The sequence below is a fragment of the Corynebacterium sp. HMSC29G08 genome (assembly GCF_001806875.1).
Classification (GTDB): Bacteria; Actinomycetota; Actinomycetes; order Mycobacteriales; family Mycobacteriaceae; genus Corynebacterium.
On sequence record NZ_KV786263.1, the window covers coordinates 1 to 57,671 of the forward strand.

Here is a 57,671-nt window from a genome sequence, read left to right on the forward strand (position 1 = left end):
GGGTTTACCCGTCCACAAAATTTGACACAGCCCAAAACACGCCATACCGGGAAAAGCCGTAACGGTCAGCCCCTCCTCATTGCGGAAGTACTGCAGGTTCAGGCCGCTAAGCTGCGCTTCCAAGCGCTGTTGAGTAAGTGGTTCCAGTGGGCCAGCGACGGGGCTGGTGGCGGTATCAGTCATAAAACGACGTTCCTTTCGTTCAGGCTTACTGCACTGGCAGGGCGGTTGGGATGTAGTCGGCGCCGGTGAGTCTGCCCTCGCAAAAGCTCAAGACCCAGGTTGAGCCCTTCTTCGCCAGAATGTCAGTGTCAATGGGCAGTGTGCCTTGGGATGACAGCCACGCAATCATCTGCGGGATTGTTTCACCTTGGCTGCAAATCACGCTCACGCCACCTTGTGCAACTACATCCATGAACGCCTGTTGGGCGTCCACCATGTTCTCCAACCAGGCGTCGTCGCCAAAGCGACGGTCCACGGCCACGTCCAGTTTCAGCTCGTCTGCAAGCGGAGCCACTGTTGCTTGGCAACGATCAGGCGCAGCCGTAAAGATCCGCTGCGGGTGGAAGGGTGCCAACACAGGCACCAGCATTTCCGATTGGCGGCGGCCTTTCTTGTCCAGCGGGCGTAGGTTGTCATCACCCGTCCACTTCTTCCGGTCATGTGCCCGGGCGTGGCGGACGTACAAGATACGCGAAGTCGTCGGCGTGTTAAACCGCTTCTGTGCTTTAGCCAGTACTTGGCGGTCCAGCTCGTAGCTCATGAGCGCCTTGGCTTGATCAACTGGCAGCCAACGGATCTCATCAACCTCATCGTTGGGTACGAACTCACCACCGGTGACCTCACCGGTCCAGTAGTAGACCACCTTGGTGGTGTTTTTCACCGGGTAGACGGTCTTGCCAATGAGCTTGCCAAGCCGCACGTCATAGCCAGTTTCCTCTTTGATTTCGCGTACTGCGGTGGTGATGAGGGACTCGCCGGGGTCAAGCTTGCCCTTGGCCAAAGACCAATCGTCATAATGCGGACGGTGGATGCACGCCACCTCCAACGAGTCGGGGCTATCAGCATCCCCGCGCCACATCACGGCACCAGCAGCCAGGGTGGTGCGGGCAAACTCCTTGTGCGGTTTGAGCGGGATTTCTTGATGACGGCCAGTGATAAACATCTCCCCAGCGTGATCTTTGTCCTGCTCGTGCAAGTTGGTGGGGCGAGAAGTGTTTCCAGACATAGGTTCCATTGTTGCGCACTCGCCGCAAGGCTGCACTGTGCCCCCGCAGGCTCCCACAGTGTCGCACCCCCCACCCGCACAAATGTTAGCGTTAGTAACGCATTTTTATCGAACACAGTTGTAGGAGGTTGGTTGCTGATGGTCAACGTTGCTGTCATGGGTGCCGGTTCCTGGGGCACGACGCTGGCCAAGGTGTTTGCAGACGGCGGAAACTCGGTGTCGCTGTGGGCTCGCCGCACGGAGCTGGCGCAGACCATTAGCCAGACCCACGAAAACCCTGACTACCTGCCCGGAATTCGCCTACCTGAGGCAATCTCGGCGGTTGATGATGCCCCTGCGGCACTGTCGAGCGCAGACATTGTCGTCTTCGCGGTGCCCAGCCAGACCATGCGACAAAACCTCACTGAGTGGGCTCCGCACCTGCGTCCGGATTCCACGCTCGTGTCCATCTCTAAGGGTATTGAGGCAAAGACCCATATGCGCATGAGCGAAATCATTGCGGAGGTTACCGGCGCGCCCAATGAACGCATCGCGGTGCTATCTGGCCCGAACTTGGCGCGTGAGATTGCTCTGGAACAGCCCGCGGCCACGGTGATTGCGTGTGAAAACGAGAACCGCGCGAAGCTGGTGCAGGCGGCGTGTGCCACCAATTACCTGCGCCCGTACACCAATACGGATGTCATCGGCTGTGAGATTGGCGGCGCTACCAAAAACGTCATTGCCTTAGCCTGCGGCATGGCGGCGGGCCAAGGCTTGGGGGAGAACACCATCGCTACGTTGATCACCCGTGGTCTTGCAGAGATCACCCGCTTGGGCCTTTCGCTTGGTGCAGATCAGCGCACCTTCTCTGGCCTGGCGGGCCTTGGAGACCTTGTAGCTACCTGTTCCTCGCCGCTGAGCCGTAACCGTACGTTCGGCCACGCACTTGGCCAGGGTGCCACCATCGAAGAGGCGAAGGCTGCGACGAAGGGGCAGGTGGCGGAGGGCGTGGCGTCGTCACGCAGTATTTTTCAACTGGGTCAAGCGCAAGGGGTGGATCTGCCGATTACGCAGGCCGTACACGCAGTGTGCCACGGTGACCTCAAGGTTGCTGAGGTGATTGCGGCACTGATGGGTCGAAGCAAGAAATCGGAGTAGCGGCGGGTAGGCTCGACGCGTGGTTCGTATAGCTGTCATCTACGGTGGTCAGTCCACCGAGCACTCCATTTCCTGCATTTCTGCCGGCGCGATCATGGCGCACTTGCCCAAAGATCGTTTCGAGATTTTCCCGGTGGGCATTCGCCGCGACGGCACCTGGGTGGAGGGTAAATTCGACCCAGTTGGGGGAGCAACGCTTCCGGAAGTCAACGGATCAAGGCCAGTTTGCTTGTCTACGTCACCGTTAACCCCCGGCAAGTTCTTCAACCCAGAAACCGGCGAGACGGTCGCTGACGTGGATGTGGTTTTCCCGGTGTTGCACGGCAAGTTCGGTGAGGATGGCACCATCCAGGGACTATTTGAGCTCTCCGGCGTGCCCTATGTCGGCCCGGGCGTGATGGCATCTGCCTGCGGCATGGACAAGGAATACACCAAGAAACTTGTTGCCGCCGAAGGAATCGCGGTGGCACCCTCGGTCACGCTGCGCGCTGCGCACCAGCAGCTGGATGAGGCACAGCGTGCGCGCCTAGGGCTGCCAGTGTTTGTAAAACCGGCGAACGGTGGTTCCTCAATCGGCGTGTCCAAGGTGGAGCGCTGGGAAGATTTCGACGCAGCTGTCAACGAAGCCTTCAAGCAGGATAACAAGGTGCTGGTTGAGGGGGCTCTCGTGGGCGATGAGGTTGAGGTTGGCGTGCTGCAGCACCCGGATGGCCGCATCGAAGCTTCTGTTCCGGCCAAGCTCAACGGAACAGAAGACTCTGATGAGGGCTTCTATGGTTTTGAAACCAAATACTTAGATGACCACGTCACCGCCACCATTCCGGCGCCCTATGAAGATGCGGTAACCGCGCAGCTGCGCGATCTTGCCGTGGTGGCGTTCCAGGCGCTGGACTGCAAGTCCTTAGCGCGCGTTGACTTCTTCCTCACCCCTGATGGTCCGGTGCTCAATGAGATCAACACCATGCCCGGCTTTACGCCGATTTCCATGTACCCGCAAGTGTGGCAGGCAAGTGGTGTGGGCTACGCCGAGCTTCTAGAAACGCTGGTGGCTACTGCGCTTGCGGAGCAGCCGGAACCTCGCGGGCAATAAGGTCGGACAGGTTCGTGATGATCTCGTTGCTGCCGGTAATCGGCATGGATGCGGCGAGATCCGTCTCACGGCCCAACGCGTAGAAGACATCCGCACCGTCAACGACATCTTGGAACCACGGCACCTCATTGACTTGGGTTAAGGAGGCACCGGGGGCGTAGTTTTCTGGTGGGGTGACACCGCAGCGCAGTACAACGGGCTCTGCGCCGGGTTTGGTCCAGGTCAGCGTTGAGGGGGTGGCCGGGGCGTCGATAAGCGAAAAGCCCTCGGCGATTTCCTTCGGTGCATGTTCGAGCAAGCCGTTGCACACATCGGTGTCAACCGTCTCAAGTGCGCTCAGCGGTGCCGGAGCTGGTGCGGTATCTGCCTGCGGCAGGGTGGATGCATCAATATCCGCAATCGGGGAACGGCGCACCTGCGCGGTATCAGCAGTCACCGCAACAACGGGGGAGCGATCCACCGTAAACCAGGTTGCCAGCGTGGTTGCCGGGTCATCCACGCGCAGCCACTTCGCGCCGTGAGCCTCCTCCGGCTGCGAGTACACGTTGTACTGCATCGGCATATCCACACCACAACGAAGGGTGACGCGCTGAGCAGACGAACGCTGCCAGGCTGTCGCACCAGCAGGCACCGGTTCAGCTAGATTTGCGCGCTTAAAGCCCGCAACTTTCTCCGGCAGGGTGTCCATAAACTGCGCGCACTCTGCGGATTCGGCCTGAGGGGATGGCAATTGCGGCAGCGTCACCGGCTGCTGCGCGGCTTGCGTAAACACCACGCGTGCGCCGATCAACACCGAAAGGACAAGCCCAATGGCGAGGGCAAGGATTGCGTATATGGCTTTCCGGTTAATCTGGTTGGCATTGTGCAGTGTCGAGCTCATGGCGGCTCAGTCTACTGAAAGGCCTAGTTACAACCGTGATTCACACCGGCTTCCCCACCCACGGACCCACGCTTGGAGACGTTGGAGAGCACGACGTTATCCAAGCAATTGTCAACGCAGCGCCATCAGCGCTCAACGGTGACGACGCGGCGGTACTGACCCCGTCAGTGCCCAATTCACGCGTTGTCGCGGCTACAGACATGCTGGTGGCGGGCAGACACTTCACGGAAACCTTCACCACGCCGTACGCCGTCGGCCAAAAAGCGGTGGTGCAAAACTTCGCCGACATCGAAGCGATGGGCGCAAACCCGATTGCCGCTCTGCTTGCAATCTCCGCGCCGCCGCAGACGCCGCTTGCTGTTGTTGAGGACCTTGCGCGCGGCATTGGGAACATAACCCAGCACTGGACGTCTGAGCTTGTTGGCGGTGATGTGACCTCCGGAAGCGAACTGGTCATCTCTGTTACTGCGATCGGCTCTATCGGCGGCAACTTAGATGCCCTGCGTTTGAACCGTGCGCGCCCGGGCCAGCGCGTCATCGCCCACGGCAAGATCGGCTACTCCGCGGCCGGGCTTGCACTGCTGCAATCCGGCAAAGACATCCCGGACGAATTTGACGTGCTCATCCAGGCTCACCAGGTACCCCAGCTCACCCCGGGCAGCGGTGTTGTGGCACGTGCAGCCGGCGCTACGGCAATGACAGACAATTCAGACGGGCTGATCAAGGATTTGACCACGCTTGCCCGCAACTCAGGGGTCTGTATCGACTTGACGTCTGTGGCGCTTGCCCCAGACGCAGTGCTGACTGCCGCCGGTGAATACCTTGGGGTAGACCCCTGGCTGTGGGTCTTAACCGGGGGAGAAGACCACACGCTGATTGGTACCTGCGATGGCTCTGCACCAGTGGGCTTTCGCAGCATCGGCACTGTAAGCAAGGGTACCGGGGTGCGTATGGACGCCCACGCGCCCACCTATACCGACGGGTGGGAGAGCTTTTAAATGTCACTGCCAATCCATGAGTCCTGGGCACCCACACTTGCAGACGTAGAAGACACAGTGCATGCCATTGGGGACTTCTTGCGTACTGAGCCTGCCTATCTTCCCAGCGGCAACAACATCTTGCGCGCGTTCAACCAACCCATGGACGACGTTCGCGTACTGATCCTTGGCCAGGACCCGTACCCAACACCTGGCCATCCCATGGGGCTTGCGTTTTCTACTCAACCAGGCGTTGCCGCGCCGCGCTCGCTGGTCAACATCTACAAAGAGCTCAACGCTGACCTGGGTATATCCCCGCGTCCAGACGGAGACCTTTCCTCCTGGGCCAACCAGGGCATCTTGTTGCTAAACAGGGTCCTGACAGTGCGCCCTGGCGAGCCGGGATCGCACCGCGGCAAAGGTTGGGAGGAAGTCACAGCGTGCGCAATCCGCGGGCTTGTTGCACGTGGCACACCGCTGGTGGCCATTTTGTGGGGCCGCGACGCGCAGACCGCCCAGAAGTTTTTGGGTGATACGCCGGTGATTGCGTCGCCACATCCGTCGCCACTAAGCGCGTCGCGTGGGTTCTTCGGCTCACGTCCGTTTTCGCGGGCAAATGAGGCACTTCGTGCCCAAGGGGCCCAACCTGTGGACTGGGCGTTGTAAACTACACCCTCATGGCAGTACCACCCCATTTTGACGGTGCGCGGCTTATGTCCTGGGCGCGGCGCGCAAGTGGTGAGCTCAACCGTCGGCGGGTGGAGATTAACCAGCTCAACGTGTTTCCCGTGCCGGATGCGGATACCGGCTCCAACATGGCGCACACGATGGCATCCGCTGTGCGCGAAGCAGAAACGCTTGGTGAGGATGCGAACGCACGGCAGGTAGCCGAGGCCCTGGCAATTGGCGCGGTGCGCGGTGCGCGCGGCAATTCGGGGGTGGTGCTTTCCCAAGTTATCCGCGGGCTTGCGCAGACGATTTCGGAGCAAACCCCCGGCGGCATCGTGATTGCGGATGCGCTGCGTGCCGCGGTGTCGTTTGTGGACCGTGCAATTGCCGACCCGGTTGAAGGCACCGTGATCACGGTGCTGCGAGCGGCGTCTGTCGCAGCAACGGAGGCTGTGGCGCAGGCCGCGAATCCGCAAGATCCCACGATTGCGGAGGTAGCCGCAGCAGCCACTGAGGCAGCTCGCGTAGCCTTAGCTAATACGCCGTCCCAGCTGGAGGTTCTGCGAGAGGCTGGTGTGGTGGACGCCGGCGGTACCGGCCTTGTGGTGCTGCTGGAGGCACTAGATGAAGAGTTGGGGGATGGGCTAGATGTCGGCGCATATAAGCAACAATCCCAACCAGCGGCAGAAGGTGTCCATCACGGGGCGGTGAGCAACCTGGAGGTCATGTTCCAGTTTGCGGGTGACGTGGACGCGCTTGAGGCAGCCATCGGGCCTATGGGGGATAGCTTGGTCACCGCGCGGCTAAGCGAAACTCAAGCCAAGGTGCATATCCACTCGTTGCGTGCAGGTGACGTTATTCAAAAAGCGTTTGCTTGCGGTGAGGTGACCGACCTTCGCCTTGAGGTGCTGCCCGCGGAGCCGACTACGGCGGCACCGGAGCGCATGATCTTGGCTGTGACGCCGCCCGGTTCCCTCACCCAGCTCTACCGTGAAGCCGGTGCGGTCACGGTAGCGCCAGGCAAGGACGTGGTTGCAGATATTTTAGGCGAGATTCGCCGGGGCGATGCCAACGAGGTACTGCTGTTGCCCAACGGTCTGTTGGGCGGGCGCGAGATGGCATCTGTGGAGAAAGCCGCGCGTGCCTTTGAACAGCAGGTGACCTTGCTGCCTACAGTGCGTCTGGTGTCCGGCATCGCTGCGCTCAGCGTGCACGACCCGAACCAACCGCTTGCTACGGCCGCCTTTGCCATGTCAGAGGCAGCTGGTGAGATGCGCACTGCGGTAGCACACCGGGCGCCAAGGGCGGGGTTGTTGCAAGGTGGCGCCGTGGCAAAGGGGGACGTGGTGGTTACCGCGCACGGTGAGACCGTGTTTATTGCAGACAACCCAACGGAAGCCATTGCGGGCGTGTGCTCGCGCTTTTTGGAACACGGCGGTGAGCAGGTCACCGTGTTCTATGAGCCAGGCACGTTGGATGAGGAGGCGCTTGCGTCGATAGAGAAGAAGCTGGCGGTGAGCGTGTTTGCGTACCCGGCTGACGGCTTGGGCGTCGTTGCAGAAATTGGTGTGGAGTAGCCGCAATGCTTGGCTTCGATGACACGCGTCCGCTGAACCTGATCATCCCGTTGAAGCAGGCCCGTGCGATCTCGAAGCATTTGGGAATTGACACCTGCGGGGAGCTTTTACGCCACTATCCGCGCAGGTACGTCCACTATGGCTCTGGGGAGAGTCTGTTTGGGATGAGGTCGGGGGATACGGTGACGCTGATTGGTGAGGTGGTCAACACTCGCGTTTATCCCAACCGCAAGCAGCCGAATCGCAAAATCTTCAAGGTGGAGATTCATGATGGTGACCAGATGTTTGATGCCACCTTCTTCGGCTCAGAATACGCAATGCGGGTGCTTAGACCCGGCACGCGAGCGATGTTTACGGGCAAGTACTCGCTGTTTCATGAGCGTCCTCAGCTGCAGCATCCGGACTTTGTGCTTTTAGACGGCCCGACGCAGGCAACCGGCTCTCTTCGCCAGCTTTCCTACTTCGGTGATTTGGATGAGATTTTAGGCGGCCGCAAGTGGCTGCCGTTGTACCCGGCGACCAAGAACGTGAGCACGTGGACGATCATGGGGGCTGTCCACATGGTGCTGAAAAACCTGCCGAAGATTGAAGAACCGTTAGGCTTTACCCCAATTGGGTACCTGCCGTTAAACGCTGCGATACGCCAGATCCATGATCCGGGGATTAAGGGACCGAAGGCGGCGATTGAGCGGTTGAAGTATGACGAGGCGCTTTCAGTAGCCCTTGCCATGGGGGTGCGCCGCGCGGATACAGAAAACCGCAACGCGAAGCCGCTGCGCCCAATTGCTGAAGGCCACCAGGTGACGCTGTTGGAACGCTTGCCGTACTCGCTGACGGACGGCCAGGACCTGGTGCTGCGTGATATTAGTGCGGATATGGCGCGCTCAATACCCATGAGCCGCTTGCTGCAGGGCGAGGTTGGCTCGGGAAAGACCATCGTTTCCTTGCTGGCCATGCTGCAGGCAGTCGACGGCGGGGCACAGGCGGCGCTCTTGGCGCCAACAGAGGTTTTGGTGATGCAGCATGCCCGTTCGCTGACCAGCACGTTGATGAACGCCGGGGTGCCGGCCACGGTGGTGGCGCTGACTGGGTCGATGTCTGCCGCGGCAAAACAAGATGCGCTGCTGAAGATTGTCACCGGTGAGGCCGACATTGTGGTGGGCACCCATGCGCTGATTCAAGATGGCGTGGAGTTTTTCAACCTTGGCCTTGTTGTAGTGGATGAGCAGCACCGCTTCGGCGTGGAGCAGCGTGACAAGCTGCGTGCCAAGGCAGGAGAGTACACCCCGCACCTGCTGGTGATGACGGCAACGCCGATCCCGCGCACCATCGCCATTACCGTTTTTGGTGATCTGGCAGTGTCCACCCTTAAGGAGTTGCCAGGTGGGCGTAAACCCATCCAGTCCTCTGTCGTGCCGGAGTTCAAGCCCGTCTGGGTGGCGCGCGCTTGGGAGAAGATGCGCGAGGAAATCGCCATCGGCCACCAGGTGTACATCGTCTGCCCGCGTATCGACGGTGAAGGAGGCGTCACCGAAACCGCTGCCTGGCTTTCAGCCACAGAATTCCCGGGACTCAACGTTGGAGTACTCCATGGCAGGATGAACGGCGCGGAAAAAGACGAGGTGATGAGCGCGTTTGCTGCCGGCAAGATTGACGTGCTGGTCTCCACCACCGTCATTGAGGTTGGTGTGGACGTGCCGAATGCCACGGTGATGATGGTGCGCGAGTCCGAGCACTTCGGTATCTCCCAGCTACACCAGCTGCGTGGGCGTATTGGTCGTGGCGGCAATGCCTCCCTGTGTCTGTTCCACACCACAGCGGAAGAGGACAGCCCCGCCTTTAAGCGTGTGCGCCAGGTTGCAGCCAACATTGACGGTTTTGCTTTGGCAGAGCTTGACCTGCTGCTTCGCCGCGAGGGTGACGTCTTAGGCACTGAGCAGTCCGGTATCGCGCGCACATTGAAGCTGGTGAACCTGGTTGATGACTTCGCGGTGGTGCAGCGCGCGTATAACGACGCGGCGGGAATTGTTGCGAACAACATTGAGTTTGCTCGCGCCGCAACGGCACGCTTTGTTCCAGAGGACTTTGAATACTTGGATAAGAGCTAGGTTAGGGTAAATGCCATGTCAATGACCCGAATCATTTCCGGTGAAGCCCGCGGCCGCAAGATTAAAGTGCCGCCGGAAGGCACCCGTCCTACATCGGACCGTGCACGTGAAGGCCTGTTTTCCTCGCTGCAGGTGCGCTTCGGGTTCATCGGGGAGCGCGTGCTTGACTTGTTTGCCGGCTCCGGCGCACTCGGTCTGGAGGCGGCGTCGCGTGGTGCGGAGTCTGTGGTGTTGGTGGAGCAAGACGCCAAGGCCGTAGAGATAATCAAGCACAACGCTTCTGTGGTCGGGCACCCGAATGTGACCATTGAGCAGTCCAAGGTGTCTGACTACGTTGCGCGCGCCCCACGCAACTACTTCTCCATGGTGCTTGCGGATCCGCCGTATGACTTGGCAGATGAAGCAGTTGCGGAGATGGTTGAGGCTTTAAAGCCTTTGCTTATCGACGGTGCCGTGGTAGTCATCGAGCGCCACCGCGAAAGCCCCGAGACCGCGTGGCCCGCGGAATTTACCCCCACTGGCCAGAAGCTGAAGAAGCGTCTCTACGGCATTGCGCGTATGGACATGGCGGTCTACACCGACCCTGACGCACCTGAAGCCTCTGATGCACCTGAAGGAGAATCCTAGGATGACCACCGCGGTTTGCCCCGGCTCGTTCGACCCAATCACCAACGGCCATTTGGATATTGTCACCCGCGCCGCGCGCCACTTTGACAAGGTCATTGTCCTGGTCACCGGAAATCCAACCAAAAAATCGGGCCTTTTTACTATCGACGAGCGCGTCAACCTCATCCGCGAAGCCACCCAACACCTGCCCAATGTGGAGGTGGATAACTGGGGCGGTTTGCTGGTGGATTACACCACGGCTCACGGTGTTACGGCGTTGGTGAAGGGACTGCGCACGGCGCTTGATTATGAGTACGAGCTGCCTATGGCGCAGATGAACCGCAGGCTCACCGGCGTGGATACCTACTTTTTGCTCACGGATGAAAAATACGGCTACATTTCCTCTTCCCTGACTAAGGAAGTGGCCAAGTACGGTGGCGACATCACTGGTCTTGTTCCGGAACACGTACGTGAAGCGATGGTGCAGAAGCTGCGACCGGGTGACGCGCCGGGTGAAGCGCAGTGACGGCAGTTCTTGTCGGTATCTTTTTTGCCATCTTCGGCGGCGCCGCACTGCAACGAATCTCCGGTATGGGCTTGGGACTTATCGCAGCGCCAGCGCTGTCGGTGCTGCTGGGCCCGGTTTCTGGGGTGTTGATGGTCAACGTGTTGGCTACCATGAACGCCGTGGTCAACACGTATTCCATGCGAGAGCGTGTGGATTGGAAACGGTTTGCGCCAATTGCAAGTGCGCTTGTGCTGGGGGCTGTGCCGGGTGCCTTTTTGATCCGGGCGATCTCAACAGACCTGCTGCTGATCATTGTGGGCGTGTTGCTGCTGATTGCGCTGAGCACGGTGACACTGGGCAAACGCTATATCCCAAATATTGAGGGCACAGTGCCCTCAGTTATTGCCGGTGCCGTTGGCGGATTCATGAATACGCTTGCGGGTGTGGCCGGGCCCTCAATTACCGTGTACGCGCATGCGGCACGGTGGCCGAAGGAAATCTACGCGGCAACGCTGCAGCCGATCTTTTTAGTTGGCGGAGCAGTGTCCTTCGGCATCAAGGAAGCTACCGGTGCGGCCAACCTAGCCGAGGTTACCCCGCAAACGTGGGTGGTGGGCATTGTTGCGATGGTGCTGGGCATCATCGTTGGCACCCGCGTCGCGCCGCGCGTGCCGGTGCAAGTGGGCTACCGCATCGCGTTGGCGCTCGCTATCTTCGGTGGGTTCACCGCGCTTGTGCGCGGCCTGCTGGGCATGTTTTAGCGTGTAAGCGCTTAGAACAGGGTGGAGAGGAACGCCTTGGTGCGTTCCTCCGTCGGGTTATCCAGCACTTCTTCGGCAGTGCCCTGCTCAACGATGACGCCGTCGGCCATAAAGACAATGTTGTCTGCCACCTCGCGGGCAAACGCCAGCTCGTGGGTAACCACAAGCATCGTCATCCCATCATCTGCAAGCTGGCGCATGACACGTAGGACTTCGCCAACGAGTTCGGGGTCGAGGGCGGAGGTGGGTTCGTCGAAAAGCATGAGCTTCGGATCCATGGCAACCGCACGCGCGATAGCCACACGCTGCTGCTGGCCACCGGAGAGCTGGATGGGGTAGGCATCCGCCTTGGACTCCAAGCCGACCATTGTGAGCAGTTCCATCGCGCGGGTCTTTGCCTGCGAAGCGGGCACGCCTTTGACGTGAACCGGGGCTTCAATGATGTTGTCCAACACTGTGCGGTGGCCAAACAAGTTGAAATTCTGGAACACCATGCCGATCTCACGGCGCTGCTTAGCGGCGTCTTTCTCGCTCATCTCATGCAGCACGCCGTTGCGCTCACGGTAACCAATCAACTCACCATCTACGTACAGACGGCCAGCTGTGACCTTTTCCAGGTGGTTCACACAACGAAGCAGCGTTGACTTACCGGAGCCAGACGGGCCGATGATGCAGGTGACTGTACCCGGCATAACCTCCAGGTCAATGCCCTTGAGCACATCCAGGTTGCCGAAAGACTTCCAGACATCTACAGCCTGGACCATGGGAGTGTGTTTAACGGTCATGGTGTGTTAGCGACCTTTCTTCTCAGGAGCTTCGATGATCTGGACATTGTTCGGAATGGTGCCCTCAGCGTCAGCAAGGCTGGCCAGCTGACGCGCGGTGAGCTGGCGAGTCGCACCACGGTCAAAGTAGCGCTCCAGGTAGTGCTGGCCAACCATCAAAATCGAGGTGATGACCAGGTACCACGTTGCCGCAACCAAAAGCAGTGGCACCGGCTCAAACAGTGCTGCTGCAATGTCCATCGAGCGGCCGTAGAGCTCATAGGAGTAAGGCACCGCAACCACAAGGGAGGAGGTCTTCAGAAGTGAAATGAACTCGTTGCCAGTTGGCGGGATGATGATGCGCATTGCCTGAGGCAATACGGTGCGTCGCATTGTTTGGGACCAGCCCATGCCCAGCGCCTTAGAAGCCTCAATCTGGCCCTCGGGCACGGACGAGACACCTGAGCGGACAATCTCTGCCATGTACGCCGCCTCATTCAGACCAAGGCCGACTACAGCCAGCATGAACGCCGAAGACGTAAACGGATCAAGGGAAATCTGGGCGAAGCCAACATTGATGGAGTCATAGATCGCACCGATGAGCCCCCAGAACATCAACTGTACGTAGACCGGGGTGCCACGAAAGATCCAGAGAAATATCCACGCGATGGACTTAAACACCGGGTTCGGACTCATACGCATCACAGCCAGCAACACGCCGCCGATCACGCCGATCAGCATGGCCAGCACCGTAATTGCGATGGTGTGCAGCGCCGCCGTGGCAATGCGGGTATCCAACAGGTAGTCAAAGTACGTGGACCAGCCGTAGGCCTCGTTGCGTGCCGCGCCGATGACAAACCAAACCGCTAACGCCAAAAGGACCGCGGCCAACACCCAACGACCCGGGTGGCGAAGCGGCTTTGCTTCAATGCGCTGTGGACGCTGCTTAGTAGCTGGTTCAAGTGATCCGCCGCCGGTGGGCTGTGTTTCCTGTTTACTCATAGTTAAAAATCCCAGTCTTTATCGCTGCTATTACGTCTAATGCTTAATCGGCTCTTCATTAATCAGCGCTTCTTCAAGGTGCCCTTTTTCCACACCCCACTGCGCAAGAATCCGGTCATAATCGCCGGTGTCAATGAGATGCTGCACAGCGGCTGCAAGCGCGGGTGCAAGCTCCGAGCCCTTTGGCACTGCAATGCCGTACGGGGCAGCATCAAACATCTCACCGGTGAGCACAAGTTTGCCCTCAGAACGCTGGACTGCCCACGCAGTGACGGGGGAGTCAGCGCTGACCGCATCCGCACGGCCGACAAGCGCTGCAAGTGAGGCGTTATCGGCGGTATCGAAAGACAGCACCGTGATCGGTTCCTCGCCAGCCTCTTCGCAAGCCTGGCTCTTCGGACGGACGTCATCCGTTTCAGAGACCGTGGTGCGCTGTACCGCGACCGTCAATCCACACGGGTGGCTCGGGTCAATATCCGTACCGGGCTGCGTTGCCCACTGAATACCGGCGTAGAGGAAGTTGACAAAGTCGAACGTCTTGCGGCGTTCCTCATTATCAGTAAACCCAGACATGCCTGCGTCAAGGCTTCCGGCTTGAACTGCTGGCAAGATGAGTGAGAAGTCCATCTCCTGCGGGTCAAACTCAAGCCCCATGATGCTGGCTAGTGCGCGTCCGAGGTCAAGCTCTAGGCCAATGAGTTGGCCTTCGGAATCTTTGAACTCAAAGGGTGCGAATGGGGGATTAGCGCCGATGGAAAACTTGCCGTCGGCGCTGACCTTGGAGGGCACCATCGCGGCGATTTCTGGGACGGTGTCGGGCTCAATGGCCTCCCAGCCCTCCGGGTTGCCGCCCTCATGGTTAGTCACGCAACCTGCAAGGCTCACTGCTGCTGCAAGAGCAACAGCGGCGGCTGAGGCGCGTTTGAAGTGTTGTGAAATCTGCATAAGTCTTTCGGGTTAAAAATTACGCTCTACTGCATAATAAACCCTTTACTCATGCATGCGGGAATCCTTCCGGCGCGCCCGGAAGGCGGATTAGAAGGTAAACGCCGGGATCTCTACGCCTGCGTGGCGAAGTCCACGCATCACCAACTCAGTTACCTGACCAATAACCAGCAAGCCGAGCAGAACCGGGATGATGACAGACGTTGCCTGGCTGGATCCGCGGGAGCTCTGCGCCCAATCGCCGGTGAACATGCCCGAAGACATCATGGACGAGCCCTGCAGCTCCTGCTTGAGTAGCTCCACAGGGTTCGCGGTATCCGGAACAGCGGAACCGACTGCCCAAGCCTGAACGAAGTCCTTACCTTCACCTTCGGGCATGTCCTTGGTCCAGTCCATAAACATATCCGAGCTGGAAACCTTCTTGAACGGGTTCTTATCTGGGTCGATGTACATCGGGTCGGTGTACGGATCCGGATTCAGCTTCTCCAAGCCAGGGGACGGAGCACCCAGGGTTGGGCGCAGCGGCACATTCTTCGAGTCATCACGAGTGGAGCCGGCCTTTTCTGCGGAGCTTTGGGCGTCCTGCTTATTCGTCTTATCCGAGCTTGAGGGGGTGTCGCCCTCAGCCGCCACTGCGCTTACAGCAGTGGAGCCGGTGAAGATGACAGCAGCAGCGAGCGAGGAGGCAAGAATTTTACGCATGACGGAGATAATAACGGGTTACGCAGACTACGACCAACGGTTTGGGGCTTCGCGGTTGCTAATTTTCCTGCGGGGACCTGAATGCTGGAACGGGCACTGAAATACAAGGCATCGACCATGGCTTGCAATGTGAGAAAAGGGTAAGAATATCTGCATGACGTTTGGTGAATTCGAAATGCCCACGCCTGTTGATTACCACCTTGAAAACGGCGAGGAAATACATGCCCAGTACCCAGATACTTTCGGCCTGCCGGCTCGCGCTGTACGCGAGAACCTCAAGGTTGGAGACATTGTCAAAATGATCTTCGTGCTGAATGATCCAGACCCCGGAGTGCCAGGGGCTGAGCGCATGTGGGTCACCGTCTCAGCACGACAAGGCGCTAACTATGTTGGCGAGCTGAACAATGAGCCCGCCCTGGTGCGGGGAGCTAAAGTTGGGGACTTCATTGAGTTTGGCCCGGAACACGTCATCGATATTTACGAAGACTGACGTAGCGTCGCGCTGGAACCGAATCAAAGGCTGAACCAACTGACGAAAAGAAGCCCCGAGACATAACCAAAAGCGTTGTCTCGGGACTTCACGTTGTGCCCCAGGTGAGACTCGAACTCACACTGGACGGGTTTTGAATCCGTTGCCTCTGCCAATTGGGCTACTGGGGCGACGTCAGGAGAGTATATAGCAGGGATACTCCCTGGCGTGAATCGCGTGGTCATTGCACCTGAAACATGCGACAAACCACGCGCTTACAGAACTACGCGATAAACAAGAACGCGAAGACTACAGAAGCGATGGTGCCGGCAATCATCGGCACCAAGGTGCGGCGTACTAGGTCGATCGGGTTCACGTTGAGCGCACCCGACACAATGATCACTGCGGCGTTGACAGGGGAGCCTTGGCGCATCAGGTTAGACGCCGACCAAATGGAGGTAAGCATCTGCGGTGCGTGGATAGAGGTCTCGGCTGCTAGGCCCGGCACCATCTCAGAGAACGCGAAGTACGGCGCCACACCAGAGCCGGTGAGCAACGCCATGAGCGCCGTAGCTACAACGAAAACGATCACCATGAGCGCTGCGGCACCGGAGGACTTCTGCGCGAGGTTGGTCAGGCCCTCAATCACGCCCATCTGCGTGATGCCCTCAACCAGAACGGCTGCGGCAACAATCAAGGCGACAACGCCTGCGGCAGCCTCACCAAGGCCAGAGAAAAATTCCTTGAGAGAATCCACTGCGTAGTTGATGTTCTTCAGGCGGATTGCCTCAATGATCATGGTCAGCATCAACGACACTACGGTCACTGGCAAAATGTCAGCCTCAAAGCCGATCAGGTCCATCCGGTTGAGGATTGCAGAGACGATGATCAACAGCAGCGGCAGAAGGGGCAGCACTGCGTAGAAACCAGGTAGGCCCTCGGCACGCTCCACAGCCTCGCGGACACGACGATCAGATTCAGATTCCGGCAGGTCGGCGGTGGTGGGGGTGGCGTCGGTGGCGTCGTCAAGCGGAGAAGCTCCTGCCTTGGCTGTAAGTTCTGCCTGCAGCTTGGCTGCGTCCTTGATGTCACAACGACGCTGCCACCACATGTGGGTAATCGCCACAACAATCAACGCGGGGATCGCGGACTTGGCCACGTTGTCAAACACAAACTCGGTGACGGTCATGCCGGTCAACTCCGCGCCCTGGATCAGGCCAGCCTCCAGGGGAGACGGCGCGATGGTTGAAGACGTCACGATGATCGCGCCCACCGTCAGCGGGGACAGGCCCGCAGCAATCAGCGCAGGCATCAGCGTTGCCACCAACAACAGCGACAGTGCAGCAGCCGAAGGTACAACCAACGACAGCAGTGTGCCCACAAGGAAGCCGATTGGCACCAGCCAGTAGGAGCCGTGGAACCTACGAAGTGGTTTGGACAGTGCAACCACCGTCTTCGCATCAGCGCCGATGTGGCGCATGTAGCCCACGAAACCGAACAGCACCATAATCGCCATGCCGGTGCCGGCAAAGCGGGACTTGAACAAAGACTCAATGATCAACAACTCGTCATAAAACGCGTTGCTGGACGGGTCGAACTTTGCACTGGAGTACTCAATGCGGCCAGCGGCTGCCGCGATCATGAGAAGCAACACGCCAACCGCGAAAATTGCGGACGCGGCATGCACTTTCTTAAAAATGAAATAGCCGACAGCTGCAATCGCAGCCACGGAAAGCAGGATGTAAAACATCTATAGTTTCCCTATTCTTAGTCTGGTAATGCGCTGTTAAACCTATATCTAAACCTATATCGGCATGCACCTGATCGCGGAACTCAAAGCGATGAAATCTATAGATGTGTGAAGGATCTCACTGCGTCTAATAATGCTTGGGGATAATACCCACGGCAACCATATGTAGCCCAGTTCGCACAAGGTCCACAGCCTGGTGGGAAGTCTGGTGCGTCGGCCGGAGGTATGCAGCGTAAGCGGGAAGTGAACCCGGAGACGCTGCAGAACATCTTCGCTCACGTTGTTGCTGCTGACCATCGCTTCAGGCTTCCTGCGCTATCACACACTGACCGGGTCGCTGTTGGGCGATGAATTCGCCGCAGTTCGAAACATGTAGGGGTACGAAAAATCCTTCAATGCAGATGGCTCGATCGAAACAGGCTTTGAGCTCAAGATGGTAATGCAGGAAGAGACGCTCAATGACTGGACGGCGATCCCCTTAGCGGTAGCGAGTGTGCTGGGGTTATACCTGACTGCGGTGATCCTTTCTCGCAGCGCTCGTTCATGGTGGGCTCGCCGCAACCGCAGTACCAGCAGCAGTACCAGCAGCGCCCACCACACGGGCCGTTGGGCCGCTAAGATCTCGTCTACACTGCAAAAACCTCGAGCCCACACGAGAGGCGGAACGCATGACTATAATCACTGAAGCCACATCAACCACCGATGGTCTGCAAGATGGTCAGGTTCAGCGCACCTGGATCGTCGCGGACCGCGGTGAACGCCCGGTTACGCGCGGCTGGTTCCATGTCGGTGCGGCCTTCGGTTTTGCCATTGCCGCGGCGGTTCTGATCACGTTTGCGTGGATGACCTTGCCGTGGTTGCCCGCACTTGGGGTGACGGTCTACGGCGCAGGCCTTCTCACGCTGTTTGGCGTTTCTGCCATGTATCACCGCTGGCCATGGCGCTCTGCACGCGCGGTGCAGTGGTGGCGCCGTGCTGATCACGCAACGATTGCCGTCTTCATCGCCGCTACGTATACGCCCTTGTGCCTCATCTTGTTTCCGCCGCGTACGGCCGGCATCATGTTGGCGGTGGCATGGGTGGGCGCGATTGCTGGCGCGATTTTGAACCTGGTGTGGATTGACCACCCGCGCTGGCTGGACGTGGTGGTCTACGTTGCGCTTGGCTGGATTATCGTGCCGCTGGCACCCGCGCTGTGGGCGATGGGTGGCATCATTCAGGCGGTGTTCATCCTGCTGCTTATTGGCGGCATTATCTACACCCTTGGCGCAGTGGTGTACGGCTTTAAGTGGCCGGGGCGTGAAGCGCGCATCTACGGCTACCACGAGCACTTTCATACCGCGACGATCGTGGCAGCCATTCTGCATTTGGTGGCTATCTGGATAGTGGTGGTCAACGCCGGGTAGCTTGGAGGCCGTGAGACGCCTTTTGCTTATCGACGGCCACTCGATGGCCTTCCGTGCCTTCTACGCCCTGCCCGTGGAGAATTTCTCCACGACTGGCGGCCAACACACCAACGCGGTCTACGGGTTCTTATCCATGATGGCCAACATCGTGGCGGAGGAGAAGCCAAGCCATATGGCGGTTGCGTTTGACGTGGGCCGCAAGACATTTCGCACGGAACGCTTTCCGGAGTATAAGGCGCAGCGTGAATCCGCGCCCCCAGAGTTCAAGGGCCAGGTGCCGATTATTGAAGAGGTGCTGGAAACCCTTGGCATTGTCACCTTGAGCAAGGAAAACTTCGAGGCCGACGATATTGTTGCCACCCTGGTGTCTGAGGCCCGAGCCGAGGGAGACTTCGAGATCGTTTTGGTCAGTGGTGACCGTGACTACATCCAGCTTGTAGACGACTCGACGACGCTGCTCTATCCCACCCGCGGCGTGTCCACCATGACGCGCTTTACCCCAGGCGAGGTAGAGAACAAATACGGGCTGACCCCTGCGCAGTACCCGGATTACGCGGCCTTGCGAGGGGACCCGAGCGATAATCTGCCGGGCATTCCTAAGGTGGGGGAGAAGACTGCGCTGAAGTGGATCACGCAGTACGAAACGCTTGACGGACTCATCGCGAATGCCGAGCAGATCGGCGGCGTTGTTGGTCGGAACTTCCGGGAGCGCATTGACCAAGTGCGTCTCAACCGCGAGCTGACCCAGATGGTCACGGACGTTGAGCTTCCCGTCGGTCCAGAGAATTTGGAGCTTAAGCCTGTCGACGTAGGCGATGTCGCCCAGAAATTCGATGACCTTGAATTCGGCGCAAACCTGCGCGAACGCGTACTTGCCGTCGTGGAAACCACGGGTGATGCTGCGGCAGATGCTGCTGATCAGGTGGTGGAGTTGGAAGAGGTGGTCGTCGATAAGGATGCTCTTGATGGCTGGCTTAAAGCCCGCGAAGGTGAGGGACTGGCGCTCTACCTGACTGGGACTGCGGTTCCGGCTGGTGGTGACTGCGGTGGGCTGGCCATTGTGGACAAGAATCGCCACGCCGTAACCCGCGAAACCAGTGAGCTGACCCCGGCTGAAGACGCGGCGCTGAAGGCGTGGATTGAGTCCGATTCCCCGAAGTACCTACACGAGGCGAAAGCGGCGTTCCACATGCTCAAGGGCCGCGGCATGACGCTGCGCGGTATCGCGCACGATACGGCGATTGCCGCCTACCTGCTGCGCCCAGGGCAGCGCACCTATGCACTGGAGGATGTCTACCAACGTCATCTGAAGAAGCAGCTCACGCTCGGCGGCGACCAGCTAAGTCTGCTCGGGGATACCTCGCTTACGGATGCTGCGGCGGCCATCATGGAGCTTGCCGCCGCATTGTCTGTACAGCTGACGGAGATCGATTCGTATGAGCTCTACACCGACCTAGAACTGCCACTGGTCACTGTGCTGGCAGAGATGGAGCATGCCGGCATCGCTGTCGACTTGGATGTGCTGGAGGGTCTGCGCAAGGACTACACCCACAAGGTGGCCCAGGTGGAAGAGGAGGCGCGTCAGCTTGTCAACGAGCCGACGCTGAACCTCTCCAGCCCCAAGCAGCTGTCCGTGGTGCTGTTTGAAAAGCTGCAGCTGCCGAAGACGAAGAAGACCAAGACCGGCTACTCCACGGCGGCTGGTGAGATTGAGGCGCTTGCGGAGAAAAACCCGCACCCGTTCTTGGATCATCTCTTGGCGCATCGCGAGTACCAGAAGATGAAGACCACCATTGAGGGTCTGATCAAGACGGTGCAGTCGGACGGCCGCATCCACACCACGTTCAACCAGACGGTGACTTCTACTGGTCGTTTGAGCTCCGCCGAGCCGAACCTGCAGAATATTCCGGTACGCACGGACGCAGGCCGCGTTATCCGCTCTGCGTTTGTGGTGGGGGAGGACTACGAGTGCCTGCTGACTGCGGACTACAGCCAGATTGAGATGCGCGTGATGGCGCACCTGAGCCAGGACGCTGGTTTGATTGAGGCATATAAGGCGGGCGAGGACCTGCACAACTTCGTGGGCTCGCGCGTGTTTGAGGTGCCGATTGATCAGGTCACGCCCGAGCTGCGCCGCCGAGTCAAGGCGATGAGCTACGGCCTGGTCTACGGGCTGTCCGCCTACGGCCTGTCCAACCAGTTGGGCATTCCGGCTGGTGAGGCGAAGCAGATTATGGAGAGCTACTTCGTCCGCTTCGGTGGCGTGAAGCGCTACCTGGATGAGGTGGTGGAGCAGGCGCGCCGCGACGGCTATACGTCCACCATTTTCGGCCGTCGCCGATACCTGCCTGAGCTGAACTCCGACAATCGCGTCGCGCGTGAAAATGCCGAGCGTGCTGCGCTGAACGCGCCTATCCAGGGCACGGCTGCTGACATTATTAAGGTGGCTATGCTGCGTGTGGACGCTGCGCTTGCCACTAAGCAATCCCGCGTTCTGCTTCAGGTCCATGACGAATTGGTTGTGGAGGTAGCGCCTGGAGAACTACAGGACGTACGCGAGATTGTGGAGCGTGAGATGGACGACGCAATCGAGCTACTTGTGCCGCTGGAGGTTTCCGCAGGCACGGGCAAGAATTGGGATGAAGCAGCGCATTAGCGTGCCTTTACGCGCACGTTCATTGCAAAGCTTGCCTTTACTTGTACTTTCATTGCAAAGCTTGTCTTTGCAATGGGAGCGGGTGGCTGGAATTTGGTTCCTTGGTGTCCAGCCACCCGCTCCAGACACGGCTTCCCCAGTTGCCGCGACCCCGCCCGTTATATGTTGAGTTGGTATTAAGTTATTCTTCTCCTCCCCCTAGAAGGTGCTTTCCCTTTGTGGAGGGTCAGCCGTGAATGAACTTAACAGAAGCTTAGGGTCGGGTGTCTATTAAATTCATGCGGGTGTGAATATGGGGGGTAGTTAGCTAGTCGAAAATGCTACGAAGATGGCGGTGCCTGGGAAGATAGCGCCGCGCTTGGGGGACCATTGGCCCCACGTGCGGTCCAGGTCTGCTGGCCACTCGGGCTCAACCACATCGGCAAGCCAGAAACCTGAGCGGCCAAGGGCGCGCACCCAATCGCCGAACGTGCGGTGATATTCCGCATACGTCAGTTCGCCAGCTTCGTTGTATTCGAGGTATTCGCGCTCAAAGTAGCTGATCTCAGCGGTCAATTCGTCTGGGTCGTCTGGAAATACCCAGCGCATCGGGTGGTTTACGGAAAATACGAAGCGGCCACCCGGCGTGAGAACTCGCGCAATCTCCTCGAATGCCTTGTTGATGTCGGCGACAAATGGCAGCGCACCAAACGCGGAGAAGGCTACGTCAAAGCTCTGGTTGCGGTAGGGAAGTGTAAGGATGTCGGCTTGGACAAGCGGCGCTGGGCCGTTACTAAGGGAGAGCATCCCAGCGGAAATGTCGAAACCCGTGACTAGGCGAGCATCCGAATGCTGTGTTAGCCAATTGGCGCATGGGGCGCTGCCGCAGCCGATTTCTAGGACGGTGGCGTCGGTGACATTCCCAAGCAAACGGGCCTCGTGTTCTGAGAGCATTTCGGGGCACCAATAAAAGCTGCTGAGGTACTCGGGGTGGGCCTCGTGATAGCGCTGGGCGTCACTATCCCAGTGGTGTCGGTTTGCTTGGGAGGAAGGGTGTGAAGGAGGGTGTGAAGGGATAGGCATAATCATTTGCTTTAGCTGGGTAAAGGCAGTACTGTTGGGCGGGCGTGTCGCAGCGTCGGGGCGAGTGGTGCCGTAAATAGGAGGGCCTGCCCGTCAACGCCGTGAGATCAAAACCCAACTTAAGCACGTGCTTCCGGATTTTGAAAGACATGCCCATGTACATTTCGACCTCCTATTTTTCGGAGCACATACACATATGCGCACTTCCAACGCACCCCAGGTAGCCATCAACGACATCGGTGGTCCTGAGGAATTTCTCGCCGCAGTAGACGAGACCATCAAGTATTTCAACGATGGCGATATCGTCACCGGCACCGTTGTTAAGGTTGACCACGATGAGGTCCTCCTCGACATCGGCTATAAGACTGAGGGCATCATCCTCACCCGCGAGCTGTCCATCAAGCACGACGTTGACCCGGAAGACGTGGTCGAGGTCGGCGATGAGATCGACGCACTTGTTCTGACCAAGGAGGACAAGGAAGGCCGTCTGATGCTGTCCAAGAAGCGCGCTCAGTACGAGCGTGCTTGGGGCACCATCGAGGAGCTGCAGGCCAACGACCAGCCGGTTACCGGTACGGTCATCGAGGTTGTTAAGGGCGGCCTCATCCTGGACATCGGCCTGCGCGGCTTCCTGCCGGCATCGCTGGTGGAGATGCGCCGCGTGCGCGACCTGGATCCGTACATCGGCCAGGAGCTCGAGGCAAAGATCATCGAACTGGACAAGCACCGCAACAACGTGGTTCTGTCCCGCCGCGCTTACTTGGAGGAGACCCAGTCTGCGGTCCGCTCCGACTTCCTGCACCAGCTGCAGAAGGGCCAGGTGCGCAAGGGTGTCGTTTCCTCCATCGTCAACTTCGGCGCATTCGTCGATCTTGGCGGTGTTGACGGCCTGGTTCACGTATCCGAGCTGTCCTGGAAGCACATCGATCACCCGTCTGAGGTTGTCACCGTGGGCGACGAGGTCACCGTTGAGGTGCTCGACGTTGATCTGGACCGCGAGCGCGTGTCCCTGTCCCTGAAGGCAACCCAGGAAGATCCGTGGCGCGTGTTCGCCCGCACCCACGCTGTGGGCCAGATCGTCCCGGGCAAGGTCACCAAGCTCGTTCCGTTCGGCGCGTTCGTTCGCGTCGAGGAGGGCATCGAGGGCCTGGTGCACATCTCCGAGCTGGCTCAGCGCCACGTGGAGGTGCCGGACCAGGTTGTCACCGTTGGCCAGGAAGTTATGGTCAAGGTCATCGATATCGACCTCGAGCGTCGTCGTATCTCCCTGTCCCTCAAGCAGGCTGACGAGGATTATGCAGAAGAGTTCGATCCGTCGCGCTACGGCATGGCCGACTCTTACGACGAGCAGGGCAACTACATCTTCCCGGAGGGCTTCGACCCGGAGACCAACGAGTGGATGGAAGGCTTCGAGGAAGCTCGCCAGGAGTGGGAGGCACGCTACGCAGAAGCAGAGCGTCGCTTCCAGGCTCACACCGCTCAGATCGAGCGTCACCGCGCTGCAGCTGCAGAAGCAGCAGAGCAGGGTGGCTCCGACTACTCCTCTGAGTCCAACTACTCCTCCGACTCTGGTGCTGACGCTCCGGCAGCATCCGAGTCTGAGGGTGGTTCCCTGGCTTCCGACGAGCAGCTCGCTGCTCTGCGCGAGAAGCTCGCTGGCAACTAAGAGCTAAAACAACTACGGCCCGCCTGCCCCAATCGGGGTGCGGGCCGTTTTGTTATGTTCAGATGCTATGAAACGCATTGGACTCACCGGCGGCATCGGCAGCGGCAAATCCACAGTCGCACTTTTGTTGCAGGAAGCAGGGCTTCCGCTTGTCGACGCTGACGGCATCGCCCGCACCATCATGGAACCAGGATCACCCGTACTCGCCTCGGTGGCGCAGGAGTTCGGCGCGGATCTCATTGGACCAGATGGTGCACTCAACCGTGCGGAACTGGCCCGCCGGGCGTTTGCCACGGAGGAAGCTACGCAGCGCTTGAACGCGATTACGCACCCAGCGATCCGTGCGGAATCTGAGCGTCAATTCGCCGAACACGAAGCGGCAGGCGCCCAGGCTGCGGTCTATGACATGCCGCTGCTTGTAGACCTCGGCTTGGATAAAGACATGGACCTTACCGTGGTGGTCAACGTGGATGTAGATGAGCGTGTGCGCCGCTTGGTCAACTCTCGGGGGCTTAATGAGGCGGATGCGCGTGCTCGCATCGCCCGCCAGATTGACGACGCCACACGGCTTGCTGCCGCCGACGTTGTCATTGACAATAACGGCCCGGTAGACGCGCTGGCCCCGCAGATAGAGAAGCTGCTTGCGCGGATTCGTTCCTAACTAGCAGGTTGCGTGACCTAAGAGTGCGTGACCTAAGAGTTCTGACGTTAGCCTCACGACGTTCACCAAGGGGATAGGGGTTGTTAACCTTTGCGCCTTAGTGTGACAGGGCATGGGCACCTGGGATACGGGGCCGTTTGATAACGACTCTGCAGCGGAAGCCGTGGCAGCACTCGCCAACGGCACTTTTCGCATGGACAAGTTCCGGTTCAATTGCGCCCAACACCCGTTGAATGCTGAAGAAGCCGAGTTGATTATTGCCCTTGCGGCGATTATCAACGGTCACGTACCTGACGGATGCCCGGAGACAGTGTTGGATTTTCCTTTTAGTGCGGATGATCGGCGCTGGATCCGCAGAAATGCAGCGGAAGCGCTCAAGCCCAGTGGCTCGGAGTTGTACGCACTGTGGCAGGAGACTGGAGAGCTGGACGAGTGGCTGGCTGCCGCCCGGAGGTTTGCGTCGTAGACTGGCCTGCATGGCTTTTGCTGCTGAACATCCGGTCCTTGCGCAGTCTGAGTTTCGCCCGGTGGGTGAGATTGAGCGTCGTGAAAAACCGTTCGAGGTCATCTCTGAGTTTGAACCCTCCGGTGACCAGCCTTCGGCAATCAAGGAGTTGGACGAACGCCTGCGTCGCGGCGAGGAAGATGTGGTGCTCATGGGTGCCACGGGTACCGGTAAGTCCGCGACAGCCGCGTGGTTGATTGAGAAGCAGCAGCGGCCAACGTTGGTGATGGCACCGAACAAGACGTTGGCCGCGCAGCTGGCCAATGAGCTTCGCCAACTGCTGCCGAATAACGCTGTAGAGTACTTCGTTTCGTATTACGACTATTACCAGCCAGAGGCCTACATCGCGCAGACCGATACCTACATTGAGAAAGACTCTTCGATTAATGATGATGTGGAGCGTCTGCGTCACTCGGCGACCTCGGCGCTGCTGAGTCGTCGTGATGTTGTGGTGGTTGCCTCTGTCTCCTGCATCTACGGTCTCGGTACGCCGCAGTCCTACCTGGATCGTTCGATTGTGCTGCAAGTGGGGGAGGAGGTGGAGCGGGACCGCTTCCTGCGCCTGCTGGTAGACGTGCAGTATGAGCGAAATGACGTGGACTTTAAGCGTGGCACTTTCCGTGTGAAGGGCGACACAGTAGACATTATTCCCGCCTATGAAGAGGTCGCCGTGCGCGTGGAGTTTTTCGGCGATGAGGTTGACACGCTCTACTACATCCACCCACTCACAGGTGATGTGATCAGCCAGGAAGAAGAGGTGCGCATCTTCCCGGCCACGCACTACGTGGCAACGGACGAGCGCATGGAGAAAGCCATCGAGGCGATCAAGGAGGAGCTGGCCGACCGGCTTGAAGACCTGGAGAACAAGGGAAAGTTGCTCGAAGCTCAGCGGCTTCGCATGCGTACGGAGTATGACTTGGAGATGATCCAGCAGGTGGGGTTCTGCTCCGGCATTGAGAACTATTCACGCCACATGGATGGCCGGCCGGCGGGCTCTGCGCCGGCGACGCTGATTGATTACTTCCCGGAAGACTTCCTGACCATCATTGATGAGTCGCACGTGACCGTGCCCCAGATCGGCGGCATGTTCGAGGGAGACATGTCGCGCAAGCGCAACTTGGTGGAGTTCGGGTTCCGCTTGCCGTCGGCAGTGGATAACCGCCCCCTGACGTTCGACGAGTTCGAAGCCCGCGTGGGGCAGACCGTCTACATGTCCGCAACGCCTGGAGATTATGAGCTTGAGGCTTCCGGCGGCGAGTTTGTTGAGCAGGTCATTCGCCCAACCGGCCTGGTGGATCCGAAGGTGAGCGTGCGTCCCACCAAGGGCCAGATCGATGATCTGATCCATGAGATCCGCCTGCGCGTGGAGAAAAATGAGCGCGTGTTGGTGACCACGCTGACGAAGCGTATGGCCGAGGATCTGACGGACTATTTCTTGGACAACGGCATCAAGGTGCGCTACCTCCACTCGGACATTGACACCTTGCAGCGCGTGGAGCTGCTGCGCCAGCTGCGTCTGGGGGAGTTCGACGTGCTCGTGGGTATCAACCTCCTGCGCGAGGGCCTTGACCTGCCGGAAGTGTCACTTGTGGCAATTCTCGATGCGGACAAGGAGGGCTTCCTGCGCTCCACCAAGTCGCTGATCCAGACCATCGGCCGTGCCGCGCGTAACGTCTCTGGCGAGGTCATAATGTACGCCGACAACATCACCGACTCCATGCAGGCGGCGATTGAGGAGACGGAGCGTCGCCGCGAAAAGCAGATCGCCTACAACAAGGAACATGGCATTGACCCGCAGCCGCTGCGCAAGGCGATTGCAGACATCCTCGACCAGGTCTACGAGAACACTGACACGGAAGCTCGCGGTGGGGAAGCCGCCATTGTGGACCGGCCCGATGTGTCGACTATGGCTTCTGATGAGCTTCAGAAGCTTATCGACGATCTGACGAACCAGATGGGAGAAGCCGCCCGCGAGCTGAAGTTCGAACTTGCAGGACGTCTGCGCGATGAGATCGCGGATCTGCGAAAGGAACTGCGTGGTATGAAAGAGTCAGGAAATTAACGTTTCAGGAAGGCCCACAATGTTTTCGTACTCTTCAATTGCTGTCGGCACCGATGGATCCACCTCGTCCATGGCGGCAGTGCGCGCCGCGGCAAGCCTCGCGCGGGTGTATGACGCGAGTCTGACTATTATTTGTGCGCACTACTCGGCGTCGGGATCAGTGCTTGACTCCACGAACCGTGAGTTAACTGGTGCGGACATTGTGACAGAAACCGGCGCCCAAGAGATTTTGCAGCGCGCGCGTGAGATTGCTGAGGCAGAGCAGGCTAAGGACATCCGCACGGTTTCCCGTGGCGGCCAGCCGGCAGCAGTTTTGATCGAATCCGTCAGGGAATTTGATGTCGAACTCCTGGTTGTTGGTAACAAGGGGATGCGTTCGCTTGCAGGGAGGGTGTTTGGAAACGTTCCTGGTAGCGTCGTTAAGAAAGCTCCTGTGGACGTGATGCTGGTGGATACTCAGCCTGAGCTACGCAGCTAGGGACAAACGCGTTACACTTATGCGCATGGCCAACTACTACAACACCATTGTCGTCGGTTCGGACGGCTCGAAGTCCTCCCTCCTTGCTGTTGAGCGTGCAGCCAAGATGGCGGTGGCGTTTGATGCAACGCTGGTTATTGGTACCGCGTACTACCAGTCCGAGGCTGACGCCTCGAAGGCACTGCGTCAGGATTCCGTCACCATTCTTGGGGACGATCAGGCGCTGAAAAACCTCGAAGCTGCAGCTGAGCACGCACGCTCGGTCGGTGCGAAGGATGTGCAGACCGCAACGCGCCCAGGCACTCCGGTTGAGGCGCTGATGGCGATTGTGAACGACAACAAGGCAGAGCTGCTAGTTGTGGGCAACCGCGGCATCAACTCGCTGACCGGTCGCCTGCTCGGATCGGTTCCGGCGGACGTTGCACGTCAGTCCGACTGCGACGTGATGATCGTCCACACCGTCACCGAGTAGTTTTCAATCCCCGATAACCGTCAGGGTCTGCGTCGCCCTGGTAACTGCAACGTAGAGGTCTTGCCACCCTTGTGGCGAGGCCTCAACTATTTTCTGCGGCTCCGCCACAATCACGTGGTCAAACTCCAGGCCTTTCATGAAAGCGACGTTGCCGCTGTCGATCACGGCCACGGAACGGCCCTCATCATCAGCAAAGCCTGCGGCAACTGTTTCTGGGTTGGTGCCGGCAGGCATGAAGCGCACCGGCTCGCCCTGGCGGATGCTGGTCTGCTCACGTGGCGTGCCGCCTCCTTGCTCAAGCACAGCGTCTGCGTAAGCGATGATTTCCGCGGGGGTGCGGTAATTCACCGTCAGCTCATGCAGCCTGAAACGGGTGTTTACAAACGGTGCAAGAGCGCTCGCCCAATCATCAACGCCCGCCGGCGCGGACGTTTGTGCCGTGTCGCCAACCAGCGTCATCCAGCGACTTGGACAGCGGCGAAACACCATGCGCCATTCCATGGGGGAGAGCTCCTGGGCTTCGTCCACAATCACATGTCCGTACGCCCAGGCCTGGTCCGCCGCAGCACGCTCCGCGGTGGAACGCGTATCCGTGGCGCGCTGGCGGCTGGCTAGCGTTTCGGCGTCAATGACGTCGGTGGCAGACAGGATTTCGGCTTCGAACTGGTCATCGTCATTATCCGTCGACTCGGAGGAGGCAAGCACGTCCAACGCGTCTTCCGCTTCGGCCACCTGCCTGCGCCACGCTTCCTCCTCAGCGCGGCGCTCTTCTTCCGGGTCGACAGTGCCAACGACTACGGACAACTCATCTATCAACGCCCTATCGGAGGGCGTAAACGGGCTGCTAGCTGGACGGTAAAGCGCCTCACGCGTGTAGTCGTCATAATCAAACGCCACCTTGGCAATGCGCTCATGGCTGGTGAGCAGCTCGCCCAATACCTGGGTCGGGCTCAGAAGAGGGAAAGTGTCCTGGATCAACGCAAGCACCTGCGGGTGCTCCGCCAGATCATCATGTAGCTGGTCCACATCGGCAGCGGAAAGCAGGTTCGCGCCGCCCAGCGGGTCCTCACCAATCCGCTTGGCTAATGCCTGCGCTAACCGCTGCGTGAGATCCTCCTGGTAGACGGCACGGGCCGCGTTGTGGGGTTTGCGGCTGCGCCGCGCACGGGTGCGCGCGGCCTTGATCATGGCAGGGGTGGCGTGGATACGCACGCCGTCGATATTCAGCTCCACCGGTTCAGCGGGCACGATTTGGTAGGCCTGCACCGCCCGGCGCAGGATGCTCACCATTTCCTCGGAACCCTTCACCTCACGGGCGCTATAAGATTCCGTCGCAGTACCCGGCGCGAACCCCGGGACCAAGTTTTCCAGGGTGCTTAAGACCACGCCCGTTTCCCCCAACTCCGGAAGCACGCGGGAGATGTAGTCCAAAAACGTGCCGTTCGGGCCAATGATGAGCACACCTGTGCGGCTGAGTTGCTCGCGCCAGGTATAAAGCAAAAATGCCACGCGGTGCAGCGCAACGGCGGTTTTGCCGGTACCTGGACCACCTTGGACAACCATCACACCGCGCGTTGGGTCGCGGATAATGTCGTCTTGCTCGCGCTGGATGGTCTCCACGATGGACTGCATATGTCCGGTACGTGCGGCGTCCATCGCGCGACGCAACGCGGCCTCGGACCCGACGTTGGCCGCCTGGGTCTCAAGCGCAACGTCCTCACCAGACAGCACCTCATCATCAACAGCCGTGACTGTGCGCCCGCGCATGCGGATATTGCGGCGCATTCGCACACCCTCAGGGTGCGCAGTAGTTGCAAGGTAGAACGGACGCGCCTGCGGGGCGCGCCAATCCAGCAGCAGCGTGCGGTAGTTATCCTCACGGTCTACCAGGCCAAGACGCCCGACGTACCTACGATCAACGCCATCTACGCCCGGTACCGGATTATCCGGGTCCGCATCCTCAACATCTACGCGGCCAAACACCAAGCCAACCTCGGCTACGCCTAGCTGGTCCAGCTTGGCGTTTAACGCGTGGTACTCGGTTTCCCGTCGCACCAGCGCATCTGAGTCCGGGTTGTCCGGGTCAACGTCCGTCTGCACCGCGGCGAGCTTTGCGCGCGCGGCATCTACCTCCGCACCCAGATGGGAAAAGAGGACGTCGGCGTGGTGTTGTTCCTCAACAATCTTCTCTGGGCTCATACACAGCAAAACGGCTCTGGTGCCCGAAATATTCCGGACCCAGAGCCGTTCGTTGTGTCAGCCAGGGGCAGCAGGGGCTAGCCCAGCTTCTTCTGAGCCTTCTTCACAACCTTCTTCGCCTGCTTCTCAGCCTTGTTGGCACGCTTCTTCCACTTGCGCTTCTGGCGCCAGGACGGAGCAACATCCAGGTTGTCCCATGCGTCCTGCAGGCTGTCTACCGCATCCTGCGCCTTGTCCTGCAGCTTGGCAGCGGACTTCTTTACCTTGCGCTTCGCTTTGAACTTGTCCAGGGCCGACGGGCCCAGATCATCTAGAGAAGCCTGCAGATCGTTCACAACGGAGTTGACCTTGCGCTTTGCCTTGAACTGTTCCAGCTTGCTCGGCTTCAGGTCGTTGTAGCTGTCCTGCAGCTCATCGGTCGCGTCCTCCAACCAGTCGCTGGCGTTGGACAGGATGTGGGAGGTCTGCTTGCGAGCATCACCAAAGAAATCCTGAGCAGCGGCGCCTGCGCGGTTTGCGGCCTTGGCCCAGTCGTCCTTGTTGTCATCGATGTAGCCGCCAACCTGGTCAGTAGCGTCAGAGAACCAGCTGCTTGCCTTGTGCAGCGCCTTCTCAGTCTCGGACTGGGTGGGCAGCGCCTGCTGGACGTTCTTCTTAGCCACGCGAGCAGCGTTTTGTGCACGCCACTTGATGTCCGGCTTGCCAGCGGTGTCCACCGATGCCAGCAGCACGCCGCCGGTCAGTGCCAGATCAGTGAGGGCACCTGCGCGACGACGCAGCTTCTCGTCCTCGTCATCGGTGTTCCAAAATGCGTTGCGGCCCACCAGGGAAGCAGCCGATGTCGCGGTAAGCAGCGCGGCGGCGGTGCGCGGCAGCTTGCCAATGGCAAACAAGGAACCAGCGCCAGCCTTCACTCCGCCAACAATCTGTGCCGCGGTCTCCGGATCCTGCGGAAGGAAGGAGCGGTACTGACGCGGCACTGCGGCGCGCACCTGCTCAAGCACACTTGCGGCGCTTTCTTTGTTGCTGGACGGGTTCATCACGGTCTTAGCTCCGTCGATGATGAACACCGACGCGAGCATAGGGCGCGCGATCTTGCGGATCATCTTCTCATCATTCCTTTTCATTCAAATTTGGATCAAAAATTAGAGGTGTGCTTACCACTGTAGACAGCTACCAGCGGCGCTGCCACCATTCATCTAAGCTGCCGCGCTCAGCGCCGACGGTGGTGGAGGCGCCGTGACCCGGATGGATGATCGCGTCATCCCCAAACTGATCGAAGATTTTTGTTTTGACATCGTTGAACAAGCGGACAAAATCGCCCTCGGAGGCGGTCTTGCCCAAGCCACCCGGGAACACGGAGTCCCCAACGAACAGGTGCATCGCACCGTCAATCTCCACAGCGATTGCTACCCCGCCTGGCGTATGACCACGCAGGATGGCGACGGGGATCCGGTGGTCGGCGAACTCGATGTAGTCACCGTCATCCAACTCTTTATCCACGGGAGCGGGCAGAGCCGGGGCGTCTAGATGCGAGGCCCAATGCGTCGCCCCCGTTTCTGCCAGGATTGCCTCCAAAGCCCGCACGTGATCGTGATGACGGTGCGTGGTCAGCACATCCGTAATACGAACCCCGGCGTCCTGGGCCATAGTGAGGAGGGCCTGGGGGTTATCGGCGGCGTCGATAAGCAAACCCTGCCCCTTGGAAGCCAAAAGGTAGCAATTGTTATCCATGCTGGACACTGAAATCTGATGCAGTTGCATAGTGGCCAGCGTAGCTGCTTGGAATAACTCGTACTTTGGGGAAGTTGGTAGATTCGTGGGGAACAACTCTGAAAGATAAAGGACATACGTGGCTGAAAAGCTAACTGTGCGCGGCGCGCGCCAACACAACCTCAAAGGCATCGACATCGAGCTGCCCAGAGACAAAATGACGGTCTTTACTGGGCTGTCCGGCTCGGGTAAGTCCTCGCTGGCGTTTGACACGATCTTCGCGGAAGGTCAACGGCGCTACGTGGAATCACTGTCCTCATACGCGCGCATGTTCCTCGGTCAGATGGATAAGCCGGATGTGGATTACATCGACGGGCTGAGCCCGGCCGTGTCTATTGACCAGAAGTCCACCAACCGCAACCCGCGCTCGACCGTGGGCACGATCACCGAGATTTATGACTATCTGCGTCTGCTCTACGCACGTGCCGGCACCCCACACTGCCCGGTGTGTGACGCGGTAATTGAGCGGCAGACACCGCAGCAGATCGTGGACCAGATCCTAGATATGGAGGAGCGCACCAAATTCCAAGTGCTCGCTCCCGTGGTGCGCAAACGCAAAGGTGAGTTTCAGGACCTCTTCGCGGACCTCGCTGCGCAGGGTTACTCACGTGTGAATGTGGACGGTGAGACCTACCAGCTCTCCGATCCCCCGAAGCTAGAGAAGCAGATCAAACACACTATCGACGTGGTAGTGGACCGCCTCACCGTCAAAGCCAGTCAGAAGCAGCGCCTGACCGACTCCGTGGAAACGGCCCTGAAGCTGGCAGAGGGCCTAGTGGGCTTCGACTTTGTTGACCTGGATGCGGACGATCCGGAGCGTGTGCAGATCTTTTCGGAGAAGATGGCCTGCCCGAACGGCCACAAGCTGCACGTGGAGGAGTATGAGCCGCGCGCGTTCTCCTTCAACTCACCGTTTGGTGCCTGCCCGGTGTGCGACGGGCTTGGCATGCGCAAGGAAGTTGACATTGACCTGGTGATTCCGGATCCGGATGCGTCGGCGGTGGATGCGTTCCAGATTTGGAACTCCAGCCCAAACAAGGGTTACTTCACCAAGCTGATTGAGGCCTTGGCGAAAGAGGAGGGCTTTGACGCGCACGCTCCGCTGAGCTCGTTGACCAAGACGCAGCAGAAACATCTCGTGCATGGCTCACCAACCAAGGTGAACGTCCGTTACAAGAACCGCTACGGCCGTCAGCGTTCCTACACTGCTGCCTATGAGGGTGTGGTGGGCTACATCGAGCGCAAGATGGAGCAGGCTGAGACGGATACACAAAAGGAACGTCTGCTGGCTTACACCCGCGAGGTGCCGTGCCCAACCTGTGAGGGCGCCCGCTTGAAGCCGGAGATCCTCGCTGTGCGTCTTGCCTCCACCACGCACGGTGAGAAGTCCATTGCGGGCCTGACTGAGCTGTCGATTGAAGACGCCTCGCAGTACCTAGATAACCTCGTCCTCGGATACCGCGAGGAGATGATTGCGGGTGCCGTGCTGCGCGAGATCCAGGCGCGTTTGCACTTTCTTATCGACGTCGGCCTGAACTACCTCACCCTGTCCCGCTCCGCAGGAACGCTCTCCGGTGGTGAGGCGCAGCGCATTCGCCTTGCAACCCAGATCGGCTCTGGCTTGGCGGGTGTGCTCTACGTGCTTGATGAGCCCTCCATCGGACTTCACCAGCGCGACAACCAGCGCCTGATTAAGACACTGAAGAAACTGCGCGATTTGGGCAACACGCTCGTTGTGGTTGAGCACGATGAGGACACGATCCGCGAGGCGGACTGGCTCATTGACATCGGCCCGCGAGCCGGCGAGTACGGCGGCAAGGTGGTCTACCAAGGTGCGCCGGAAGGTATTAAGAAGGCGAAAGACTCGATTACGGGTGACTACCTGAGCGGGCGCAAGAAGATCGAGGTGCCGGATACGCGGCGTGCCGTTGACAAGCAAAGAATGCTCAAGGTCGTCGGTGCGCGCGAGAACAACCTGGACAACGTGACTGTGGATCTTCCGCTGGGCGTGTTGGTGGCGGTAACCGGCGTGTCGGGTTCCGGTAAGTCGACCCTGGTCAACCAGATTTTGGCGAAGACGCTGCAGAACAAGCTCAACGGCGCACGCCAGGTGCCTGGGCGAGTGAAGAAGGTCGAGGGCCTTGAGCACCTAGACAAGCTTGTGCAAGTGGATCAAAGCCCGATTGGCCGCACACCGCGCTCAAACCCGGCAACGTACACGGGCGTGTTTGACAAGATCCGCACCCTGTTCGCGGAAACGCAGGAGTCCAAGGTGCGCGGCTACAAGCCAGGGCGCTTCTCCTTCAACGTCAAGGGTGGGCGCTGCGAGGCATGTCGTGGTGACGGCACTATCAAGATCGAAATGAACTTCCTGCCGGACGTCTACGTGCCTTGCGAGGTCTGCGGCGGCGCACGCTACAACCGCGAAACCCTGGAAGTGCGATACAAAGGCAAGAACATTGCCGAAGTGTTGGACATGCCGATCTCGGAGGCCACCGAGTTTTTCGAGCCGATCACGTCCATTCACCTCTATTTGCAGACGCTTGTAGACGTCGGCTTGGGCTACGTCCGTCTCGGCCAAAGCGCCACCACGCTTTCCGGCGGCGAGGCCCAGCGCGTGAAGCTTGCCGCTGAGCTGCAGAAGCGCTCCAACGGCCGCACGATCTACATTCTCGACGAGCCGACCACCGGCCTCCACTTCGAAGACATCCGCAAACTCATGCTGGTGCTCAACGGACTAGTGGACAAGGGCAACACCGTACTGGTGATCGAGCACAACCTTGACGTAATCAAGTCTGCGGACTGGATTGTGGACATGGGCCCTGAAGGCGGCTCCGGTGGCGGCACCGTGGTTGCACAGGGCACGCCGGAGGACGTAGTCAAGGTAGAGGGGTCATTTACCGGAGAATTCCTCCGGCCGCTGCTGTAGCTGTGCCCGCGGCTGGAACTCGCCGGGCTCTTGCTTGCGCTGCGCACCCTTCGCCGCGACGGCGATAAGCAGGAGGCCACACACGATAAACGTGAGCACGCGCGGAATGCCGTCGAGCGCCGCCATATCGAAGAGGACGAGTTTCGCCGTTGCCACAATCGCAATGATCAGGCCAGCGGTGCGCGCGCTCTTCGAGTCGGTGAAGCTAGCGCGGTTGCTGGCGCGTTTGACCAGTAGCCACGCCGCAAGCGCCATCCAAGAGATGGACACAATCATGTGGCCGATATAGAACGCTCCCTGGTTTCCTTCATAGTTTTGCGTGACTGAGTTGTAGGTGCTTGGAGAGATGAGCTCTCCAATCGTCTGGGTGATGGTCACCACGGCAACCAACTCCAAGAGCAGCGCGTAAGCGGCGAATGCTTTGCGCGCTGTGGCCGAAAGGCTCTGTCGAAGCCCTGGTAGGGAAATGCAAACGACGAGCAGGACCGCCAGTGCGACACCCAACGCCAAACACTGCTGCGCCGGTAGCGGTGGGAACAGTGGGCTGAGTGCTGCAACCAACAAGCCCCACGCCCCAGCAAACACCATGACTGCCCACGCAGCGAGCACTGGGACTGTGTGCACAGGCATCCTGGTGGTAAGCAACACCACGACACTGGCTAGTACAAAAAGGGCGACTAGGGGAGTCCACGTCGTCCAAGGTCCTTGGCTATACAGGTCATGCGAGATGAAAAAGAGCGGCAGGAAGGTGTACGGCAAAACCATGAGCCAGCCGCTAAGCAACCACGAGTTGGCTGGTTGGCCTGACTGCTGCCTGAGACCGGCGAGGATGACTAGACCCGTGACAGCAACGGCAACGAAAACAAGGATCCAGCGGGCGACGTCTTCAAGCATCATGTGCGACAGCAATAACACCAGCGCAGGCGCCACAACGCCCGCGGCAACGGTCATGCGCGCAGTTGTTGGATACGCCCTAACGAACAGCTCGCTCACGACTAGGAGCACGACGCCGACAAGTGGGATGACAACCGCAACGTTGATCATTTTGGGCTCTGCGTATGACTCAGTGATGAAGCGCTCAAGCACTACGACAAGCCACGTCTGCCACGCAAGCACTAAACCAGCCACAGTTCGCACTGTGGTGAGCATGCGTGGCGGCGCCTCCTTGTACATCCACCACGTCAACAGAATCGTCAAAATAGGAGGCACTAAGACCAAGGAATTGGCGAAGGTGTGCCTGGTAACCAACGCGCCTGTGTAGAAAGCAAGGATGATGCACATGGCAACCACCAGGCCCAGGTTGTTACGCCACTTAGCCAGGGCGAGATAGCCCACCCACAAGAGGATGAACCCGATGACAGCAGCATCCGGCAATACCCAGCTTTGAACCATGCCGGCATAGAAAATATCCAGGGCAAGAATCAAAAAGGACGTCACGTAAAGAGCCATTACGCCAGCGTTGAAGCCTTTTCTCACATCGATCCAGATGCCAATAGCGAGCAGGACAACGGCAAGAAGCGCAGCACCCACCGCACGGCCGACTGGACCCAGAAGCCCAGTTTGAATAGCCAACGCGATGCCCAAGCAGGCGCCGACAAAGGTGATAACAGAGCCGATGATCGCCGCCCAGCGCATAATCCGCTGTTCAGTGGAAAGCTGCGGCCGTTCGTGCACGGACGCTGAAACCCGCTGCAGCAAGGGCCGCCTCTGCGGCGGCAGCTCTTGCTGCAGCATTGGCTGCGGCACCGGCATTGGCTGCGGCGATGCTGGTTGCGGCGGTGCTGGCTGTGTTGCGCCAGTGAGGGTCGGGGAGAGGTGATTGAGGTTCGACGTGATGGCGTCGATAAGCATCTGCGAATGTGCGGTGCTCTGGCGAAGCTCATCTAGCTGACGCCGGACGTCAGCAATGATCCGATCTTGGGGGTGCGACATAATAGGGCCTCCTAAAACACTGTCTATATTCTTAGACTGGTTTTGCGCCCAAACGGTTTCCTCGACCCGCAAATTTATCCGATTGTGACCATGCGTGCGTGTGAAGATTTGGTTATGGGGGAAGCAAGTGTTAGTGTCTATGGCACTACCGCCCAAAGCGCCTCCTCCAGGTGCCTGGGCTGCAAGTGGAGTTACTCCCACCCCAAGCCGCCGACAGGCTATGTCGGAAGGATACGGGTCTCGGTAGGGCGCATTGTTCGCAGGCGATTGCCAGCAGGCGATGTGTCCGATGAGGAGAACTCCCGCCGTGCACAAGCACGAGCGGGGATTTTTTGTGGGAACACACCACCTGTAGCAGTGGTAGCGACAACGTTAAACCTTTTAATAAGGAGTGTTCTCATCAGCGCTGAAGCTCGTATTAATGAACGGATCCGGGTCCCCGAGGTTCGTCTCGTCGGCCCGTCCGGCGAGCAGGTAGGCATCGTCCGCACGGATGATGCCCGCAAGTTGGCTTACGAAGCTGACCTCGACCTGGTTGAGGTGGCACCGAACGCCAAGCCGCCCGTGTGCAAGATCATGGATTACGGCAAATTCAAGTACGAGCAGGATCAGAAGGCCCGCGAGGCCCGCAAGAACCAGCAGCAGACCGTGGTCAAGGAACAGAAGTTCCGTCCCAAGATCGATGAGCACGACTACCAGACCAAAAAGGCCAACGTTGAGCGCTTCCTGGAGAAGGGCAACAAGGTCAAGGTGACCATCATGTTCCGCGGCCGTGAACAGTCGCGTCCGGAGCTGGGGTACCGCCTCCTTGAGCGTCTCGCCGACGACATCGGAGAACTTGGCGTGGTGGAGTCCCGCCCCAAGCAGGACGGCCGCAACATGACCATGGTCTTCGGGCCGGCTCGCAAGGGCAAGAAGTAGCACGATCACAATCTGAAGGGCTTTTACCATGAAGCAGAAGACCCACAAGGGCACCGCAAAGCGCATCAAGGTTAATGGCAAAGGCAAGCTGCGCCGTGAGCAGGCTGGTAAGCGCCACCTCAACGAGAAGCTGTCCTCGAAGCGTCGCCGCAAGCTGTCCGGCACCACGGACGTTGCACCGGCTGACGTTAAGCGCATGAAGCGCCTCCTCGGCATGTCCTAAGCACTGCCTGTTTCCATCTACCCCACGAATTAAGACAAGGAAGTATGACTCATGGCACGTGTTAAGCGTTCAGTCAATGCCAAGAAGAAGCGCCGCGCGATTCTGAAGTCCGCGAAGGGCTACCGTGGCCAGCGTTCCCGCCTGTACCGCAAGGCCAAGGAGCAGTGGCTGCACTCCCAGACCTACGCATACCGCGACCGCCGCAAGCGCAAGAGCGAGTTCCGCAAGCTGTGGATCCAGCGCATCAACGCTGCAGCTCGTATGAACGACATCACCTACAACCGTCTCATCCACGGCCTGAAGCTGGCCGAGGTCGAGGTGGACCGCAAGATCCTCGCCGAGCTTGCAGTCAATGACTTCGCTGCATTCTCCGCCCTTTGCGAGGTTGCAAAGAACGCCCTCCCGGAGGACGTTAACGCTCCGGTCGAGGCTGCCTAAGAGCCTTCCGCTTAACGACGCGCCGTCCGCCATTCTCTGGCCGGCGCGTCTTTCGCGTTTTGGGCCCGCACGATCTCGCGCAACCCCCTGACCTGCGTATTCACATCAGCCACACCAGCCTCATTGCAAACATTTTGATTTGTTACGGATGTGACTAAGAAACCGCAGGACGCTGAAAGATTTCGCATTTGTTTTCAGTCGCCCACAGCGCCTACACCCTTTGCGCGACAATCTGCGTGAGCTTGTCCACGAGACCCCAGAGCGTTGCAGCCGAAAATCTCAACACCTGCCATCCCATGACCGCGGACTCTAGGTTGATGGCGGTGTCTTTATGACGGCGTTCGTGTTCCCAGTGATGTGCGCCGTCGTACATGAGGCCAATCTTGAGTTGGGGAAGGGCCAGGTCGAAGCGGGTGATTGGCTTGCCGTGGGCGTCGGTAAGCAGAAGCTGCTCTCGAAGTTCTAGCTGAAAGCTGCGGGCAACCTCGAGTGCGAGAAGTCGCATTTCGGTTTCTTTCGGGGATTCTGCGAGTGGGGATGAGGCCATAAGCACATCCACCAGCCATGGCAGGCTGATGCGCTGCCTGCTCGCGCGTAAGAGATCAACGGGGTCGACGTTGATGAAGTGGCGTGCGGCGTCTACAAGCTGGACAGCTCGAACGAATTCTTCAGATAGTCCAGACACCTTGACGATGGGCCAGCGGACTTCCCCGGAACGGACCTGCGTCAGCGCTTGACACAATGCCACCGCGGGTGGGGCTGCCTGCAAGGTAAGGCCGACGTAGTTGAGCTGCCATATTTCCTTCGGTTCACTGCGGAACAGCGCTGGTGTCAGGCTGCTACCAGAAGTCTTCTTCGCAATTGTGGGACCAGTTAAGAATGTGTCGGCATAGTCGGTGAGGTATCTCATCCCGTAAAGCGCCAGGGCTGCGAACCCTGTTGCACTCAAAGATGGGTTAGCAAGTAGATGGGCAAGTGCCCGGTGCAGACCAGGCACTTGATAGTAAACCTGCCTGGGATGATGCCGTTGAGCCAGGCTCGCTACCGCAGGAGGCACCGCGTCGCTGGTATGGATCAAATAGTGGTCATTCGCATGTAAGTACTCGCTTTCAGATAGTGACTTGGAGGCGTGATAGAGCTTTGGCGGCGGGTTCAGCGTCATGCCGTTAAAAACGTTCATGCATCTTTAGACTGCGCGGACCCGCCTGCGGTTCCCAGATGGACCGCGCTCAGCCCCAACGCAGTATTGTTAACTGCCATGTCCCTCGACTTTGATCAGCCATTTACTGAACGCACTCCGCGGGTGGTCAACGCCGCGAAGTTGAAGCGTGCCGTCGGCCGGAAGAAGGCCAAGAGGTTTTTGGTGGAGGGGGAGAATGCTGTGGAGGCGGCGGTAGCGACGGGTGCTGCCACGGACTTGTTTGTCACCCTGTCGGCAGCCGAGCGTTTCGCTGAGATTGTCACGACGGCTGGTTACTTGGACGTGTATACGCACGCGATCAACGACAAGGCCGCGGACCATCTCGCCGACGCTGTGACCAACACAGGGATTTTCGCGGTGTGTAGGCCGGTGTTGTGGTCGGTGCCGCAAATTCTCAAAGGTAAACCCCGCCTGGTTGCGGTGTGTGTGGAGACCAATGACCCGGGCAATGCGGGCACGATCATTCGGCTGGTGGATGCGCTTGGTGCGGATGCGGTGATTTTTGCTGGTGACACGGTTGACCCGGAGTCGCCGAAGGTGGTGCGTTCCACCGCTGGCTCGCTCTTTCATGTCCCCGTTGCCCGCGATCGCGACATTCGCCGAGTTCTCGGTCAGCTTAGGGCTTCAGGCTTATCGACGCTGGCGACAACCCCCATCGGCGCCCTCAATCTCGCAGAACCCGGCGAGGCTCTGAATACGCCCACCGCGTGGCTGTTTGGCAACGAGGCGCATGGACTGCCGGAAGACGTCCTGGCTGCCGCTGACGACACTGTCACCATTCCCATTGCGGGGTCCGCTGAGTCTTTGAATCTTTCGACGGCGGCGTCCATTTGCTTGTGGGAGTCAGCAAAGGCGTTGCGCGAGAAGTGATCACTATCGCATAGACGTAAGGGTAGGCAAACCTAAGTGTCTGCTGTAGGGTTGGCCTCATGGGAACGAATGGAAGTCAACCGCCACTACCGCAGAGCGACAGATCGACCAACGTTGCGGCAGGCCATTGGGTGCTCGCTCGAGCTGGGAAGCGCGTTTTGCGGCCTGGTGGTTTGAAGCTGACGAATCGTTTGTTGGATGCAGCAGAACTGCAGGACAAAAGGGTGGTGGAATTCGCGCCTGGGTTGGGGCGAACTGCCGCCATCATGCTTGAACGAGACATCGCGTCCTATGTCGGTGTAGACCAAGATGTGGATGCAGTGACACGTGTGCAGTCCGTGGTGGGATCGCGTGGCACAGTGGTCAATGCTAGTGCCGAATCCACCGGGCTTGAAAGCGATTCTGCCCAGGTGGTGGTTGGTGAGGCGATGCTGACAATGCAAGGTGAGAAAGGCAAGCGCGCAATTATTGCTGAGGCGTTCCGTTTGCTGGAGCCAGGTGGTTTGTATGCAATCCATGAGCTGGGACTTACCCCCGACACAATTGATGCGGAACTCGCTGATCAGTTGCGCAAGCGCCTAGCCAAAACGATCCGCGTGAATGCTCGCCCACTTACGCGCCGAGAATGGTGTGGGTTGTTGGAGGAGGCGGGTTTTGACATTGAATGGGTTGGAACTGAGCCGATGGCCCTCCTGTCTATGCGCCGAAATCTTGCAGATGAAGGTTTTGGCGGAGTTTTGCGGATTTTGCGTAACGTAGCGCGGGATAGGGATTTGCGTCACCGTGTACTGGAGATGCGTAGAACCTTTAATGAATATCGAGACAATCTCACCGGCATCGCTATCATCGCTCGAAAACCCGATGTCAGCGTGTAGAAGAAGGGAATTGGATTCATGAGCGGACACGACCACGTGCCAGAAACCATGCTTGGTTACATAGAAAATATGGCGGAGCATGTTGAGTACTCCCCAAACTCGACCACATCGACCACGATCCTGCGTGCGGAGGGGGTCAACGTGGTGCTGTTCTCGTTTGATCAAGGGGAGGAACTTTCAGAACACACCGCTGCGATGCCAGTGATTGTGCAGGCTCTAGAGGGTGAACTGGAAATTACGGCCGATGGTAAAACGGTGATACTGCGTCCTGGCGGTTTGGTGCATTTCACCACGCGCCTACCGCACGCTGTTAAAGCACTGACCCCGGCGAAAATGGTGCTGTATATGTTGAACCGTCCTACGGCGGTGTAAAAAGGGGTAGTTGTCACGCTCATGACCACAAGCAGCACGAGATTCGGCGTGCGCCCAGAGTCCGCACCGTATAGATGTGGTGCACAACTTATCCTCCTAGGAGCCAGCCGAATGCCCGCGGGTATGCTTGTGAACGTTTTGTGATGCCGCCGAAGTGGAAAGGTGCGGGTGTGCAGTGAGCATTGACAAACCCGAAATTGAACTGACCGAGGAGAACCTGAATCGGGCTGCGGATGAGGCTATCGCGGCGTTCGAAAAGGCCGCGGACCTGGCGGCGCTTGAAGAGGCTAAGCGTGAGCACTTGGGCGAGCAGTCGACAATTATGCAGGCGCGGAAGTCGCTGGGTTCTATTCCGAAGGACCAGCGTAAGGACGCCGGCCGGTTTGTGAACATGGCACGCGGCCGCGCTGAGAAGGTGTACTCCCAGCTCCACCAGCTGCGTGAGGCTGAGTATCGCGAGCAGCAGCTGCGCGAAGAGACTGTGGACGTCACGCTGCCTACCGCACGTTCTCAGGCTGGCGCGATGCACCCGATCACCACACTCAGCGAGCAGATCGCAGATATCTTTATCGGCATGGGCTGGGAAGTTGCTGAAGGCCCTGAGGTTGAAGCGGAGTACTTCAACTTCGACGCGTTGAACTTCATTCCGGATCACCCGGCACGTACGCTGCAGGACACTTTCTATATCGGTGAGGAGGGCTCCAAGCAGGTCATGCGTACGCACACGTCTCCGGTGCAGGTGCGCACGATGCTTGAGCGCGATGTGCCGATTTACATCGCGTGCCCGGGTCGCGTGTTCCGTACGGATGAGCTGGATGCCACCCACACGCCGGTTTTCCACCAGGTTGAGGGCTTGGCGGTGGATAAGGGCCTGACCATGGCGCACCTGAAGGGCACGCTGGATCACCTGGCAAAGACCTTGTTTGGTCCGGAGACCAAGACACGTATGCGCACCAATTACTTCCCGTTCACGGAGCCTTCCGCTGAGGTGGATGTGTGGTTCCCGAATAAGAAGGGCGGCGCTGGCTGGATCGAGTGGGGTGGCTGCGGCATGGTCAACCCGAACGTCTTGCGTGCTGTGGGTGTGGATCCGGAGGAGTACACGGGCTTTGCGTTTGGCATGGGCTTGGAGCGCACGCTCCAGTTCCGCAATGGTCTGACGGATATGCGCGACATGGTTGAGGGTGACGTGCGTTTCACCATCCCGTTCGGCGTACAGGCATAACAGGCGTAGCAGGCACAAGGAGAGAGACAACAAATGCTGATTTCCAAAAATTGGATCACCCGCCTGCTTGCAAACGCGGGCAATGAGGGTTTCAACCCCACGGATGAGGAGCTGGATGCCGGTTTTGTGCGCGTCGGTTTTGAAACCGAGGGCTATGAGCCACTGCCGGAGGTAACTGGGCCGCTGGTGTTGGGCCGTGTCGCGCAGATTGAAGAGCTTACTGGGTTTAAGAAGCCGATCCGTTACTGCCAGGTGGATGTGGGTCAGGCTAATGGCACTGGTGAGCTGCAGGGCATTATCTGTGGTGCTCGCAACTTCAAGGAGGGCGACGTAGTTATTGTGTCGCTGCCGGGTGCGGTGCTGCCGGGTGGTTTTGCAATCGCTGCGCGCAAGACCTATGACCACATTTCTAACGGCATGATGGCTTCGGCGGCGGAGCTTGGTCTCACGGCAAAGAGCGAGGGCATCATTGCGCTGGATAGTCCGCCTGAGGGCTTCCAGCTTGGCGATGACGCACGCGCCTTCCTCAATTCCACCGACACCGTCTTTGATGTCAATGTCACTCCGGATCGCGGTTACGCGTTGTCTGCTCGCGGATTGACGCGCGAGATCGCTTCGGCTTTTGATCTGAAGTACGGCGATGTAGCCAAGGATCCTGCGGTAGCTGGCATTGATGTCTCTGTAGTACCTGCGCCGGAAGGGGAGCTGATCCCGATCACGCTGGAGCCCGATACGAAGGCGAAGCGTTTCGGCCTGCGCAAGGTTGAAGGTATTGACCCGAAGGCCCAGGCACCGTTTTGGATGCAGCGTGAGCTGATGCTTTCCGGCATCCGCTCGGTGAACGCGGCGACGGACGTGACCAACTACGTCATGCTGCTGACTGGCCAGCCGATGCATGCGTTTGACGCCGACAAGATTGCTGGCGGCCTGCGCGTACACAACGCGACCGAGGGGCAGGAGTTTGAGACTCTAGACCACACCAAACGCACGCTGCGCGCAACGGACGTGGTGATCAGCGATGATAACGGCATTCAGTCGCTGGCGGGCGTGATGGGTGGCACCACCTCCGAGATTTCGGATGACACCACCAACGTCTACTTCGAGGCCGCAACCTGGGACGAGCTGACGGTGGCGAAGACTGCGCGTCATCACAAGTTGAGCTCCGAGGCTTCTCGACGTTTCGAGCGCGGCGTGGATCCGGCCATCGTCGAAGCAAGCCTAGACATTGCGTGTGCGTTGCTGGTGCAGTGTGCTGGCGGCCAAGTAACTGCAAGCCGCACCCTAGTCGGCGAGGTTCCGGCACGTGAGGCGATCGAGATGCGCGTGAGCCGCCCGTCCGAGTTGATTGGTGTGGACTACTCGCGCGACACCGTAGTGAAGCGTCTGAAGGAAGTTGGCTGCCGGATCGCAGGCGATGAGGAGACCCTTCAGGTCACGCCGCCGACGTGGCGCGGTGACCTGACCGTGCCGGTGGAGCTGGTTGAGGAGATCGTGCGTTTGGAGGGCTTGGACGCAATTCCGTCCGTGCTGCCCACGCCGACTGGTGGCCGTGGGCTGAGCCCGCAGCAGCGCCGTCGTCGTGCGGTTACGCATGCGTTGGCGTACTCAGGGTACGCGGAGATTATTCCTACGCCGTTTATGTCCAACACCGTGTTAGACACGTGGGGCCTGGAAGCGGACGACCCGCGACGCAACGTGGTGAAGGTGCAAAACCCGCTGGATGCGGACTACGCCGTGCTGGCAACTACGCTGCTGCCAGCAATGCTTGAAGCGGTTGGCCGCAACGTTGCCCGTGGTCGGCATGATCTCGCGCTGTACTCCGTAGCGCAGACTGCCGTCAAACGCGCGGATGCATCACCGATGCCAAGCGTTGAGCAGCGTCCGGACGAGGCGACGATTGCAGAGCTGATTGATTCGCTTCCGGAGCAGCGGTTGCATGTGGCAACGGTGGCCGTCGGCAAGCAAGAGCTCGATGGTCCGTTGGGTCAGGGCAGGGCGTTTACCTGGGCCGATGCCCTGCAGGCTGCGCAAACTGTGGCTTCCGCTGCGGGTGTGGCACTTGAGGTTGAGCAGGCACAGCACTTGCCGTGGCACCCGGGTCGTTGTGCGGCGTTGAAGGCTGGCGGTGAGATTGTGGGCTATGCGGGTGAGCTGCACCCGCAGGTGTTGGAGTCGCTAGAGCTACCTGAGCGCACCGTGGCAATGGAGCTGGATCTTTCGGCATTGCCGTTTGATTACGAGCTTCCGGCGCCGGTGCTTTCCGCATTCCCGGCGGTAAACCAGGATATCGCGCTGGTTGTGGATGCCGATGTGCCGGCAGAGGCGGGACGCCAGGTGGTCGAAGAGGCCGCAGGTGAGCTGCTGGAGCGCGTCACGCTTTTCGACGTCTACGTTTCCGACCAACTGGGCGAGAACAAGAAGTCCCTGGCGTTTGGTCTGGTGTTCCGTGCTGGTGATCGTACGCTGACGGAGGACGAGGCATCCGAGGCGCGCTTGCAGGCTGCGAAGGCGGCCCAGGAGCGCTTTGGTGCCACAATGCGCGGCGTCTAATAATTTACATCCGATCGCATAATTTGTGGAATACAGTGCTACACTGCGGTGCATGACACTCTCTGTAGCCGTTGCCGGTGCAACCGGGTATGCAGGCGGGGAAATTCTCCGCCTGCTTTTGCGTCACCCCGCCTACCTTTCGGGCGAGCTGCGAATTGGCGCGCTGACCGGAAACTCAAATGCAGGAGCATCGGTTGGTGAAGTGATGCCGCACCTGCCCGAGCTGGCGCAGCGCGTGATCGATCGCACCGACGTTGAAACGCTGGCGGGTCACGATGTGGTCTTCCTTGGCCTGCCACACGGGCACTCCGCGCAGATCGGTGCGAACCTGCCGAAGAGCACCGTGGTTATTGACTGTGCTGCGGACTTCCGCCTGAAAGACGCAGCCGCATGGCAGCGTTTTTACGGCACGGAACATGCTGGTCACTGGCCGTACGGTATTCCGGAAATGCCGGGGCACCGCGAGAATCTACGCGGAGCCACCCGCATCGCGGTCCCGGGGTGTTTCCCAACCGGCGCAACGCTTGCTGCATACCCAGCGCTTCAAGCTGGGCTGTGCGCACCTGACGTGCGTGTTGTCAGCATCACGGGTGTTTCTGGTGCGGGCAAGAAGGCCTCGGTGGGCATGCTGGGTGCAGAAACGATGGGCTCGCTGAAAGCCTATAACACCGCAGGCAGGCACCGCCACACCCCGGAGATGGCGCAGAACCTTGCAGAAGCCGCAGGCCACGCGGTCAACGTCAGCTTCACGCCGGTGCTCGCGCCGCTGCCGCGCGGCATCCTTACAACGGTGACGGCACCGCTGACACCAGGTGTGACACAAAAGCAGGCGCGCGAGGCCTTCGAGGCGTTCTACGCAGACGAGCCTTTTGTCTGGGTCTTACCCGAGGGCGCTCAACCACAGACACAGCACGTGGTCGGCTCCAACATGTGCCACGTGCAGGTAGAGGTAGATGAAGACGCCGAAGTGCTGGTGATTACCTCTGCAATTGACAACTTGACCAAGGGAACCGCGGGTGCCGCTGTGCAGTGTATGAACCTGGCGCTGGGCTGGGAAGAAACTGCTGGCCTTCCACAGCAGGGCTTAGCGCCCTAAATACGGCAACAAAAGACATAAGGAACGAAAAACAATGACACAAGGAACCGTCACCACCCCGAAGGGCTTCGTCGCCGCCGCGACGACGGCGGGCATTAAACCCTCCGGCAACTCGGACATGGCGCTCGTGGTTAACCAGGGCCCGGAGTTCAACGCTGCTGCAGTATTTACGCGCAACCGCGTGAAGGCCTCGCCGGTGAAGGTTAGCCGCGAGGCCACCAGCAACGGCCAGCTCAAGGCGGTGCTGTTTAACTCCGGAAATGCAAATGCCTGCAATGGCGCCCAGGGCGATGCAGATGCACGCGAAGCCCAGATGCGCGCTGCAGAGCAGCTGAACATCTCCGGCGATGACGTGGCGGTGTGCTCGACGGGTTTGATCGGTGAGCTGCTGCCGATGGACAAAATCCGCAAAGGTGTAGACGCGTTGACAGCCTCTCTGGGGGATCACGGCGAGGCCGCCGCAGAGGCGATTATGACCACGGATACCACGAGTAAGCAGGCATTTGTGCAGCGTGATGGTTGGTCTGTTGGCGCGATGGGGAAGGGCGTCGGCATGATGGCCCCGTCGCTTGCGACGATGCTGGTGTTGGTGGTCACGGATGCGTCGATAAGCAATGAAGCCCTGCAAGAAGCTCTGGAGAAGGCTTCCGAGGTCACCTTTAACACCTTGGATATTGATGGCTCTACCTCCACCAATGACACCGTCATTGTCATGGCCAACGGCGCAAGCGGCATCACCCCGAGCCAAGATGAGGTGGATTCGGCGATCTTGGATGTGTGCCAGTCTCTCGCTGACCAGATGCAGGGCGATGCTGAGGGTGTGACCAAGCGCGTCAGCATCACCGTGCACGGCACCGCAAACAATGAGCAGGCGCTGAACGCCGCTCGCACCATTGGGCGTGACAACCTGTTTAAGTGCGCGATGTTCGGCTCTGATCCGAACTGGGGTCGTACCTTGGCAGCCGTCGGCATGGCCGATGCAGAGATGGACCCGGACAACATCAGCGTGAGCTTTAATGGCCAGCCAGTGTGTATCGCGTCAACCGGTGCGCCGGGGGCTCGCGATGTGGATCTCAGTGGCATGGACATTGCGGTTGAGGTTGATCTGGGCACAGGGGGCCCAGGTGTTGCGACGGTACGCACCACCGACCTCTCCCACGCTTACGTTGAAATCAATTCCGCTTACAGCAGCCAGGGAGGTTACGTGTTAGATCCATTAGGTGCTCACTTGAATAATGAGGCGCGGGCACACGTGCTCGCCGAGGCGCTGCCGTGGCTGCAGTACTACCGCGACAAGATCGTGGTGGTGAAGTACGGCGGCAACGCCATGATTGATGAAGACTTAAAGGCAGCGTTCGCGGCTGACATGGTATTTTTGCGCACCGTCGGTGCCAAGCCTGTCGTTGTACACGGCGGTGGCCCACAGATCTCCGCGATGATGAAGCGCCTGAACCTGGAAGGCGGCGAATTCGTTGGCGGCTTCCGCGTAACCACGCCAGAGATCCTGGACGTAGTGCGCATGGTGCTCTTCGGCCAGGTGGGGCGTGACCTTCTTGGCAAGATCAACTCGCATGGACCGTACGCCGTGGGCACCTCCGGTGAAGACGCCGGACTGTTTACCGCCGAGAAGCGCTACGTCGAGGTTAACGGCCAGCAGCACGACATTGGCTTGGTGGGCACGATCACGGATGTAAACCCGGAGGCCGTGATGGACATCATCGAGGCTGGCCGCATCCCGGTGGTGTCCGGTATTGCGCCGGGTGTCAGCGGAGACGTCTACAACATCAACGCCGACGAAGCCGCTGGCGCACTCGCGGCAGCCATCGGCGCGGAGCGCCTCGTTGTGCTGACCAATGTCGAGGGCCTCTACACCGATTGGCCTGATAAGGACTCGCTGCTGAGCAAGATCACGGTGGGTGAGCTGGAAAAGATGATGCCCACGCTGGACTCCGGGATGATCCCGAAGATGGAGGCATGCCTGACCGCGGTGCGTGGTGGGGTAAAGGCTGCGCACGTGATTGATGGCCGCATTGCACATTCGGTGTTGCTGGAGCTGTTGACCATGGGCGGCATTGGCACAATGGTGCTTCCGGATGCATACGATGCGGCGCATTACCCGGAGGGCACCGTGTTTAGAAAGGATGACGCGTAGATGACACAAGCCGAAACGGCACAAGAGCCCAGCGCAATGCTCAGTGGGTGGAACGCCGGGCTGATGAACAACTACGGCACTCCGCCGGTAGCGTTAGTTTCTGGCCGTGGAGTCTTTGTCACGGATGACAGAGGCAATGAATACTTGGACATGCTCGCCGGCATTGCGGTCAACGCGCTTGGTTACGGGCATCCGAAGATTGTTGAGGCTGTGTCCTCCCAAATCCAGACCTTGGCGCATGTGTCGAACTTGTTCGCGTCCCAGCCCGCTGTGGATGCAGCAGGGGAGTTGGTGCGCCGCTTCGGCGATGACAGCGCGCGCGTGTTCTTCTGCAATTCTGGTGCGGAAGCCAACGAGGCGGCATTCAAGCTTGCTCGCTTGACTGGCAAGCGTCGCATCTTGGCTGCGCAGCATGGTTTCCACGGCCGCACGATGGGTTCGCTGGCGTTGACCGGCCAACCTGCCAAGCGCGCGCCGTTTGAGCCGGTCGCGCCAGGGGTGGAGTTTTACCCTTATGGCGACATTGATTACGTGCGTAAACTCGTCGCCATCAACCCGGACGATGTAGCCGCGATCTTCCTTGAACCCATCCAGGGCGAAACCGGGGTCATCCCCGCGCCAGAGGGGTTCTTGGGGGAGCTTCGGAAGCTTTGCGACGCTCACGGCATCCTCCTCGTCTGCGACGAAGTCCAAGCTGGCGTGGGCCGAACCGGAACCTTCTTTGCCTTCGAACACGACCTTGCCCCGGGTGTGCGTCCTGACGTGGTGACTATGGCAAAGGGCATCGGCGGCGGACTGCCGTTGGGAGCTGTGATTGCTACCGGTGAGGTTGCCAAGACGTTTACCCCGGGATCTCACGGTACGACGTTTGGCGGCAACCCGGTTGCGTGTGCAGCGGCGAACGCCGTGCTTGACGTCATTGACAAGGACTTTCTTGCAGAGGTGGCGCGCAAGGGCGATGCCTTTGCCGAGCGTCTGCGCGGAATCGACGGTGTGAAGGCCGTGCGCGGGCGTGGGCTGATGGTGGGTGCGGTGCTTGAGCGTGGCGTCGCGAAGCAAACGTATGCTCTGGCGCTGAAAAATGGCCTCATTGTCAACGCGCCGGCAAACGATGTGATCCGGTTCACCCCACCACTGGTGATCACGGATGAAGAATTGGACGAAGCAGCAACGCGCTTTGCAGCTGCGCTGCGCGAAGCAATGGAAAAGGAGTAACAAGGTGCCACGACACTTTCTGGCAGACGACGATCTGTCACCTGCCGAGCAAGCCGAAGTACTTGCCCTAGCCGCGGAAATGAAGCGTGAGCCTTACAAACACCGCCCACTGGAAGGGCCGCAGTCCGTTGCGGTGCTGTTTGATAAGACCAGTACGCGCACCCGTTTCTCCTTCGACACGGGCATTGCGCAGCTGGGCGGCCACGCGATTGTGACCGAGACCGGCAACTCGCAGATGGGCAAAGGGGAGAGCTACCAGGACACCGCGGCTGTGCTCAGTCGCTACGTTTCCGCGATCGTGTGGCGCACCTACGCCCACGACAATCTGCTGTCCATGGCGCAAACCGCCACCGTACCCATTGTGAATGCACTTTCGGATGACCTGCATCCGTGCCAGATTCTGGCGGACCTGCAAACCATGGTTGAAAACCTCTGCCCGGAGGAAGGACCAGCCGGCCTGCGTGGCAAGAAGGCTGTCTACCTTGGGGATGGCGATAACAACATGGCAAACAGCTACATGATTGGTTTTGCCAACGCCGGGGTGGACATTGCCATCATCGGACCCGAAACCTTTTTGCCGCGCGAAGAGTTTGTGACCCGTGCACGTAAACGCGCAGAAGAAACCGGCGCAACCGTTACCGTGACCAGCTCGCTGGATGCGGTCGAGGGCGCTGATGTTGTCATCACCGACACCTGGGTGTCTATGGGTATGGAGGAAGACGGCAAGGATCGCCGCACTCCGTTTATGCCTTACCAGGTCACGTCCGAGGTGATGGCGCGTGCAGGCAAGGATGCGATCTTCCTGCACTGCCTGCCGGCGTATCGCGGCAGTGAGGTCACTGCTGAGGTTATCGACGGCCCAGCCTCGCGCGTATTCGACGAGGCGGAGAACCGTCTACACGCACAAAAGGCCCTCCTAACTTGGCTTCTGGAGCACCAGTCATGACACAACCCGTATCGCGCACCGCGCGTCAATCCCGCATCCTGGAAATTCTGGCAAACACCCGCGTGACATCGCAGGTGCAGCTGTCCCAACTGTTGCTTGCAGAAGGCATCGACATCACCCAGGCCACCCTCTCGCGCGACCTGGATGAGTTGGGGGCGCGTAAGGTTCGCCCGCTCGACGGCGGCCGCGCGTTCTATATCGTCGGAACTGACACCGGCGCCATCGACGCCGGGCAGACCGGGCCACGCGACAAACTCAACCGGATGGTTGAAGAGCTGGTGGTGTCGGTGGACTACTCGCACTCCACTGCCGTGCTGCGAACTCCCCCGGGGGCTGCACAGTACCTGGCCACCTATATCGACCGGGTGGGCTTAAACCAAGTAGTGGGTAGCATTGCGGGCGACGACACCATTTTCGTACTTGCCCGCGAACCCCTCTCGGGCCAGGATTTAGCAGAGCAGCTTTTCAGTGGTGCCCCGCGCAAAGCCGAGAGCTAACCACAGGTAACCTAACGTTTCGCATAACCTTTTTCCGTAGTTTTTCTTCAAGGAGAGATCTTCTATGACCAACCGCGTTGTCCTCGCGTACTCCGGCGGACTGGACACCTCCGTAGCCATCCCGTACCTCGCTGAGATGACTGGTGGTGAAGTGATTGCCGTTTCTTTGGACCTGGGCCAGGGCGGTGAAGACATGGAGTCCGTGCGCCAGCGTGCGCTGGACTGCGGTGCCGTGGAGTCCATCGTGGTGGACGCCAAGGATGAGTTCGCCGAGGAGTACTGCCTGCCCACGATTAAGGCCAACGGCATGTACCAGGGTGAATACCCACTGGTTTCTGCAATTTCCCGCCCGCTGATTGTCAAGCACCTCGTTGAGGCTGGCCACCAGTTCGGCGGCACCCACGTAGCTCACGGCTGCACCGGCAAGGGCAACGACCAGGTGCGTTTTGAGGTTGGTTTCCTCAACCAGGATCCGGACCTGGAGATCATCGCACCGGCTCGTGACTACGCGTGGACCCGCGACAAGGCCATTGAATACGCCGAAGGTAAGGATCTGCCGATTGAGCAGTCTGCAGCTTCCCCGTTCTCCATTGACCAGAACGTGTGGGGACGTGCGGTTGAGACCGGCTTCCTGGAGGACCTGTGGAACCCACCGACCAAGGACCTGTACTCCTACACCGAGGACCCATCGCTGGGTAATGCCCCGGATGAGGTCATCATCTCCTTCGAATCCGGTAAGCCGGTGGCCATTGATGGACGCCAGGTTACGGTGCTTGAGGCTATTGAAGAGCTGAACCGTCGCGCAGGTGCGCAAGGCATCGGCCGCTTGGACATGGTGGAAGACCGCCTGGTGGGTATTAAGTCTCGCGAAGTCTACGAGGCCCCGGGTGCGGTTGCGCTGATCACCGCACACAAGGCGCTTGAAGACGTCACGGTGGAGCGCGAGTTGGCCCGTTACAAGCGACTGATCGACGCTCGTTGGGCGGAAGAGGTGTACGACGGCTTGTGGTTCGGCCCGCTGAAGCGCTCGCTCGATGCCTTCATTGACTCCACCCAGGAGCACGTCACCGGCGATATCCGCATGGTGCTGCATGCAGGTACCGCGACGGTCAACGGCCGTCGTTCCAACCACTCCCTGTACGACTTCAACCTGGCAACCTACGACACGGGTGACACCTTCGACCAGACTCTGGCTAAGGGCTTCGTGCGCCTGCACGGCCTGTCGTCTCAGATTGCCAACAAGCGTGACCGCGAGGCTAACGCCTCGCAGAAGTAGGGGATATCGATGGAGCAGCACCGCACTAACGAAGGCGCGCTGTGGGGTGGTCGCTTCTCCGGCGGCCCTTCCGAGGCAATGTTCGCGCTGTCCGTGTCCACCCATTTCGACTGGGTACTCGCACCTTATGACGTGCTTGCCTCCAAGGCACACGCGAAGGTGCTCAACCGGGCAGGACTGTTGAGCGGCGCTGACTTGGAAACCATGCTGGCTGGCCTTGACCAGCTAGGCAAGGACGTTGCGGATGGTTCCTTTGGGCCGCTGCCTACGGACGAAGACGTGCACGGTGCCATGGAGCGCGGATTGATTGACCGCGTCGGACCCGAGGTGGGCGGCCGTCTTCGCGCGGGCCGCTCCCGCAACGACCAGGTTGCTGCGATGTTTCGCATGTGGCTGCGAGATGCAGTGCGTGGCGTTGCCCAGGATGTTGCGGACTTGATCGACGCTATTGTCGCCCAGGCGAAGGCTCATCCCGATGCGATCATGCCGGGTAAGACCCACTTCCAGGCGGCGCAGCCGATTCTGCTCGCACACTCCCTGCTTGCTCACGCGCAGCCGCTGCTGCGTGACCTGGAGCGTATCCAGGATTTGGACAAGCGTCTTGCGGTATCTCCGTATGGTTCCGGTGCGCTGGCGGGTTCCTCGCTGCAGCTGGACCCGGAGGCGATTGCAGAGGAGCTCGGTTTTAATTCCTCTGCAGACAACTCGCTTGACGGCACGGCTTCGCGTGACTTTGCTGCAGAAACCGCCTACGTGCTGGCGCAGATTGCGGTGGATCTGTCTCGCTTTGCTGAAGAGATCATTGCGTGGTCCACACCAGAGTTTGGCTACATCACGCTTCACGACGCTTGGTCCACCGGATCTTCCATCATGCCGCAGAAGAAGAACCCAGATGTGGCAGAGCTTGCCCGTGGTAAGTCCGGCAGACTGATCGGCAATCTCGCAGGCTTGCTGGCAACCCTCAAGGCCCAGCCCCTGGCGTACAACCGAGACCTGCAAGAAGACAAGGAACCCCTGGTGGATTCGGTGTCGCAGCTTAGCATTGTGCTGCCGGCGTTTACCGGGCTTGTCTCTACGTTGGTATTCCATGAGGATCGCATGCTGGAGCTGGCACCTGCCGGCTACACACTTGCAACCGACCTGGCTGAGTGGATGGTGCGCCAGGGCGTGCCTTTCCGCGAGGCCCACGAGGCTTCTGGTGCATGCGTGCGTATCGCGGAAAGCCGAGGCGTAGACCTTGTGGACCTGACTGATGAGGAACTAGCAAGCGTTGATGCTCGCCTGACTCCTGAGGTTCGGGACGTGCTGACGGTGCAGGGCGCTGTAGCTTCCCGCGCCACGCGCGGCGGTACCGCAAAGGTACGCGTTGAAGAGCAGCGTGAGCGTGTGGCTGAGGCCAATGCTGTGTTCCGAACGTGGGCGGAGACTCCAGTGCGCCCCAGTTAGTGAGCGAAGTCACGAAATACGTTTTACTATGAGCGTATGAACGTGCCGAGTAGTAATACAGACACCAAGCGCGGTGGACGCGGATTGTCCATCCTGCTTGGTGTTGTTTTATTAGGGGTAGTCGCAGCTGCGATCGCCTTGGGTCGCGGGGTTATTCCTGGGATCGGAGGAGCTAGCGGCGCTGGCGGCATTGGCGGCGTTGGCAGCTCAGCGGATGGGGCGAGTCAGGTCGCCCAAAAGCCGGGTCTAACCCAGCTTCGCGGGGTGATCGGCTCCGAAAAGCGCGGATATTTCGAAGACCCGGATGTGGTGGCAAGACTTGAAGAGCTGGGGTACCAAGTGTCGTTCAGCACGGCCGGCTCCCGCGAGATCGCCACAGGCATCGACATCGAAGCTCAGGACTTCGTTTTCCCTTCTTCGGCACCAGCGGCGCAAAAGGTTCGCGAGCAGGGCTCTGGTTACTCGGTGGACTTCCCCTTCTTCTCTCCCATGGCGGTGGCCAGCTGGCAGCCGATCACCGAGATCCTAGAAGGGGAGGGGGTGGTTACCAAAGACGGTGACAACTACGTATTAGACATGGCCAAGTTTGTGGACCTTGCAAGCTCGGGTGCGAGGTGGCGTGATTTTGGGGATACGTTTGCGTCGCCAAGAACTGTCCAGATCCGCTCAACAGACATCCGCACATCCAACTCGGCAGCGATGTACCTGGCAATCCTGAACTATGAGTTCCAACAGCGCGACCCTGCGCGTGGTGATGACGTGAATTACCTAGTGGAGTCGATCTCACCGTTTTTCACAGGCCAGGGCTACTCAGAGTCATCCTCTTCGGGCCCATTCGCGGAATACCTGGCGCAAGGGATTGGGGCGGCGCCGATGGTGATGGTCTACGAAGCACAGTATCTGGGCGAGCAGATGAGCCCGAACTCGCGCATTCGGGATGACATGGTGCTGCTCCAGTTGCACCCAACCGTGCTTGCAAACCACGGCATTGTAGGCGTTAGCGCGGGAGGTAAAGAACTTGGAAAGCTGCTGACCAACGACCCGCAGCTGCAGCAACTTGCAGCACGTCACGGTTTCCGGCCCGCAACCTCCGGCTCGCTTGCCCAAGAGTTGGAAAGCCAAGGCTTTGAACCACCGCGCGACTACGTCAACTCCATCGATCCACCGAATTACGACCGCCTAGAACAGCTCATCGACGGTGTGGGTACCCGCTACGGCAAAATAGCGCCCCCGCCTAAAAACGGGGAGGAAGAGTAATGAAACGCTTCTGGCTAGCATTTGTCACTTTTCTCAGTGCCCTAGCGCTTGCTGCTTGTGGCACCGACTCAGGAGAAACTGGCGGGGTTGATTCCGACCCCAAACAGAGCCCTGGCTCCGCGGACCTGACTATTGTTGCCGCCACAGAGTTGAAAGACTTGGAGGGGCTTGTCCAACAGGCGGCTAAGGACCTGGGGTTCAGTATTGAGCTGCTCTTCCCAGGTGGCACTCTGGACAACTCCCAGGCACTGAAGCGCGGAGATTTCGACGGCAACGTGGACGCAACCTGGTTCGCCACCAACCGCTACGTCAACCTGATTGGGGCGTCCAACAAGCTTGCGGACGAGACGAAAACCGCAACCAGCCCAGTGGCCTTTGGCGTCTGGGACGAAGCGGCTGCGCGCTTGGGCTGGGATAAGCAGCAGCCCACCTGGGCGGAGTTTGCCCAGGCCGCCGAGCAAGGTGATTTCACCTTCGGCATGACTACACCCTCGTCGTCCAACTCGGGATTCTCGGCGCTGGTGTCGGTAGCGACGGCGGTTGCAGACACCGGTCAGGCAATTAGCCCCGGGGATCTGGAGCTGGTCAGCCCGACACTCAAGGCGTTGTTCCAGGCTCAGTCACTGGTCTCTGGCTCCTCCGGGTGGCTGGCGGAGGCGTTTGTTCATGACCCAGAGCGTGCCGATGCGATTGTGAACTACGAGTCGACGCTGCTGCAGATGCAGCATCAGGGCCAGCCGATCCAGGTGGTTGTGCCGAAAGATGGCGTGATCTCCGCCGACTACCCGCTATCCACGCTCGCACAGCCCTCGAATCCGCAGGCCGCCGGGCGGGTCCGCGCGTTGGCAGATTGGGTGCTTGAGCACCAAGAAGATATTGCACAGTCGTACCGCCGCCCGGTGATCCAGGTGGACAACCTGCCAGAGCAGTTGCAAAACCAGCAGGTCATTGAGCTGCCGTTCCCGGCAAACCAATCAGTGGTAGACGAACTGCTCTACGCCTACAACAACCAGTACCGCCAGCCTGGTACTACCACGTTTGTGCTGGATGTTTCCGGATCCATGGAAGGCACGCGCCTTGACTCGTTGAAAGCGATTATGCATTCGCTTATCGACGGCTCAGCGTCCACCCTCACCGGCGACGTCTCACTCCGGGACCGCGAGGACGTCACTCTGTGGTCATTTAGCTTCGACCCGAATGAGCCAATCACGGTTACGTATGACCGTGAAGACCCGGCTGTCGCCGCAGCACTTGGCGCGTATGTTGATGGTTTGGTTGCGCATGGTGGGACGGCGATCTACCGAACGTTGATCCGTGCTTTGGAGGCGGCGGACACTTCGACAGGTATTCCATCCATAGTCTTGCTCAGTGACGGTGAAGCTACCTACGGCGAGTCGTTCCAGGAGTTTAGAGAGATCTATGCGCAGATGTCGCCGGAGAAGCACTCGATTCCGGTGTTTGTGATTCTCTACGGGGATGCGAACAAAGCTGAGATGACGGAGCTTGCCACGTTGACCGGCGGCGAAGTGTTTGACGCACTCAACGGTGATTTGGAGTCTGCATTTAAGGAGATTCGTGGGTTCCAGTAAATACTTCCGTTCACGCAAGAACCAGGTTGGCCTGCTGCTGGCCATTGTGGTTGTTGCGCTGCACTTGCTCATCGGATTTGGCGTGTTCTGGCCAATAGCAGCCATAGCGGCGTACGGGGCGGGTGCCGTGCTGACTCCGGCGCCGCGGCAGCAAGCACTTACCACGGCTATGACCCCCACGCCGCAATTGCTTGGTGGGGTGTTGCACGAGACTTCTTCGAAGCTGTTTCGCGCGAAGCCGCCAGCTGTCGTAGTGGCGAAAGCTAAAGAGCTGGAGAGCAACGTTCGTTTTGTCTTGTCTGAGTGGGACCACTTGGATTCCACGCCGCAGCATCGGCAGACCATGTGGAATGTGGTCAAGGTGTATTACCCGGAGATCACCGCGACGTTCCTCGATGGTCCGCAACACAGCGACAGTAGGGCAGCGGCAATTATGGCGGATTCGTTGGCCACGCTCGCTGACGCCGTAGACAGAATTAAAACCGGCATTCTTGACCACAATCTGCGCGCCATGGACTCGCAGGCCCAGTTCTTACGCACTGAACTTG

Annotated in this window: 51 protein-coding genes, 1 tRNA gene and 1 pseudogene (1 of these 53 running past the window's edge); 38 read left to right on the forward strand and 15 right to left on the reverse strand. The window is 59.3% G+C overall.

Annotated features, from left to right (window positions below; genetic code table 11):
• Both HMPREF3101_RS08660 and HMPREF3101_RS08665 read right to left on the reverse strand, forming a co-directional pair.
• The coding region (locus HMPREF3101_RS08660) for a hypothetical protein (protein ID WP_141737411.1) at positions 1–183 on the reverse strand (183 nt) is incomplete at its 3' end.
• Between the two features lie 25 nt (positions 184–208).
• A complete protein-coding gene (locus HMPREF3101_RS08665; RefSeq protein ID WP_070464448.1) occupies positions 209–1,228 on the reverse strand; it encodes an NUDIX hydrolase in 1,020 nt (339 codons plus the stop codon).
• A gap of 138 nt (positions 1,229–1,366) precedes the next feature.
• Here HMPREF3101_RS08665 and HMPREF3101_RS08670 point away from each other — a divergent pair, with 138 nt between their 5' ends.
• A complete protein-coding gene (locus HMPREF3101_RS08670) occupies positions 1,367–2,365 on the forward strand; it encodes an NAD(P)H-dependent glycerol-3-phosphate dehydrogenase (RefSeq protein ID WP_070464449.1) in 999 nt (332 codons plus the stop codon).
• A gap of 19 nt (positions 2,366–2,384) precedes the next feature.
• Positions 2,385–3,455, forward strand: a complete 1,071-nt coding sequence (locus HMPREF3101_RS08675; RefSeq protein WP_070464451.1) for a D-alanine--D-alanine ligase family protein — start codon at positions 2,385–2,387, stop codon at positions 3,453–3,455.
• On the opposite strand, the gene HMPREF3101_RS08680 is transcribed toward HMPREF3101_RS08675, so the two are convergent.
• Entirely contained in the window at positions 3,415–4,335 is a 921-nt protein-coding gene (locus HMPREF3101_RS08680; RefSeq protein ID WP_083280181.1) for a DUF3515 domain-containing protein, read from the reverse strand. The two genes, HMPREF3101_RS08675 and HMPREF3101_RS08680, sit on opposite strands and share 41 nt — an antisense overlap.
• Before the next feature lie 35 nt (positions 4,336–4,370).
• Between HMPREF3101_RS08680 and HMPREF3101_RS08685 the strand changes: the two genes are divergently transcribed.
• From HMPREF3101_RS08685 to HMPREF3101_RS08715, 7 genes are read left to right on the forward strand one after another with little or no spacing between them, the layout of a single operon-like run.
• Entirely contained in the window at positions 4,371–5,333 is a 963-nt protein-coding gene (locus HMPREF3101_RS08685; protein WP_070464453.1) for a thiamine-phosphate kinase, read from the forward strand.
• Positions 5,334–5,978, forward strand: coding sequence for a uracil-DNA glycosylase (locus tag HMPREF3101_RS08690; RefSeq protein ID WP_070464455.1), 645 nt, complete (start codon positions 5,334–5,336; stop codon positions 5,976–5,978).
• Between the two features lie 11 nt (positions 5,979–5,989).
• On the forward strand, positions 5,990–7,558 hold the full coding sequence (locus HMPREF3101_RS08695; protein WP_070464457.1) for a DAK2 domain-containing protein: 1,569 nt from the start codon (positions 5,990–5,992) through the stop codon (positions 7,556–7,558).
• 5 nt (positions 7,559–7,563) lie between these two features.
• Entirely contained in the window at positions 7,564–9,666 is a 2,103-nt protein-coding gene (locus HMPREF3101_RS08700) for an ATP-dependent DNA helicase RecG (RefSeq protein WP_070464459.1), read from the forward strand.
• Positions 9,667–9,687: 21 nt separating this feature from the next.
• Entirely contained in the window at positions 9,688–10,293 is a 606-nt protein-coding gene (gene rsmD, locus HMPREF3101_RS08705) for a 16S rRNA (guanine(966)-N(2))-methyltransferase RsmD (protein ID WP_070464461.1), read from the forward strand.
• Between the two features lies 1 nt (position 10,294).
• Positions 10,295–10,798: a pantetheine-phosphate adenylyltransferase gene (gene coaD / locus HMPREF3101_RS08710; protein WP_070464463.1), complete on the forward strand. Its 504-nt coding sequence runs from the start codon at positions 10,295–10,297 to the stop codon at positions 10,796–10,798.
• A complete protein-coding gene (locus HMPREF3101_RS08715; protein ID WP_070464465.1) occupies positions 10,795–11,541 on the forward strand; it encodes a sulfite exporter TauE/SafE family protein in 747 nt (248 codons plus the stop codon). The genes coaD and HMPREF3101_RS08715 overlap by 4 nt, the downstream gene beginning before the upstream one ends.
• Before the next feature lie 11 nt (positions 11,542–11,552).
• Here HMPREF3101_RS08715 and HMPREF3101_RS08720 read toward each other — a convergent pair whose 3' ends face one another.
• The 4 genes from HMPREF3101_RS08720 to HMPREF3101_RS08735 form a co-directional block, all read right to left on the reverse strand.
• Positions 11,553–12,326, reverse strand: coding sequence for an amino acid ABC transporter ATP-binding protein (locus tag HMPREF3101_RS08720; RefSeq protein WP_070464467.1), 774 nt, complete (start codon positions 12,324–12,326; stop codon positions 11,553–11,555).
• A 6-nt stretch (positions 12,327–12,332) separates the two neighbouring features.
• Positions 12,333–13,307 (reverse strand): amino acid ABC transporter permease, encoded by a 975-nt coding sequence (locus HMPREF3101_RS08725; RefSeq protein ID WP_070464469.1) that lies wholly within the window; start codon positions 13,305–13,307, stop codon positions 12,333–12,335.
• Between the two features lie 36 nt (positions 13,308–13,343).
• Positions 13,344–14,252, reverse strand: coding sequence for an ABC transporter substrate-binding protein (locus HMPREF3101_RS08730; protein WP_070464471.1), 909 nt, complete (start codon positions 14,250–14,252; stop codon positions 13,344–13,346).
• A gap of 90 nt (positions 14,253–14,342) precedes the next feature.
• Positions 14,343–14,954 (reverse strand): hypothetical protein, encoded by a 612-nt coding sequence (locus tag HMPREF3101_RS08735; protein ID WP_070464472.1) that lies wholly within the window; start codon positions 14,952–14,954, stop codon positions 14,343–14,345.
• Positions 14,955–15,108: 154 nt separating this feature from the next.
• Here HMPREF3101_RS08735 and HMPREF3101_RS08740 point away from each other — a divergent pair, with 154 nt between their 5' ends.
• Positions 15,109–15,444 (forward strand): DUF2314 domain-containing protein, encoded by a 336-nt coding sequence (locus HMPREF3101_RS08740; protein ID WP_210386190.1) that lies wholly within the window; start codon positions 15,109–15,111, stop codon positions 15,442–15,444.
• 96 nt (positions 15,445–15,540) lie between these two features.
• Here the strand turns inward: HMPREF3101_RS08740 and HMPREF3101_RS08745 are convergent.
• Together HMPREF3101_RS08745 and dcuC are read right to left on the reverse strand one after the other, a co-directional pair.
• A tRNA-Leu gene (locus tag HMPREF3101_RS08745) sits at positions 15,541–15,614 on the reverse strand.
• A 92-nt stretch (positions 15,615–15,706) separates the two neighbouring features.
• Entirely contained in the window at positions 15,707–17,173 is a 1,467-nt protein-coding gene (gene dcuC / locus HMPREF3101_RS08750; protein ID WP_070464474.1) for a C4-dicarboxylate transporter DcuC, read from the reverse strand.
• A gap of 668 nt (positions 17,174–17,841) precedes the next feature.
• Here dcuC and HMPREF3101_RS08755 point away from each other — a divergent pair.
• Positions 17,842–18,579: a PAQR family membrane homeostasis protein TrhA gene (locus HMPREF3101_RS08755; RefSeq protein WP_070464476.1), complete on the forward strand. Its 738-nt coding sequence runs from the start codon at positions 17,842–17,844 to the stop codon at positions 18,577–18,579.
• A 10-nt stretch (positions 18,580–18,589) separates the two neighbouring features.
• On the forward strand, positions 18,590–21,235 hold the full coding sequence (gene polA / locus HMPREF3101_RS08760; protein ID WP_371327076.1) for a DNA polymerase I: 2,646 nt from the start codon (positions 18,590–18,592) through the stop codon (positions 21,233–21,235).
• Between the two features lie 303 nt (positions 21,236–21,538).
• Here polA and HMPREF3101_RS08765 read toward each other — a convergent pair whose 3' ends face one another.
• The gene (locus tag HMPREF3101_RS08765; RefSeq protein WP_070464478.1) at positions 21,539–22,297 is read right to left on the reverse strand and encodes a class I SAM-dependent DNA methyltransferase; all 759 of its coding nucleotides are present in this window, start codon (positions 22,295–22,297) and stop codon (positions 21,539–21,541) included.
• Between the two features lie 196 nt (positions 22,298–22,493).
• Between HMPREF3101_RS08765 and rpsA the strand changes: the two genes are divergently transcribed.
• The 6 genes from rpsA (at position 22,494) to HMPREF3101_RS08795 (ending at position 28,141) form a co-directional block, all read left to right on the forward strand.
• Positions 22,494–23,963 (forward strand): 30S ribosomal protein S1, encoded by a 1,470-nt coding sequence (rpsA, locus tag HMPREF3101_RS08770; RefSeq protein ID WP_070464480.1) that lies wholly within the window; start codon positions 22,494–22,496, stop codon positions 23,961–23,963.
• A gap of 67 nt (positions 23,964–24,030) precedes the next feature.
• Positions 24,031–24,624 carry a dephospho-CoA kinase gene (gene coaE / locus HMPREF3101_RS08775; RefSeq protein WP_070464482.1) on the forward strand — a complete coding sequence of 198 codons (594 nt, stop codon included), beginning with the start codon at positions 24,031–24,033 and terminating at the stop codon, positions 24,622–24,624.
• A gap of 112 nt (positions 24,625–24,736) precedes the next feature.
• Positions 24,737–25,090 carry a DUF4259 domain-containing protein gene (locus tag HMPREF3101_RS08780; RefSeq protein ID WP_070464484.1) on the forward strand — a complete coding sequence of 118 codons (354 nt, stop codon included), beginning with the start codon at positions 24,737–24,739 and terminating at the stop codon, positions 25,088–25,090.
• 10 nt (positions 25,091–25,100) lie between these two features.
• The gene (gene uvrB / locus HMPREF3101_RS08785; RefSeq protein ID WP_070464486.1) at positions 25,101–27,191 is read left to right on the forward strand and encodes an excinuclease ABC subunit UvrB; all 2,091 of its coding nucleotides are present in this window, start codon (positions 25,101–25,103) and stop codon (positions 27,189–27,191) included.
• A gap of 19 nt (positions 27,192–27,210) precedes the next feature.
• Positions 27,211–27,669 (forward strand): universal stress protein, encoded by a 459-nt coding sequence (locus tag HMPREF3101_RS08790; RefSeq protein WP_070464488.1) that lies wholly within the window; start codon positions 27,211–27,213, stop codon positions 27,667–27,669.
• A 25-nt stretch (positions 27,670–27,694) separates the two neighbouring features.
• The gene (locus HMPREF3101_RS08795; protein ID WP_052206366.1) at positions 27,695–28,141 is read left to right on the forward strand and encodes a universal stress protein; all 447 of its coding nucleotides are present in this window, start codon (positions 27,695–27,697) and stop codon (positions 28,139–28,141) included.
• A 3-nt stretch (positions 28,142–28,144) separates the two neighbouring features.
• Here HMPREF3101_RS08795 and HMPREF3101_RS08800 read toward each other — a convergent pair whose 3' ends face one another.
• The 3 genes from HMPREF3101_RS08800 to HMPREF3101_RS08810 form a co-directional block, all read right to left on the reverse strand.
• Entirely contained in the window at positions 28,145–30,340 is a 2,196-nt protein-coding gene (locus HMPREF3101_RS08800; RefSeq protein ID WP_070464490.1) for a HelD family protein, read from the reverse strand.
• Positions 30,341–30,417: 77 nt separating this feature from the next.
• Positions 30,418–31,446, reverse strand: coding sequence for a DoxX family membrane protein (locus tag HMPREF3101_RS08805; protein WP_070464491.1), 1,029 nt, complete (start codon positions 31,444–31,446; stop codon positions 30,418–30,420).
• Positions 31,447–31,513: 67 nt separating this feature from the next.
• Positions 31,514–32,104, reverse strand: a complete 591-nt coding sequence (locus HMPREF3101_RS08810; protein WP_070464493.1) for an MBL fold metallo-hydrolase — start codon at positions 32,102–32,104, stop codon at positions 31,514–31,516.
• An 88-nt stretch (positions 32,105–32,192) separates the two neighbouring features.
• Here HMPREF3101_RS08810 and uvrA point away from each other — a divergent pair, with 88 nt between their 5' ends.
• Positions 32,193–35,042: an excinuclease ABC subunit UvrA gene (gene uvrA / locus HMPREF3101_RS08815; protein ID WP_070464495.1), complete on the forward strand. Its 2,850-nt coding sequence runs from the start codon at positions 32,193–32,195 to the stop codon at positions 35,040–35,042.
• On the opposite strand, the gene HMPREF3101_RS08820 is transcribed toward uvrA, so the two are convergent.
• Positions 35,007–36,974 (reverse strand): DUF2339 domain-containing protein, encoded by a 1,968-nt coding sequence (locus HMPREF3101_RS08820; RefSeq protein WP_070464497.1) that lies wholly within the window; start codon positions 36,972–36,974, stop codon positions 35,007–35,009. The genes uvrA and HMPREF3101_RS08820 overlap by 36 nt on opposite strands.
• Positions 36,975–37,331: 357 nt before the next feature.
• On the opposite strand from HMPREF3101_RS08820, the gene infC reads away from it, so the two are divergent.
• The 3 genes from infC to rplT are packed head-to-tail and all read left to right on the forward strand — an operon-like array spanning position 37,332 to position 38,556.
• The gene (gene infC / locus HMPREF3101_RS08825) at positions 37,332–37,895 is read left to right on the forward strand and encodes a translation initiation factor IF-3 (RefSeq protein ID WP_083278946.1); all 564 of its coding nucleotides are present in this window, start codon (positions 37,332–37,334) and stop codon (positions 37,893–37,895) included.
• 28 nt (positions 37,896–37,923) lie between these two features.
• Positions 37,924–38,118 (forward strand): 50S ribosomal protein L35, encoded by a 195-nt coding sequence (gene rpmI / locus HMPREF3101_RS08830; protein WP_052204458.1) that lies wholly within the window; start codon positions 37,924–37,926, stop codon positions 38,116–38,118.
• A 51-nt stretch (positions 38,119–38,169) separates the two neighbouring features.
• Positions 38,170–38,556, forward strand: a complete 387-nt coding sequence (gene rplT / locus HMPREF3101_RS08835; RefSeq protein WP_052204456.1) for a 50S ribosomal protein L20 — start codon at positions 38,170–38,172, stop codon at positions 38,554–38,556.
• 211 nt (positions 38,557–38,767) lie between these two features.
• Here the strand turns inward: rplT and HMPREF3101_RS08840 are convergent, their stop codons facing one another.
• Positions 38,768–39,736 (reverse strand): hypothetical protein, encoded by a 969-nt coding sequence (locus HMPREF3101_RS08840; RefSeq protein WP_070464499.1) that lies wholly within the window; start codon positions 39,734–39,736, stop codon positions 38,768–38,770.
• 78 nt (positions 39,737–39,814) lie between these two features.
• Between HMPREF3101_RS08840 and HMPREF3101_RS08845 the strand changes: the two genes are divergently transcribed.
• The 16 genes and pseudogenes from HMPREF3101_RS08845 to HMPREF3101_RS08915 form a co-directional block, all read left to right on the forward strand.
• Entirely contained in the window at positions 39,815–40,627 is an 813-nt protein-coding gene (locus HMPREF3101_RS08845; protein ID WP_070464501.1) for a TrmH family RNA methyltransferase, read from the forward strand.
• Between the two features lie 59 nt (positions 40,628–40,686).
• Positions 40,687–41,502, forward strand: a complete 816-nt coding sequence (locus tag HMPREF3101_RS08850) for a class I SAM-dependent methyltransferase (protein ID WP_070464503.1) — start codon at positions 40,687–40,689, stop codon at positions 41,500–41,502.
• 18 nt (positions 41,503–41,520) lie between these two features.
• A complete protein-coding gene (locus HMPREF3101_RS08855) occupies positions 41,521–41,874 on the forward strand; it encodes a cupin domain-containing protein (RefSeq protein WP_070464505.1) in 354 nt (117 codons plus the stop codon).
• 175 nt (positions 41,875–42,049) lie between these two features.
• Positions 42,050–43,099: a phenylalanine--tRNA ligase subunit alpha gene (gene pheS, locus HMPREF3101_RS08860; RefSeq protein ID WP_070464507.1), complete on the forward strand. Its 1,050-nt coding sequence runs from the start codon at positions 42,050–42,052 to the stop codon at positions 43,097–43,099.
• A gap of 33 nt (positions 43,100–43,132) precedes the next feature.
• On the forward strand, positions 43,133–45,649 hold the full coding sequence (gene pheT / locus HMPREF3101_RS08865; protein WP_070464509.1) for a phenylalanine--tRNA ligase subunit beta: 2,517 nt from the start codon (positions 43,133–43,135) through the stop codon (positions 45,647–45,649).
• Positions 45,650–45,701: 52 nt separating this feature from the next.
• On the forward strand, positions 45,702–46,745 hold the full coding sequence (argC, locus tag HMPREF3101_RS08870) for an N-acetyl-gamma-glutamyl-phosphate reductase (RefSeq protein WP_070464510.1): 1,044 nt from the start codon (positions 45,702–45,704) through the stop codon (positions 46,743–46,745).
• 34 nt (positions 46,746–46,779) lie between these two features.
• Positions 46,780–47,937 (forward strand): annotated as a pseudogene (gene argJ / locus HMPREF3101_RS08875) (bifunctional glutamate N-acetyltransferase/amino-acid acetyltransferase ArgJ); the annotation flags it as partial.
• Positions 47,938–47,973: 36 nt separating this feature from the next.
• The gene (gene argB / locus HMPREF3101_RS12445) at positions 47,974–48,897 is read left to right on the forward strand and encodes an acetylglutamate kinase (RefSeq protein ID WP_246816711.1); all 924 of its coding nucleotides are present in this window, start codon (positions 47,974–47,976) and stop codon (positions 48,895–48,897) included.
• On the forward strand, positions 48,898–50,112 hold the full coding sequence (locus HMPREF3101_RS08880) for an acetylornithine transaminase (RefSeq protein WP_070464512.1): 1,215 nt from the start codon (positions 48,898–48,900) through the stop codon (positions 50,110–50,112).
• A gap of 4 nt (positions 50,113–50,116) precedes the next feature.
• The gene (argF, locus tag HMPREF3101_RS08885; protein WP_246816710.1) at positions 50,117–51,058 is read left to right on the forward strand and encodes an ornithine carbamoyltransferase; all 942 of its coding nucleotides are present in this window, start codon (positions 50,117–50,119) and stop codon (positions 51,056–51,058) included.
• Positions 51,055–51,555, forward strand: coding sequence for an arginine repressor (locus tag HMPREF3101_RS08890; protein WP_070464513.1), 501 nt, complete (start codon positions 51,055–51,057; stop codon positions 51,553–51,555). Before argF ends, HMPREF3101_RS08890 begins: the two co-directional genes overlap by 4 nt.
• Positions 51,556–51,619: 64 nt before the next feature.
• Positions 51,620–52,831, forward strand: coding sequence for an argininosuccinate synthase (locus tag HMPREF3101_RS08895; RefSeq protein WP_070464517.1), 1,212 nt, complete (start codon positions 51,620–51,622; stop codon positions 52,829–52,831).
• Positions 52,832–52,840: 9 nt separating this feature from the next.
• The gene (gene argH / locus HMPREF3101_RS08900) at positions 52,841–54,277 is read left to right on the forward strand and encodes an argininosuccinate lyase (protein ID WP_070464519.1); all 1,437 of its coding nucleotides are present in this window, start codon (positions 52,841–52,843) and stop codon (positions 54,275–54,277) included.
• Positions 54,278–54,313: 36 nt separating this feature from the next.
• Entirely contained in the window at positions 54,314–55,534 is a 1,221-nt protein-coding gene (locus tag HMPREF3101_RS08905) for a hypothetical protein (protein ID WP_070464522.1), read from the forward strand.
• Positions 55,534–57,123 carry a VWA domain-containing protein gene (locus HMPREF3101_RS08910; RefSeq protein WP_070464527.1) on the forward strand — a complete coding sequence of 530 codons (1,590 nt, stop codon included), beginning with the start codon at positions 55,534–55,536 and terminating at the stop codon, positions 57,121–57,123. The genes HMPREF3101_RS08905 and HMPREF3101_RS08910 overlap by 1 nt, the downstream gene beginning before the upstream one ends.
• On the forward strand, positions 57,110–57,671 hold the 5' portion of the coding sequence (locus HMPREF3101_RS08915) for a hypothetical protein (protein WP_070464530.1). 62 nt of this gene lie beyond the right edge of the window; the window shows 562 of its 624 coding nt (coding positions 1–562); the start codon lies at positions 57,110–57,112; its stop codon lies off the right edge, out of view. Before HMPREF3101_RS08910 ends, HMPREF3101_RS08915 begins: the two co-directional genes overlap by 14 nt.

Excerpts from the sequence above, each read along its gene's own strand:
- HMPREF3101_RS08665 (WP_070464448.1), bottom strand. The coding sequence starts at position 1,228 with ATGTCTGGAAACACTTCTCGCCCCACCAACTTGCACGAGCAGGACAAA.
- HMPREF3101_RS08670 (WP_070464449.1), top strand. The coding sequence starts at position 1,367 with ATGGTCAACGTTGCTGTCATGGGTGCCGGTTCCTGGGGCACGACGCTG.
- HMPREF3101_RS08680 (WP_083280181.1), bottom strand. The coding sequence starts at position 4,335 with ATGAGCTCGACACTGCACAATGCCAACCAGATTAACCGGAAAGCCATA.
- HMPREF3101_RS08690 (WP_070464455.1), top strand. The coding sequence starts at position 5,334 with ATGTCACTGCCAATCCATGAGTCCTGGGCACCCACACTTGCAGACGTA.
- HMPREF3101_RS08695 (WP_070464457.1), top strand. The coding sequence starts at position 5,990 with ATGGCAGTACCACCCCATTTTGACGGTGCGCGGCTTATGTCCTGGGCG.
- HMPREF3101_RS08700 (WP_070464459.1), top strand. The coding sequence starts at position 7,564 with ATGCTTGGCTTCGATGACACGCGTCCGCTGAACCTGATCATCCCGTTG.
- rsmD (WP_070464461.1), top strand. The coding sequence starts at position 9,688 with ATGACCCGAATCATTTCCGGTGAAGCCCGCGGCCGCAAGATTAAAGTG.
- coaD (WP_070464463.1), top strand. The coding sequence starts at position 10,295 with ATGACCACCGCGGTTTGCCCCGGCTCGTTCGACCCAATCACCAACGGC.
- HMPREF3101_RS08720 (WP_070464467.1), bottom strand. The coding sequence starts at position 12,326 with ATGACCGTTAAACACACTCCCATGGTCCAGGCTGTAGATGTCTGGAAG.
- HMPREF3101_RS08725 (WP_070464469.1), bottom strand. The coding sequence starts at position 13,307 with ATGAGTAAACAGGAAACACAGCCCACCGGCGGCGGATCACTTGAACCA.
- HMPREF3101_RS08730 (WP_070464471.1), bottom strand. The coding sequence starts at position 14,252 with ATGCAGATTTCACAACACTTCAAACGCGCCTCAGCCGCCGCTGTTGCT.
- HMPREF3101_RS08735 (WP_070464472.1), bottom strand. The coding sequence starts at position 14,954 with ATGCGTAAAATTCTTGCCTCCTCGCTCGCTGCTGCTGTCATCTTCACC.
- HMPREF3101_RS08740 (WP_210386190.1), top strand. The coding sequence starts at position 15,109 with ATGACGTTTGGTGAATTCGAAATGCCCACGCCTGTTGATTACCACCTT.
- dcuC (WP_070464474.1), bottom strand. The coding sequence starts at position 17,173 with ATGTTTTACATCCTGCTTTCCGTGGCTGCGATTGCAGCTGTCGGCTAT.
- HMPREF3101_RS08755 (WP_070464476.1), top strand. The coding sequence starts at position 17,842 with ATGACTATAATCACTGAAGCCACATCAACCACCGATGGTCTGCAAGAT.
- HMPREF3101_RS08765 (WP_070464478.1), bottom strand. The coding sequence starts at position 22,297 with ATGCCTATCCCTTCACACCCTCCTTCACACCCTTCCTCCCAAGCAAAC.
- rpsA (WP_070464480.1), top strand. The coding sequence starts at position 22,494 with ATGCGCACTTCCAACGCACCCCAGGTAGCCATCAACGACATCGGTGGT.
- coaE (WP_070464482.1), top strand. The coding sequence starts at position 24,031 with ATGAAACGCATTGGACTCACCGGCGGCATCGGCAGCGGCAAATCCACA.
- HMPREF3101_RS08780 (WP_070464484.1), top strand. The coding sequence starts at position 24,737 with ATGGGCACCTGGGATACGGGGCCGTTTGATAACGACTCTGCAGCGGAA.
- uvrB (WP_070464486.1), top strand. The coding sequence starts at position 25,101 with ATGGCTTTTGCTGCTGAACATCCGGTCCTTGCGCAGTCTGAGTTTCGC.
- HMPREF3101_RS08790 (WP_070464488.1), top strand. The coding sequence starts at position 27,211 with ATGTTTTCGTACTCTTCAATTGCTGTCGGCACCGATGGATCCACCTCG.
- HMPREF3101_RS08795 (WP_052206366.1), top strand. The coding sequence starts at position 27,695 with ATGGCCAACTACTACAACACCATTGTCGTCGGTTCGGACGGCTCGAAG.
- HMPREF3101_RS08800 (WP_070464490.1), bottom strand. The coding sequence starts at position 30,340 with ATGAGCCCAGAGAAGATTGTTGAGGAACAACACCACGCCGACGTCCTC.
- HMPREF3101_RS08805 (WP_070464491.1), bottom strand. The coding sequence starts at position 31,446 with ATGATCCGCAAGATCGCGCGCCCTATGCTCGCGTCGGTGTTCATCATC.
- HMPREF3101_RS08810 (WP_070464493.1), bottom strand. The coding sequence starts at position 32,104 with ATGCAACTGCATCAGATTTCAGTGTCCAGCATGGATAACAATTGCTAC.
- HMPREF3101_RS08820 (WP_070464497.1), bottom strand. The coding sequence starts at position 36,974 with ATGTCGCACCCCCAAGATCGGATCATTGCTGACGTCCGGCGTCAGCTA.
- rpmI (WP_052204458.1), top strand. The coding sequence starts at position 37,924 with ATGAAGCAGAAGACCCACAAGGGCACCGCAAAGCGCATCAAGGTTAAT.
- rplT (WP_052204456.1), top strand. The coding sequence starts at position 38,170 with ATGGCACGTGTTAAGCGTTCAGTCAATGCCAAGAAGAAGCGCCGCGCG.
- HMPREF3101_RS08840 (WP_070464499.1), bottom strand. The coding sequence starts at position 39,736 with ATGAACGTTTTTAACGGCATGACGCTGAACCCGCCGCCAAAGCTCTAT.
- HMPREF3101_RS08845 (WP_070464501.1), top strand. The coding sequence starts at position 39,815 with ATGTCCCTCGACTTTGATCAGCCATTTACTGAACGCACTCCGCGGGTG.
- HMPREF3101_RS08850 (WP_070464503.1), top strand. The coding sequence starts at position 40,687 with ATGGGAACGAATGGAAGTCAACCGCCACTACCGCAGAGCGACAGATCG.
- HMPREF3101_RS08855 (WP_070464505.1), top strand. The coding sequence starts at position 41,521 with ATGAGCGGACACGACCACGTGCCAGAAACCATGCTTGGTTACATAGAA.
- pheT (WP_070464509.1), top strand. The coding sequence starts at position 43,133 with ATGCTGATTTCCAAAAATTGGATCACCCGCCTGCTTGCAAACGCGGGC.
- argC (WP_070464510.1), top strand. The coding sequence starts at position 45,702 with ATGACACTCTCTGTAGCCGTTGCCGGTGCAACCGGGTATGCAGGCGGG.
- HMPREF3101_RS08880 (WP_070464512.1), top strand. The coding sequence starts at position 48,898 with ATGACACAAGCCGAAACGGCACAAGAGCCCAGCGCAATGCTCAGTGGG.
- HMPREF3101_RS08890 (WP_070464513.1), top strand. The coding sequence starts at position 51,055 with ATGACACAACCCGTATCGCGCACCGCGCGTCAATCCCGCATCCTGGAA.
- HMPREF3101_RS08895 (WP_070464517.1), top strand. The coding sequence starts at position 51,620 with ATGACCAACCGCGTTGTCCTCGCGTACTCCGGCGGACTGGACACCTCC.
- argH (WP_070464519.1), top strand. The coding sequence starts at position 52,841 with ATGGAGCAGCACCGCACTAACGAAGGCGCGCTGTGGGGTGGTCGCTTC.
- HMPREF3101_RS08905 (WP_070464522.1), top strand. The coding sequence starts at position 54,314 with ATGAACGTGCCGAGTAGTAATACAGACACCAAGCGCGGTGGACGCGGA.
- HMPREF3101_RS08910 (WP_070464527.1), top strand. The coding sequence starts at position 55,534 with ATGAAACGCTTCTGGCTAGCATTTGTCACTTTTCTCAGTGCCCTAGCG.